Raw genomic sequence first — 43,677 nt, 5'->3', positions numbered from 1 at the left:
GAACAACATTAGACCGTCTATGACAGATGGCTATGACTGTTATCAAAATGCTTTAGCTGAACGCGTTAATGGCATTTTAAAGGATGAGTTTTTAATTCATCAGTGTAATACGTTAGATGAGCTAAGAGTGCTCGTTGATGAGTCGGTTTATATTTATAATCATATGAGACCGCATTTGAGTTTGAATATGAGAACGCCTTTCGAGTTTCATCAAAGTTATGGGTGTTCTGCATAGAAAAAACCAGATACACGGGGTATCTGGCTTGTTTTAAATCATCAACCTATTTTAGGACGAGACATTCGTTTAAAGCAATGAAGATAGAGCGACTTATGGAAGTAAGTGCTCTACTGCATCACGCTCTTCGCTAAGCTCTTGCTCAGTGGCTTTCATTTTCTCTTGTGAGAAGTCAGAAGAGGTGTCTAGACCTTCAACAATTTTCCAATCACCATTGTTGCAAGTACATGGGAAAGAATAGATTAGGCCTTTAGCGATACCATATTCGCCTTGTGAATAAACACCCATAGATACCCAATCGTTCTCATCAGTACCTAGAGCCCAAGTACGCATGTGTGCGATAGCAGCGTTTGCAGCAGAAGCGGCTGATGATGCACCGCGCGCTTCAATGATAGCTGCGCCGCGTTTTTGTACGCTTGGGATATACGTTTTTTCGTACCAGTCACGGTCTACTTGATCTAGAGCAGGTTTACCATTAACCGTACACTCAGTTAAATCTGGATACTGAGTTGATGAGTGGTTACCCCAAATGATCATTTTTTTGATGTCATTTACTGTGCTGTTGGTCTCTTCAGCAAGCTGAGCCATACCACGGTTGTGGTCTAGACGCGTCATAGCTGTGAAGTTACGTGGGTCTAGATCTGGTGCGTTACGCTGAGCGATTAGCGCGTTGGTGTTAGCTGGGTTACCCACAACCAATACTTTAACATCACGGCTAGCCACTTCGTTTAGTGCTTTACCTTGAGCTGAGAAGATAGTTGCGTTCGCTTCAAGTAGGTCTTTACGCTCCATACCTGGGCCACGAGGACGTGCACCAACTAATAGTGCATAGTCTGCATCTTTGAATGCAACATTTGCATCGTCAGTTTGAACAACACCTGCTAATAATGGGAACGCACAATCTTCAAGCTCCATCACAACGCCTTTTAGTGCGTCAAGTGCTGGTGTGATTTCTAAAAGCTGTAGAATAACTGGCTGATCTTTACCTAGCATCTCGCCTGAAGCAATACGGAAAAGCATAGCATAGCTAATATTACCAGCAGCACCAGTAACGGCAACGCGAACAGGTTGTTTCATGTAATTCTCCTAGTGATTTTTAGTGAGGTTGTTTGACAAAACAGTTATGACAAAGATGTCATAAATAGGCAGCTATTAGTAGCAGTGCGCGATTTTAAAGTTATAAACGATTATTAAAATATATATACCGCGGCACTACCTTAACACCAGAGTGTCAGCAAGTTATGCGACTTGGTGACGAGTCTACTATAAGTAACGCTACAAACAGCAAACTATCAAGAAGAATCATAAAGGCGCTGACAATGCCTAATTTGGAAATAATCATTCGCTTATTGGATTAGCAACGTATTGATTAATAATACCAAAGCAGTCGCTAAGCCCATATTATTTGAGCGTTAATTCTTAGTATTTTGCTAAGATTTCATTGCGCTAAAAGTGTAGCACCTTTCAAAATTTTGCTCAAACCTATTTATTGTACCAAGCACCGCTCTAAAGCGAGGGATGATTGCTAACATTGGTACCTGTTAGAAATCATCCCTCGTGCTTTATTGCCGTAAAACAGGTTTAGTATTCTGCCGGAATCGTACCCATACGCTGTGATAGCGGGGTTGTCGCACCCAGCAAACTGCTATAGATGGTGGCGTTCTCCATCACTCGCTTAACATAGTTTCGTGTTTCAGGATAGGCAATAGTTTCAACATACTGGTCTGCAGCAAGCGAGCCATATACCGGCTGCCAACGCTTGGCTTTGTTCGGCCCTGCATTATAACCGGCAGTTGCCAATACAGGCTGATAATTCAGCTTACCCATGATATCACTCATGTACCACGTACCGTATCGAATGTTGGTATCGCCGCTGTTTGCACGGCTAGCACTATAAGATTCACCTAAATTACGTGCAATATACTTGGCAGTTGCTGGCATGATTTGCATCAAGCCACTTGCACCCACGCCCGATTGTGCACTGCTCACAAAGCGGCTTTCTTGACGCATAATGCCGTATGCCCAAGCAGGGTCAATACCGACATTGCGACTATAACGCACCACAGAGTCTTGATACGGCATTGGGTGCGATAAACCATAGCTGTTAACGCTATCAGTATTATCAATGGCGTAAATCGAGCGGTCTAGCCAGCCAATATCGTGCGCATATTTAGCCGCTGCTAAAATCTTACTGGTGTCATTGGCATCACGCGCCACTTTTACCGCCCAGTTCCACTCACGGTTGGCATAACTACGGCTTGAATTGTTGTTATATAAAGCAAAAGCGCGCGCAAAATGTGGATCATTAAGCATGCGATTGGTATCACTGCTTGATACGTTAGGAATACCGTTACCACCGGCGCGGCGTGCGTTAAAGCGTTGCCCTACTTTGTCTTGAGCTAAGAAACCATAGTAATTATTGTGGCTAGCCAAACGCTGATAGATTTGTGTTGCTAAGCCTTTTTTACTGCGGTCACTTGAGCCTTCATAAGCACGAGCCAACCAATATTGCCAAATATCTTCTTTTTGAGTGGCATTGTCCATGCTACCGATGGCATTAATCACATCATCCCACTGGCTAAAGCGGATGGCGGCCATCGCGTAATCTTCTGCTTCCTCATAGTTGAATCTTTCGCCTAAACTCTTACGGAACCAAGTTACTGCTTCTTCGTTAAAGCCATCATCGGTGTTAAAGTTCATACGCTTTACGCCAATAATACGGTAGGCATGACGACGCGTCTCTTCGCTAAGCAATGGCTGACCGCGCATGCTGTCTTGATTGACATCAAAATCAATCTGCATCGCCGCTTCACGATACGATTTATCCGCAATACGGCCAATGGCATATAGATACAAATATTGATTCTTCTGACTAAAACCCTGATTCTTCATGCGGCTAATAAATGCCGTTGGATTTAGCTGAATCTCACTTAATTCACTATAACTAATGGGTATACCAAGTGACTGCGCAAGCGCCATAATATCGCCAGTCCGGCCAATACGTAGCATGCGGAATAGACGCTCTTTACGGTCAGTATTGCTAATCATAGGGTTGCTAATCATTTCAGTACCCAGCTGAGTACACAGCGCAGGCTGCTTTTTGGTGGTTAGCCAAACTTCGGTCTTTAATGACATCGCACGCATTGCATCGCCGCCATTATTAAAGCCAAGCGCCACCGCACAGCGCTCACTGTCATCTGCATTGATAATGTAATTAGCCACTTGACGCACAGCAGCATAATCACCAGCTTTGGCCTTGGTTTCAGCATAATCGGCAGCTAACTTCTCTGCCATTACCGAACCACGATATTTACTTGCAAACTCTGTCACCACACTGGGGTGCAAAGTAGAAATATCATTATCTAAACGCCAATAGGCAGGATACATAGCAAATAGACCGCCATTCATCATCTGCTCATACTGATACAGCGCACCTGAATCGTTACGCTGACCGGCAGAGAGCGCCTCATTAAAGTAGTTAATACTGGTGTCATTGGCATAATTGGTGGCTGAGTCTTGAAAGCTTAACTGTGCGCAGGCAATCTGCGACATGCCTAGCATCCCCATTAAACAGAGGGCAAGCGAAGCCTTAGAGTTCGTTAAGGCTTGAGCATTAAAACGAGTCATAGAAGAGGTCTTGAGCATAAAAACGGTCTTATTGTTAAAGTGAATCTAAAGGGATAATCGAATTAGGGTAACGTCATTAAAGATAAACTGACAAAATAATGCCTGAAAATTAATTAAAGTTAGCGTACTGATTATAGGCAACAATAGCCACCACACCAAAATGCTTTATGTAAGCCGATGTTGCAGATAGCCCTATAAGCGGATAAAACAGCAATAAATCAGACAGTATGAGCGTTAAACACATGAACTGCTTAACAATAATAAGTCACAATAATGCATACGCCATTTTCACTCAACCCTATAAGGCTTATGATATAATAACGCTCTTTTATTTTAGTCAACATAGTCAGCGACTGTTTAAATGGTCATTACTACAAAGCTTATAGTGAACATAAATAAGTCGTAACTGCCTGTACAAAGTCCGTTAAATTAGCTATCGCTTGATTGTGATGGCGTTATTTAGCCCTATCTATCGATAAAATAGCCAAATTCGACGTTTAGTCTATTAGCCATTGGCAACCCTTTAAATCAACACAACCTTGGACTGCTTAATATGAGTGCTACTTTATTTGACCCCAAATCTATCCGTAACACAGATGCAGAGACCAACCCTCTAGCATCGTCTGTGGACAGCGCCAGTCAAGAACAGCCCACTACTGAGCGCCCAAAAAAGAAAGTGTATATCGCAACCCAAGGTTGTCAGATGAATGTGTATGATTCTGAAAAAATGGGTAATGTGCTTGGTGATTCACACGATATGATTGTGACCGATAACATCGATGAAGCCGATGTGTTACTGATGAATACCTGCTCTATTCGTGAAAAAGCACAAGAAAAAGTATTTTCAGAATTAGGCCGTTGGCGTAAGCTCAAAGAAAAAAATCCAGAGCTAGTGATTGGTGTGGGCGGCTGCGTGGCATCACAAGAAGGCGACAACATTCAAAAGCGTGCGCCTTATGTTGATATGGTATTTGGTCCACAAACCTTACATCGTTTGCCAGAGCTATATGATCAATCCACCAGTCAGAAAAACGTCAAACCAAAAGACCGTATCGGTACGGTCGATGTGTCTTTCCCAAGTATTGAGAAGTTTGACTTCTTGCCTGAGCCAAAAGTAGAAGGCTACCGCGCGTTTGTCTCTATTATGGAAGGCTGCTCAAAATACTGCTCATTCTGCGTGGTACCTTACACGCGCGGAGAAGAGTTATCACGTCCGCTAGATGATGTACTAGCCGAAATTGATAGCTTGGCTGAGCAAGGTGTGCGCGAAATCACCCTACTTGGTCAAAACGTAAACGGTTACCGCGGTGAGAAAGACGATGGCAGTATCTGCCGCTTCGCTGAACTATTACATTATGTGGCACACGTCGATGGCATTGAGCGTATTCGCTATACCACCAGTCATCCACTAGAATTCACTGATGACATTATTGAAGCCTATGCCAAATTACCGCAGCTGGTATCACACTTACATCTTCCGGTACAAAGTGGCTCAAACAAAATCTTAGCGGCAATGAAGCGTAACCACACCATTGATGTCTATATCAATCAGATTAATAAATTGATGGCAGTGCGCCCTGATATGCATCTATCAAGTGACTTTATTATCGGCTTCCCAGGCGAGACCGAAGCGGACTTCTTAGAGACGCTAAATCTAGCCAAAGCATTAGACTTTGACCACTCGTATAGCTTCATTTACTCAAAACGTCCGGGTACGCCTGCCGCTGAATTACCAGATGATGTGAGCTTAGCGACAAAAAAAGAGCGTTTGACTATCTTCCAAAAAGTGATTCGTGACTCGACGCTTAAGAAAACCGAAGAAATGGTAGGTAAAACGCTGCGTGTGATGGTGGAGGAGATTGCTGATCGCTATCCAGACCAACTATTAGGTACGGCAGACAATACCCGCTCTGTGTTATTTAAAGCCACCGAGCAACAAAAGTCAGACTTAATGGGTAAATTTGTGACCGTAAAAATCACCGACTTTGTGAGCCCGCATATGGTGCGTGGTGAATTGGTCGAGGTTTTAGATTAATTTGACCTATTTAAATCTATTACCGTAATTTAAGTGTTTTTACTCTAGACAACAAAAAGCGCCCAATGACTCATCATTGGGCGCTTTTTGTTGTTTGCTCGTTGTTGTTTACTCGTTTATAAAGCTTGACCGACTTTGCTTAACTATTCGCTAAACATTGGTATGGCAACTTCCCACAATAAAGCAGCAGCGATAAACACAAACAACACACCACATATGCGGTTTAGCCATAACAATCTAGAGCCACTGCCTAGCCAGCCTGATAACTTCGTACCACCTAGGGTATAGACAAACTGCCAAGTGGTTTCACTGACAAAAAACCCAATCGTTAAAATTACGTATTGTGGCCACAGCGGTGCATCAAAGTTAATAAACTTAGGGAAAAAGGCGGCAAAGAACAGTATTGCTTTTGGATTGGATAAAGACACCCATACACCGCGGCGAAAACGCTGCCCTACACTCTTAACACGATTCATTTCAGATGCATTATTGCCTTTAGAGAAAGACACATTATCATCGGCATGTCGCCATGCTTGAATACCTAAATAAACTAAATACAGCGCGCCCACTACTTTTAATAAGGTGAGTAACCAAGGCAGTCTGCGGCTAATAATATCAATGCCCAGTAGCGCAGAGACCAATAAGATAAATAGTCCAGCACTTAACCCTGCTAGCACCCATACGCTCCGGCGTACCCCATGATTGATACCAGACTGAAAGGCCAATAGCATGTTTGGCCCGGGTGTTGCAGAGATTAAAAAGACGCTAAAAAAGAACACTAAAAATAGGGATAAGCTCATGCCACTTGGCCTTAATAAAAGACTAAATCAGAAAAAAAAGATATCCATATAATCGGTATCAATAAAAAGGAGACAGTCGTCTGTCTCCTAGCTATTCTGACTAAACCACTTAGGCTTGTAATGAGCTTAGCAGTTTATCTAAGAAAGCATCACACTGTGCCAATTGCTCAAGCTCAACAAATTCATTGGCTTTATGTGCCTGCTCAATACTACCTGGGCCACAAATAACGGTCGGAATACCGGCATTGGTAAACTGGCCGCCTTCGGTAGCATAAGCAACCTTGTGACGCGCAGAAGAACCGACCAATCCAGCAATGAGCTCTTGCAGTGCAGCACTGTCACTATCGGTCATGGCCGGCACGCTTTCTAACTGCTCAATCTCGATACCCGTATCGCTATCTACCTGATGCATTTGCTTATTAAGCGCATCAATCTTTTGCTTAATTGCCGGCAGGATATCCTGCGTACCCATCATCGGCAAATTACGATAATCAAAAGTAAATTCGCATAAATTAGGCACAATATTGGTCGCAGTACCCCCTTGTATCGTACCAATAGACATGGTCGAGAATGGCACATCGAACTCATTATCTTGCTGACCCGATGCTGCTAATTCACTGGCTAACTCATCAATAAAGCCAATGAGTCTCGCGGCATAACTAATGGCATTCACCCCTTGCAGCGTCAATGACGAATGGGCAGATTTGCCATGTACAGTGCAGCGAAATACCGAAATACCTTTATGAGCAATCACCATTTTCATAGAAGACGGCTCACCAACGATACAATAATCAGGGCGAATACCGCGCTGCTCTAACTCCGCTAACATTAGCGGCGCACCCAAGCAGCCCACCTCTTCATCAAAAGATAAAGCAATGTGCAGTGGCTTATTAAGCTTGCCCTGCTTAGATAATTCGACAGCTTTGGGCAGCAGACTTAGCGCGCAAGCAATAAAGCCTTTCATATCACATGCGCCGCGACCATATAATTTATCGCCGCGTACTTCAGCATCAAAAGGGTCAGAATCCCACTCTTGTCCGTCCACTGGCACCACATCGGTATGACCTGACAACACAATACCGCCACTCATAACCAAAGACTGATTATTTGACTCATTATCCGCAGCATCACTACCTGCCGGCACGGTCACAAACAAATTGGCCTTACTTTTATCACCACTGAAGGTTAATACCGGCTCTAATCCCAACTGCTGACAATAAGCCTGCACGTCATTGATAAGCGCTAAATTAGAGTGACGGCTCACCGTATCAAAGCTGATCAACCGAGTTAACCAATCAACACTTTGCATGGGATAATCTCTGTCCGTATCTGGCTTGTTACTTTGATTATGTGTGGTCATAAGACCTCCTTATTTTTGCGCTGCAAAGACAGTTGATGTAGAACTTTGACCTCGTCATCTAATCCTGCGACTGGACCTTCGACCTCGATATCGGGCGCTACTTCCTGAATGCTTAGGCTATTAATAGGCGACTTCGACTTGACTCCGAATTCTTGTAGCCACTCACCCAATTGCTTAGATGAGCTGACATAGACAATGCGGCCCAATCCTGCCCAAGCATGCGCAGCAGAACACATTGCACAGTGCTCACCTGAGGTATAGACCACTGCCTTTGCACGTGCCTTAGCGCTCATGTTTTGAGCAGCCCAGCGCGCTAGAGCAATCTCAGGATGATACGTCGCCTCAACCGTATTGATTCGGTTGCGATCCTCAGCGAGCACCTCACCATGTTCATCAACCAAGACACTGCCAAAAGGCTCATCGCCGGCAACGACTGCTTCGGCTGCTAATTCCACGCAGCGCTGTAAGTGAATCATATCGTTATCAGTAATCATAGTATCTCCTTTTAACGTGTATCGGTTAACCTTAGCTGACGGCTCTATAAATCAGTCCTCAATTAAGAAGGGTTGTCTTGATTCATAATATCAATGACCGGAGGTATCGGCTTTGGTTTTAAACCAGCTTCTTCAAGCTCTGCTGCTGTTTTCGCTGTTGGAGACAGACCAGCAATCAAAGGCAAGTCCATCATTTTCTTACGCTTACGGGTCGCCAGACTCACCGGCACCATGCGCACAAATTCATATAAATATAAATAAGACTCCTCACCGCCCTCAAACTCATCATCCGGTGTAATACGAATACTGCCAATTTTTGCCAAATCTGCAAGCATCACATTCTCTTCGGCGGTTAAGCTACAATCAGTCACACCAAAGCCAGTCATAAAGCCATTTGCCCACTGTTTTAGCGCAATCACACGCTCATATAAGTCGTGTTCATCATCAGGCACGAGCGGCGAATATTGATATGCATCGTCTTTGTCTTTTAGCTGAAACGAGGTATCTTCTGCCTCTTCTGTCAGTAGCGTCAACGCTGCCTCATCAGGAATAGAAAAGCTTAGCTCTGACAATAGACGCTCCCACTCCTCTTCTTTGGCGGGTGCATAACACACCGTCATCAAGCCGGTCATTAAGCCATGCAGCTCACTGATGCTCACATCCGTCCAATTTTCAAACACGTTTGACCACTCATTCCAGCCAGAAATATCATCGTTCATAAATAACCTCATTAAAACACTTGTGAAAATCAGATGCTGTTAACCAACATTTATCTTGTAGCACACCGCTTATTTAAGCCAAGTAGCAAAAACATTCATTAACATCCTAATGCTAGATATAATGTGGGCATCTGTGGCATTATTAAAGGTAATATACACATAACCTTTTATTTAAATTAAATCAAACCCGATTAGAAGTGACTCCTCATGACTGAACCGTTAATTGAAAAATTGCAGTACCTAGATGCCACCTTGCATGATATACGCCAGCGTTATGATGTCGTATATAACGAATTAAATGAGCTAAAATTAAACCCTCAAAGCAACACAGAGGAAATAGAACAATTACAGCAGCATCTGGCAGACAGCCAAAACACTCAAAAACAAGCCAGCCAAGCGCAAAGCGAATTAGAAGAAAAACTTAGCCAATTAGATGAGTCTTATCAAAGTCTGGCAGAAGCGCATCATGAATTAAATGACAAATACACTGAGTTATTGAGCAAGTGTGACGCGCTTGAGAAATCCAATCAGCTGCTATTAGAGAAAAACCGTTTGGCCAAAGAGCATACCAAGATTGTTATGAAACGACTGACCATGATTGATCAGGCAGTTGATTAATGGCTCGGCTGCTTAGTCGATTAACCTATTAATCGCTAATACGGTCATTATTGACCTCTAATTACCCTATGAATTTCACCCTTATTTTTATGGTTTAACTGTCGCCACGATAATAATTATTCAAACCCTGTGGCTCATTCGGTTAGGCTGCCAAATACCCAATATTTGAAGAGAGCATTATGTCGAACCCATATCCATCTGAGCAAGAGTACCCTACTGACGATAATATCAATGATTTAGATAATGACGCTGTAGAGACTCATGAGGTAAATCACTCCGAATTAGAAGCTGAGCCATCAAACTTGGTAGAAGTGGATGCGGATAATTCGCTACCGTCAGAAGCCTTTGCTGAAGAAAATTCGTTATCTGACAATCAAGATATGCAGTCTTACGACACCGAGTCAGAAACCGTCTCTGAAGTGATTGATATCGCTCCTGAAAGTGAAACCATCCCTGAAGATGAGTTAACCGTTTCAACACCGATTGATATTACTATTTTAGGTGAACAGTACACGATTAACTGCCCAGTAGGCGAAGAAGACGAGCTAAGTGAAGCGACCGTCTATATTAACGAATTTGTTAACGAGATTCGTGAAGCTGCGCCTCAACTGTCTGCAAAAAACTTACTGGTGCTCTCTTGCCTGAACTTATACGATAAGATGCAAAAAGCAACATCGGCTGCAGCAGTAGATTCAGAAACCCTACAACAAGCCAACCACTTGATTGATCAAATGATAGAAGACATGCAGTTGACCGATGACTAAACCAAAGCTTGCAAAATGCTAAATGGGTTTAACCCGTCCTAGCTTTTGTTATCAGGCTTTACGATAGTAGAATTACCCGCTTTTTGGTTATGAAACTGCGCTTGATGCTCATAGTTACAAAAGAACCAAGTCGTCAACTTTTTGACGGCTTGTTGTTTTTCGAACAGCGCTTCTTTCTGAGCTTCATACTGGCGTTTTGATTGCTTCTTCTGTTGACGTGATAAGCCTTTCACCCCTTTTTGCTCAACCACTTCTGTCGCAATAATATCCGTCTCTAATCTGTCTTTTTCGGCATTAAGGCGTGAAATCTCTGCTTGCTCTGTCTCAGTGACTGCTGAATCGGGCTTCTCTTCGATAACACCACGGTATTGCGCCAGTGGATAACAACAAAAATCACAATCTCTTGGCGTTAGCACATCGCCTTTTTTGGGCATAAACTCTCTAGGCGGCTTAGGGTACATAAACTTGAAGAACCCCCACATAACCACCCAAATAATAGCCAACGTAAATAAAAACGAAAAAAATGCACCCATGATAGTTTCCTAATCTAATGCCTACTTATAATCCCATCGCCTTCATTGAGGCCATCAATTACACATCGGTTAGACATAACAACAAAAATTTGATGTTATACTAAACCTAATTGCGTCTGTTTTCGACTAAAAGTTGAGCAAAGCTGTGGGATTAGAGTATCCCAAACCAAGACGTGACCAATATAACTCTTACCCCGCTTATCTATTTAATCTTTTGTTTGCGTGGTAGTTGGCTTTTTAGCATTGTTTATATTTTATGATATTCTCAAAAATAATGAGATTTAAATTAAATTTTAAATAATTTAGTGCTAAATGACTAAGTATAGGTCCAACAATAAAAAAACTTAATAAGTTGCTTCTATATATTTAGCATTTAGACATTAGACTCCATTTCACATACTAATAGGACCCTACAATGTCTACTGATAATAATCAAAATCAACCCAAAGGACGTATGCTCAAGTTCGCTTTGGCGCAATCGCACTTTATGGTTGGTGATATCTCGGCCAATATTCAAAAAATGCGCCAACAAGCTATTGAAGCGCGTAACAAAGGCGCTGATATTATCGTCTTTCCAGAGCTCGCCTTATTAGGTTATCCTCCTGAAGATTTATTACTGCGCCCAAGCTTGTCTGACCGTGTTAAATCAGCATTAAGCTCTTTAAGTGATATCGACGACATCGTGATGATTATTGGGTATCCGCATGTTGATTATCATGGTACCTTTAACTCTGCAGCCATTATACAAAACGGTCAGCAAAAAGGCTTTTATCATAAGCAGTATCTACCAAACTATGGTGTTTTTGATGAACGTCGCTACTTTGATAAAGGCCGCAATCAGGTGCTGTTTGATTATCAAGGCGTGACTATTGGCCTGCTTATCTGTGAAGATTTATGGCAGAAAGAGCCGTTTAAAGCACTGAAAGATCAAGGCGCTGATTTAGTAGTAGTGATTAACGCCTCTCCCTTTGAAGCAGGCAAACAAGACTCGCGTCAGGCGATGCTAAAAGAGCGTACCGGTGATAATCAGTTGCCTATCGTTTATGTTAACTGTGTTGGCGGTCAAGACGATTTAGTCTTTGATGGCGGCTCAATGGCAGTTCAGGCTAATGGAGATATCGCTCACGAAGCACCGCGCTTCCTTGAGCATATGATGTATGCCACTTTTGATGTAGATCAAGGTCAATTTGATACTCAAGACAAAGCACCGCTTCAGTTAAGCCCAGAGTCTGAGATGTATCAGGCATTGGTGGTTGGCTTACGTGATTATGTCAATCATTCCGGCTTTGAGGGCGTGATTGTTGGCTTATCAGGTGGTATCGATTCAGCGCTGACCCTATGTATCTCAGTCGATGCATTGGGCGCCGATAAAGTATATGCGGTGATGATGCCGTATGAATACACCTCACAAATAAGCTTAGAAGATGCTCAAGCCCAAGCACGCCGCTTGAATGTATCATACACAGTTTGCCCAATTCATGATGCTGTTGATGGCATGCGTCACACCCTAGCACCGCTGTTTAGCAAAGCCAAAGCGGATACTACAGAAGAGAATATCCAAGCCCGTGCCCGCGGTATGGTACTCATGGCATTGTCGAATAAATTCGGTCATCTGGTTATTACCACCGGTAATAAGTCGGAGATGGCAGTGGGTTATTCAACCTTATATGGCGATATGGCTGGCGGCTTCGATGTCTTAAAAGATGTTTACAAAACCGAAGTATATGCTCTAGCCAATTACCGTAACCGCTTAGAGGATACTGACGTTATTCCAGAACGAGTTATCACACGTGCACCATCAGCTGAGCTACGCCCTGATCAAACAGATCAAGACAGCTTACCTGATTACGCTATCTTGGATGCGGTGTTAAAAGATTATATTGACAATGACTTAGGCTATGACGAAATCGTTGCCAAAGGCTTTGATCCAGCCATCGTTCGTCAGACCATTCGCCTAGTCGATAATAGCGAATACAAACGCCGTCAAGCGCCTATCGGTACTAAGATTAGCCATAAAGCGTTTGGCCGTGAACGTCGTTATCCATTGGTCAATGGTTGGACAATTGAAGGTTAATAGATTAATCCAAGATGACTTTTAGAGTCTTAAATATAAAAAAAGAGCCAAAGTGGCTCTTTTTTTATGTTTGTGTTTATGACTTGTCAGCTATTACCTAACTGGCAAGCAATAAGCAACTAGCTGTAATCTCTAGCACCAAAGATGGCACTGCCCACTCGCACCAAGGTTGAGCCTTGCTCAATGGCTTGTTGCAAATACGCACTCATCCCCATACTCAAAGTATCCCAGTGCTCAAGTTCAGGATGGGCTTGCTGCAATTCATCGAATAGTGCTTTAGTGCGCTCAAAAGCGCTGGTGTCCTCTGGTGATGGAATAATCATCAAACCACGTAGATTTAAATTCTCATAACCCTTAACCGTATTAACCAAACTATCAACCTCATCCGGCAGACAACCTGACTTGCTCTCTTCATTATCAATATTAACCTGAATGAGCACATTAAGCTGAGACAGGCCCTCGGGGCGCTGATTGTTTAAGCGCTTAGCAATAATATCGCGCTCAATGGTATGCACCCAATCAAAGGTCTCAGCAATATCTCGGGTCTTATTACGCTGGATATGGCCGATATAATGCCAGACGATGTTGTCTTGCGAGTCATGCCCTTCCTCTTCTAATAGCTGCTTTACCTGCGCAATTTTATCCACTGCTTCTTGCAAATAATTCTCACCAAAGTGGTATTGCCCAGCTTTAGCAAGCGTGGCAACCATCTGCACAGGCTTAGTCTTTGATACCGCTAACAAGGTTACCTCATCTCGACCACGGCCGCTTTGGGTGCAAGCAGCGTCTATCTGTGCATTGACCTCTTGCCATTGTTGTAGAAGATTAGACTCGCTCATGGTATGCCCTCTTTAATAACAATTTATCGCAAAATACAGTGAATTAAATGCTGTTCATACCTTAAATCATACCACTTCCTAAGCCACTTCTCTAATACCGCCTGTAGCGTATGTTTTATCAGCCTACAGCTATTAAAGCAAAGTCCATCTATCTTCTTAAATAAATAAACTCACCATCCGTGCAAAGCGCTTGTTATGATACAGGCAATGAGCCGTTCACTTTATTAAATAACGCAAGGATGCAATGTGCAACCCAGCCCAATAACCCCAACAAATCATAGCGGCGACCAATTGCTGCGCCTTGCTCACAGTCAGCGCGCATCAGACTTGCACCTGTCCTCTGGCATGCCTGCTGTCCTACGTATCGATGGTGACATGATTCAGAGCGATATGCCGCCTTTATCGGCTAGCGAAGTCAAAGAGATTGTCTATGCGCTGATGACAGAGAGGCAAGTATCAGACTTTGAGCGCACGTTAGAAGCAGACTTTGCGTATGATATCCCAAACTTGGCCCGCTTTAGGGTCAATGTCTTTTGTCACAATCGTGGTATGGGTGCCGTTTTTAGAACCATTCCCTCCACCCTATTATCAATGCAAGCACTGGGAATGGGCAATATTTTTAAACAGATATGCCAATTCAAACGTGGTCTGGTATTGGTTACGGGACCAACAGGATGCGGTAAATCAACAACCCTTGCTACCATGATTGACCATATTAATCATACCCGTAAAGAGCATATCCTGACCATTGAAGACCCTATAGAGTTTATACATGAATCCCAGCAAAGCCTTGTTAACCAGCGAGAATTGTTTCGCCATACTGTAAGCTTTGAGTCTGCGTTACGTGCCGCCTTGCGTGAAGACCCTGACGTGATTTTAGTAGGTGAACTGCGTGACCTTGAGACTATTCGTTTTGCGCTGAGCGCCGCAGAGACAGGGCACTTGGTCTTTGCCACCTTACATACCAGTTCAGCAATTAAAACCATTGACCGCATTGTCGATGTGTTTCCAGCGGCAGAAAAGGAGATGATTCGGGCTATGCTATCTGAGTCTTTGCAAGCGGTCATCTCTCAAGTGTTAATTAAAAAGCACAATGACACCGGACGCATTGCTGCGCACGAAATTATGCTCGGGACGCCTGCCATTCGACATCTGATTCGTGAAAACAAACTGGCACAGATGTATTCCTTGATACAAACTGGCGCTCATGCCGGTATGCTGACACTTGATCAGGCGCTACAAGAACTGGTCAATCAAAACCGTATCGATAAGCTTGAGGCTCAAAAAGTTGCCAAACAGCCGACCGCTTTTGCCTAACAGCCCTTATTTCATAAAGCGCAATATTCCATAAAACCTTATGTCATAAACTAAAGAAGCCCACACATTGTAGGCTTCTTTGCTAGATAGTTTTATGAAATAGCGGATTGCTAACGGTTAAAGCAACTCAAAATCAAGTCTTAAGACGCTGCATCTTGACATTCTTCATCATCACAAATACCGTATAGCACCAGTGAATGACCCGATAATTTAAAGCCGTTTTCTGCAGCGACTTTTAACTGCTCTTCTTCAATTTTCTCATTATGAAACTCGACGATTTTGCCACAGATATCGCAAACCAAATGGTCATGATGTTGTTCTTGAGTGATTTCGAACACTGATAGATTATTCTCGAAGTTATGACGTTCGACAATACCGGCCTGCTCAAACTGAGTTAGTACACGGTATACCGTTGCCAGTCCGACATCCTCACCTTGCTCTATTAGCGCCTTATACACCTCTTCTGCACTCATATGATGCATTTCGGCACTTTCTAGAAGCTCTAAAATTTTGACGCGTGGTAAAGTGATTTTTAAGCCTGCTTTACGTAAATCTTGATTGGTAAATTTCATTATAATCCTTATGACGTTATAATTTATGAGTTAAACAAGAATAAAACTAAAAATTAGTGAGAAATTAGTTAAATAGTGTCGCAAGTGGTAGGCAATTGCAAGTAATTGACGTATCATTTATCAAAATGAATCTATCCTTGCCAGAGTTTTGGCACCTTAAGTCGGTGTGTCAATCACCGTTATTATAACGGTTTGCCTGTTCATTAACCCACTCTAGCAATAATACTGAGTAACCATAAAACGTGAAACTATGAATATATTAAAAGCCTTACTGTACCCTGTCGCTGTTTCAGCTGTCTTGTCACTTTCTGCCTGCTCAATCTTTGGTGTTTATACCATTGATTTGCCTCAAGGCACGCCGATTACTAAATCGCAAGCACAAAACATTCGCCCTGGCATGACCAAAGACCAAGTGCTTTATCTCATTGGTAGTCCTGCTTTAAGAGACACACTTGAGCCAAATCGTTGGGATTATATCTACGATTATACGCCAGGCACTTATGGTATTCGAGATGGTAAAGAAGTGGTTCGTAATGCCAGCCAACATTTGATTATCTATTTTGATAATGCCGATGTGGTGACTCGTATTGAAGGGCTTGAAACCCTACCAGAGACCCGTCAATAATCTTTAATAAGCTCTATCTGCAATACTATACCGATTAACCCATGATAATTAAAATTGACCCGCTTTACTCTTAAGGTCAATCATGGCTAATCGGTATTTTTATGTTCTATAACCTATATGGTGTCATCTTTAAGCGTTACAAGCAGGCTAGAGGACACTGTCTATAATTACTGTTGGGTTGCACGGCGCTGACGTTTACGCATCGGATCAACAGTCAACGGTCGATACACCTCAACTCGGTCGTGTGCTTGCAATACATAGGTCAATGGCTTTTTGTGAGAGAAGATACCCACACGCCAGTCTTTGTTATTAACTTTAGTATCGTCTTTATGCTGCTCACACCACTGCTTTAATGACGCATCTGTATCAAGCCAACCTACTTGAGTCAGCGCGTCAATTAACTGAGTACCGCTGGCCACTTCAAGCTCTTCATATAACATTACATCGTGCGTTGGTGCATAAGCCAAACTAATCGGTATCAGCGTGTCTATTGATTGTTGATTGTCCAAACTCATGAGATAAACCAACCAGTTACCGCAGCGATAATCATAATCGGCACCAAAATGCGCACAAACACACGCCAGACGTTATAGATGGCTTCAGACTTAAAGTTGAGCGATTTGCGCATGTGACTAATCTTCATCTGCCAACCAGAGAATATCGCCAATATTAGCGCACTTAACACGCTGATAACTACTAAAATGGTGCTGAGCACTTGAGTGCTAAACACAGCTACTAAGACAACAGTCACTGCAATACTAATGACTGACGCAATCCAAATACCAAAGCGCTGAAACCGAGTCGCTATCTGAGTGCTCGCATAATACATAAAAAATGCTGCGGCCGCCAACACACCTATTGCGTAAACTATAGTCGCTACAGGTGGTAGTGCGCCTGTAGTAAAGATAAGTGCCACACTACCGATAACTAACTGCGTCAGCCAAATTGGTAATACGGTTTTGGTTGCGACCTCACGGGTATTACGACCAACTTCAGCATCTTGTGTCACATTTTGATGCACAAGTGGATTGTTAAACCAATATAAGCCGGTACCCACACCCACACTAACCAAGGCCAACGTCACCGCTCGTGCCCATTCACCTAAGCTGGCCTCTGTTATAACCAGGCTTAAAGAAGACAGGTTAGTCACGGCTCCGATGATAAACGCTATTGCAATCAATGCAATCGATGCTATCAAGGTACCGCCACCTAGTAGACTAAGCATACCGGCAATAATAACCATGACAATCGCTAGCGCAAATGCGGGTACATCAACGTTAATACCCAAACGACCGGTCGCATCCAGTAAGTTACTGCTCACCGCATCAACACTCAGACCGGCGATAACCAAAGACAGTAAAACCGTGAGCCACACAAAACTGCGCCATATAGTACTGGTATCTGCTTGCCGGGTGAGCTCTTGAATACCCCGCGCCGGTGTTTGTTGACTGCGATGCGCCAAACCAATCTCAGCGTACAAAAGCGGTAACCCTACTGCCGCCATCGCCACCACCCACATTATCCAGAAATCAATCTGGCCGGCAGGCGATGGGACAAACCAACGAAACAATAAAAGTGGTAGTAGAGCAGCAATAAATAAAGAGGCGAATCGATTTTGCATGGTAATACCCACGGCTATTAAAGAATATGTGATGTAAAACAATCAACAAAGATAAAGCAGTCGAATGCGTGCAGTGTATTATAAATATTAAATCGTATAATAACAAAAACCCCGATTAACGGGGCCTTTGTTTACCAAACTCTGTTCATAAATATAAGCAGTTATAGGGCTAAGCGATAACGCCTAACTACTTTATCAATATTTTAGTGAACCGCACTTAAGAACTGCGATAAGATTTTGATATCGCGGTCTGTTAGACGAGCGGCTACGACCTGCATCATCCCTTTGTCGCCCTCTTTAGCGGCATCGTTAACACGCATCTGATCTTTAGATACATCATCTTCACGACCTGCCGCACGGAACATCTTAAGCTGTAGGCCTAAGTACTCTTCATGCTGACCACCCAGACGTGGGAAGGCTGCATAGGCATTACCGCCAGCTTTGGGACCATGACAACCGGCACAGCCGATTACGCCGCGATCTTTTGCACCGCCTAAGAATAATTTAGACGCTTCAGCCGCAGTCGCTTTGTTACCCGCGAAGGCACCCCAAGGCTGCTGAGAAGAATAATAGCCGGCAACGTTGGCTAAATCTTGCTGTGATAAGTTAGCAACTTGACCTTGCATGATACCATTGACACGATATCCAGTTTTGAAGTTGATTAACTGTTTATAGAGATAACGTACGTTCTGACCGCCAAGATTCGGCTGAGTTGGCACAACACTGGTGCCAGTCAAACCATGACAGGCCGCACAAACGGTCTCAGCAATCTGTTTGCCTGCTTCAACATCATACTTAGGAACCGTAATAACGGCATGAGCGCTGAGACTGGCAACACATAGGCTGGTGGCAACGAGCAATTTTTTCATTGTAGTCTAATCCTACTAAGTCTTTCAGGCGGTAGCTAAGTAACTATAACTTGAATAGCTGAAACGGTAATTGTGTGACGCACTCAAACCAAATAATCAGGCTTAAGCTATCAGCTTATGTTTAAGCTATAACTACTCACAGAGAATAATTAATACCATTATTATATCAATAGTTTTGTAAAAATAGCTACCCATCCGTGACATATTAGTCAAAGCAGCGCAATAAATAACACTAAGCATAACCCTTAATGTAAAAAAACCCTGATTTAATCAGGGCTTTTGCTACTTTGTAATGATTTTATTAACCGTTATTTTAGTAGTTAAATGTCATTTTTAAATGCGTCAGGTCGCCTATTCTCTTGAGCAAACTTAATTAACGCAATCAAACTCAATTAATAAACATCCGGTTAATCAGCTATAAATTATTTAGACATATATTCGATAAGCGCCGCATAATCTGCATCGCTGCAATTGCTGCATAGACCGCCTGCTGGCATTTGTTTGCCGCCATTTTTTACAGCATTGACCAAGGTTTTGATTCCTTTGTCTGCTTTTAGGCGCGACCAAGTGGCTGTATCACCGGTTTGAGGTGAATTCAACGCTCCTGTCTCATGACATGCCGCACAACTTTCTTGGTACTGTTGAGCCACGTTCGCATTGCCTAATAAAGGCATGCCAGTCATAACCAAGCCTGCAAATACTGGCGCAAATACTTTTGTGAATCTCATTGATGTTCTCCTTACCTATGTTGACACCCAATAGCAAATCCATATTTGCGTCAGGTGCGTTAGGTATCGTGCAATATTTAGAATAAGTATTACGGGTCTATATTACCCTATGTTTAATACATTTTGATGAATTTCAGTAAACACTTATTCACTTAATACTATTATGGCGACTTTTGACAAGAATTCAATAAGCTTTGATTTGCTTTATTCAAAAAATTGACCTTGTTTTTAACGATCCGCTTTACGCTAACCTTAATCACGTTAACTTATCTCGCCATCAATGATAGAGACTACTGTCATTTAATTGGGCTTAGTTTAGCATTTTGTTATCTAAATAAAAGTATATTAATTCAATACGTAAGTTTAAATAAACTAAACTATCGTGGTATTAAGTTAATATTAATTAAAATATAGATAAATTTATTTGGCTATATAACAGCTAAATACCAATCGAAACCCACAACAGATTTAATGCTTATATGAGGCGTTAATATAAGCTTAGTGAGCATGATGTACGCCCCCTATTAAAGCAGATGGATACGATATAATAATAGCCATTGTTCAGGCTATTATCATTCAAGCGCAAGAGTGGTTATAATGGGAGCAATAATACTTATTTATGACCTCTCTATTTGCGAATAACAACGCCTTAGACACCTATTTATACTTAGTTCAAAACTTGAGACACCCTATGGCTAATGCACCAAAAGTTAAAAAGACCAAAGCACCTGAGTACGTGGCGCCTGAATCTGCGGCAGATTTATCACATTTGTCACCCAGAAAGCGCTTAGAGCAAACTGAATTTATGATGTCTGCGCCGACCTTTAAGCTGTGTCCGCCTGATATCGGTTATGAAGTTGCCTTTGCCGGTCGCTCTAATGCAGGTAAGTCTTCTGCAATTAACGTGTTGACCAATCAGCGTCAATTAGCACGCTCGTCAAAGACACCGGGACGCACACAAATGATTAACTTCTTTACTATTGGTAATGAAGAGGCGCGTTTGGTAGATTTACCAGGCTATGGCTATGCAGCTGTTCCAGAGAAGATGAAGCTGGTTTGGCAAAATGAGTTAGAAGAGTACTTAATTGCCCGTCAAAGCTTGGCAGGTTTGGTGCTATTAATGGATAGCCGTCATCCGTTGAAGATTTTTGACCAACAAATGCTACAGTGGGCTAAATTAGGTAACCTTCCGGTTCATGTGTTATTGACCAAATCAGATAAGTTTAAATACGGGCCTGCCAAGACCATCCTACTGAATACCAAACGTGAGATGGAAAAGTTAGAATTACCCTTCTCTATTCAGCTCTTCTCTTCGCTTAAAAAGGAAGGTATTGATGAGCTTGCCGAAGTCATGGGTCGATGGTTAAGAATCGATGGCCATCCTGACAACAAAGACAGCCGAATTATTCGCTACTAATTACTACTTTGCTTTATGGCTAGGCCTCTAAGTCGATATTAAACTCATTTAATAAACACAATAGTATAAAATAGCCCTTACTAATGCGTTAGCAAAACAGGCATTATCTGAATAACGCATACCCTAGACTGCCGAGTACTATTTTTATACCCTTAATCTTTTAATCACAATATATAAGACTGCATTATGACTGATAATCAAACTGATACGCCAACCAAAGACTACAAAGACACGCTGAATCTTGCCGATACTGCTTTTCCTATGCGCGGCAACCTTGCCAAACGTGAACCGGATTGGTTGAAAGCATGGGAAGCCGATGACGTGTATGGCAAAATCCGTAAAGCCAAAGCCGGCCGTGAAAAATATATTTTGCATGATGGCCCTCCATACGCTAATGGTCAGATTCACTTAGGTCACGCGGTTAACAAAGTATTAAAAGATATTATTGTCAAATCAAAAACCTTATCTGGCTATGACGCACCTTACGTCCCAGGTTGGGATTGTCATGGTTTGCCAATCGAACAGAAGGTCGAAGCCAAAGTTGGTAAAGTCGGTCAAAAAGTAACGGCCACAGAATTTAGAGGTCTGTGCCGTGAATATGCACGCAGCCAAGTCGACTTACAAATGGCTGACTTTAAACGTCTAGGTGTATTTGGTGATTGGGAAAACCCTTATTTGACCATGAACTTCCATCAAGAGGCCAATATTGTACGTGCCTTGGGTAAAATCTATGCCAATGGTTATGTGACCCGTGGCATGAAGCCGGTGAACTGGTGTCTAGACTGTGGCTCATCACTGGCCGAAGCGGAAGTTGAATATGAAGACAAAACCTCAGATGCTATCTATGTGGCCTTTGATATAGTTGACCCAACTCAAGTGCTACCAGAAGGCAATAGCGATAAAACGTCTGCTGTTATCTGGACGACCACACCTTGGACCCTGCCAGCTAACCAAGCCATTGCAGTTAGTGCTGACTTTGAGTACAGTGTTATTAAAACCAGTAAAGGCAATCTGATTTTAGCAGCTGACCTAGTCGATGATGCTCTTGAAGCCCTTGGCTTAGAAAACGACGGCGTCGTAACTACCTTGACTGGGGATAAGCTTGAGCTTATTAAAGCGCAGCATCCGCTTATTGCTGATCGCCAAGTACCAATTATCCTAGGTGATCACGTAACCGCTGAGAGTGGTACAGGTCTTGTACACACTGCACCTGCACACGGTGCGGACGACTATGTGGTAAGCCTACGTTATAACCTGCCTGTTGTGAATCCTGTGGGCGGTAATGGTGTTTATTTAGATACCGCAGAAGTCTTTGTTGGTGAACACATCTATAAAGCACAGCCGAAAATCATTGCTGCGCTCAATGACAGCGGTCATCTATTGAAGCATTATAAAATGGAGCACAGCTATCCGCATTGCTGGCGCCATAAAACACCGATTATTTTCCGAGCCACACCGCAGTGGTTCATTCGCATGGATCATCAGGTAGAAGGTCGCAACAACACCTTGCGTCAGCAAACCATGCACGATATTCCAAACGTGACTTGGACGCCTGCTTGGGGCCAAAACCGTATTGAAGCGATGGTTGAAGGTCGTCCGGATTGGTGTATTTCTCGTCAGCGCACGTGGGGCGTGCCCATTCCATTCTTTACTCATAAAGATACCGATGAGCTGCACCCTAATACCTTAGATCTGATGGAAGACATCGCCCAAGTAATTGAAAAAGACGGTGTGGAAGCTTGGTTTGATGCTGATGCCAAAGACTTTATTGGTGACGATGCCGATGAGTATGTGAAATCAACTGATACCTTAGATGTGTGGTTTGATTCAGGAACGACGCACTTTGCTGTACTTGAGCAAGAAGATGCTTTAGTGAATCCTGCTGATATGTATTTAGAAGGCTCAGATCAGCATCGCGGCTGGTTCCAGACCTCATTATTAACCTCAGAAGCCATGTATGGCAGAGCGCCATACAAGCAAGTTCTAACTCATGGTTTCGTGGTTGATGAAAATGGCCGCAAGATGAGCAAATCTTTGGGTAACATCATCAATCCGCAAGATGAGATTAATAAAACCGGCGCGGATATGCTGCGTATGTGGATTGCCTCAAGCGATTACCGTTATGAGATGAACGCCGGTAAGCAAGCCTTCAAAGGTGCGACTGATATGTATCGTCGTATCCGTAACACTTTACGCTTCTTACTTGCCAATACCGATGATTTCAATCCTGAAACAGACTGTGTGCCAATGTCTGAGCTAGTTAGCTTAGATAAATACATTATGCTACGTGCGCAAAAAGTACAGCAAGAAATTGTCGCGGCTTATGATGCAATGGACTTCCACCAAGTCACACAGCAAGTGACTGCATTTTGCTCACAAGACTTGGGCGGCTTCTATTTAGATATCATCAAAGACCGTCAATACACCACAATGGCAGACGGTGAGCCACGCCGCTCAGCACAGACGGCCATGTACCATGTGACGCATGCACTATTGCGCTGGATTGCCCCTATCTTAAGCTTTACCGCTCAAGAAGCTTGGGAAGCCTTCTTAAAAGACAGTGCGACCGGTGATAATGCGTATGTATTCACTCAAGACTGGTATGAGCTGCCTGACTTTAGCATGGACACAATCAGTGAAGCAGATTGGGCGACTATCTTAGAAGCCAAAGATGCCATTAACAAAGTGATTGAAAATGCCCGTGAGCAGAAAATCATCAACTCTAACTTGTCAGCGGCAGTGACCATCTATGCTGATGGCGACGTATACGACAGCTTAGCCAAGCTTGAAGACGAGTTACGCTTTGTACTCATCACCAGTTCAGCCAACTTGCTTAAATTACATGATGCTCAGCCACAAGGTGATGCTACAGATATGGATAACCTTCATGTCAGCGTTGGCCCAGCACAAGGCGAGAAGTGTGTTCGCTGCTGGCACGTACGTGATGATGTAGATGCTAATCCTGAATATCCAGGCATTTGTACCCGCTGTGTGAGCAATATCACAGGTCCTGGTGAGGTTCGTCATTATGCCTAATTCGACTGGCTCTGATGTTAACTCGACCTCGCCTGCTTATGCGACAGCGACGCCTAGTTTGACCAAGCGCCCTAAACTCGTACCTAATGGCTCAAAAGCCTTATTATGGTACGTGTTATCGCTGATTGTGATTGGTTTAGATCAATGGACTAAGTGGCTTGCCGATACCAAACTTAATTTTCATGAGCCGATACCAGTAATCGAGCCTTTTTTGAACTGGACGCTGGCTTATAACTATGGCGCTGCATTTAGCTTCTTGGCGGATCAAGGCGGTTGGCAAAAATGGTTTTTTGCAGTGCTGTCGTTTGCTATGTCGTTGTTCTTGGTGATTTATATCACAAAAGCACCGCGCCAAGCTAGATTATTAAATGTGGGTCTGGCCTTAATATTGGGCGGCGCCATCGGCAACCTTATTGACCGTATTCGCATTGGTAAAGTTATCGACTTTATTCATGTCCACTATGCGGATGTATGGCACTACCCTATTTTTAATATTGCTGATATTGCTATCTGTATTGGTGTTGCTATCGTGGTTATCGATATGCTGTTTTTAGAAGGCAAGCGTAACACTAAATATCAGCCTTAAGATGCAACTAAATGTGACTTTTATATCAAGAAGCCGCCCACTAGATTAGTGGGCGGCTTCTTTTTTATCTATTAATAATTTGGTCGTCACTTCGTATTCAGGTTATAAATACCCTTAAATCTGTGAGAAATCACCACCTGATACTAAATACAACAGTCCTGCTAAATTAATAACCACGGTTAGATAATATATTATTCGAAACTCAGACTTTTGCGTTTTGTGGCGTAAATGATTTTGAGCAATCATTGCCCCAACCCACCCGCCTAGTGCACTTAGTAGATGTAGCGTTGATTCTGGCGTACGCCATTTGCCTTGCTGCGCTGACTTCTTATCTTTGGCATAAACAAAATAAGTCACGATACCAATAATGACATACCAACCTGCTATAAATGGGCTAATACTACCTGCAAATACGAGTACCGCTAGCACCCCATAAAAGCCGAGAGCCAAAAATAATGGCTGTTTTTGTTTTTGTTGGAAGCTTTTTTGTCGCTTTGAGTGTCTTTTTTTACTATTTGTCATCACATTCCCATCATAAGCTAAACCAAATCCAATAAAGATAAGGTGTATTCTAGCCTCACTGTAAACGATGTATCTGTACATTACTAGCGCTTGTATATCACCTTATTCATCACCATACAATAGCTAACATCTGATTAAAGCTCGACTTTTATCTTGTTTGAACAGTCGTCCTTATTAAATCTCTTAATCGACTCAAATATAATGATAACTAGAACCAAAGAGAATACCCAATCTATGTCTGATTTATCGCAGAATCATACCCCAATTATTAATGACCAAAATAAAACGACCAAGGTGGGCATTATTGGCGGCGGTGTGGCAGGCTCTACTATCGCGCTGCGCCTAGCTGCTTTGGGCGTGCAGACTTATTTGTTTGAAGCCAGGCCAAGCCTTATTGATGGCCCGCCAATGTGTCACTTACATGCTGGCGGCAATCTATATCGTGAAATTCCAGATGCTGATTGCATTGAGCTGTTAAAACAGTCTATTGATATGTTGCGCTTATATCCTTATAGCATTGATGTGCGCCCAACTGTGATTGCTATCCCAAAACGTGATGAGGGCAATCCACAGGACCTACTGCCAAGACTTAAACGGCTCACTCAAGTGTATACCGATATGATTGTCGCAGACCCTGATAACAAAGTATTGGGAGAACCTGAAGATTATTATCGACTGTATGATAGAGCAGCTTTAGATGACCTAATCAAGTCTCAGGATACATCTTCACACCCATCAGATGCTTGGGTGGCGGCGGCTGCCAAGCAATTGGACTTGGATAAGCTCAAATTTCCGATTGTTGCGGTCAATGAATACGGCTGGAATATCTTCCGTCTCGCCGCTTCTGCTCAAACCGCGCTTGGGTTCTATGATAATGCTAGGGTCATGCTTGCCACTAAAGTCACTAATGTTGAGCAAATTGAATTAACGAATGGTACAAAACAGTGGCAAATCCATTATGCTAATAAAGAGACGAATAATACTGAAAATAATGTGGTTAATGTCGACTATCTGATTAATGCTTGTGGCTTTAGAACTGGTGTTATTGATAATATGGTCGGCATTCCGGCTAAGCGCATGGTCGAATTTAAAGCCTCTTACGTGACCCATTGGGATGGCTTAAAAAACAACAAACCACAGTCTAATACTCAATCTCAATTGGGGTCAAATTCGATGGTCAATCATCCAACTAAACTGCCCGAGATTATTATTCATGGTAAACGAGGTACCCCACATGGGATGGTGCAACTCACGCCTTATCCAGATGGCTACTATCAAATCCATAGCATGAACAAAGCGGTGACTTTGTTTAAAGACGGCTTAGTAGCGACCACTGAAGATGATGCTCAGCCTGAACTAAAGAGCACGTATCTGGACTTTATCGATGAGGGTTGGAATCCAGACACTCTGCATCAACGTAGCCAAAGAGCCATTGATCAGGTGAGCGAATTCGTTCCTCGATTTGCAACAGCTAAACCGGCGGGTAATGCGCTATACGGCGGCCAACAGATTCCGGGTACCAATGATACCTTACGTGTGGCAGATGTGAGTCTATATCCTGAGCTACATTATGCACGTGCTGAAAACGTCAAAGCCTCATCCGCATTATTAGCAGCGGATGATGTGGTGGCTCAATTGCAAAGCCAGGGCTTGATTAAGGAGACTGAAGAGCAGTGCCAAGAACGCAACCATCACTATTGGCCTTACTTGCAGCATACTAATAAGCAAGATATCGATGAATTGGCATTATGGTTGGCAAAGCAACGGGCCTTTCCACTGTCCATGTCGGGTGTGGTTACGCCTTATCAACCTAAATCTCAAGCTCAAGCTCAAGCTCAAGCTCAAAGGTAGCATGGACAAATAAACAGTCAACAAAAAAGTCCGCTTATCAGGTTCTGATAAGCGGACTTTCATTAAGTATCTACACTACTAAAATACTGAACGAATTAATCTTAGATTTTGTGCGTGTCAACCGGATCGTGGATATGAACGTACTTGTTTAATAAGTCGATGGCCGAGTCAATATCGTTACATACTACCAATCTTTCTAAATCTTCTTTCTTCATAAATCCTTCTTCTGCCGTATGCTTTAAATGCTCAACTAGCGGATTATAAAAGCCATTAATGTTTAGAATAATCATTGGCTTTTCATGCTGATACAGCTGACGCCAGGTTGCAATCTCCATAATCTCTTCTAGAGTACCAAGACCACCAGGCAAAGTAATAAAGGCATCGGCATATTCTGCCATAATTGCTTTACGGGTGTGCATGGTATCCGTCAAATGCAAACGGGTTAAGCCTTCGTGAGCAATTTCATGATCAAGCATGAAGCTAGGTATCACGCCCACCGCTCGTGCACCGCCTTCAATAACGGTATCGGCAACCGCACCCATTAGACCAATACTGGCACCACCGTAGACTAAGCCCATATTATTCTTAGCCAATGCCGTACCCAATTCTCGAGCTGCGGCTTCATAGATAGGATTTTTACCCACACGTGAGCCGCAATAGACCGCAACTAATGGCTGATCTATCTCGCCCTTATTCACCACTTCACTGACATGTTCAATATCTTTACTGGTAATAGTTTTAGTGCTTTCTTTCATTGCCGATTGGCCATTTTTCTCAGACAAATTTGTCATAAATAAAGGTCACCTTTATTAATTGATTTGATTTATTGTTAGTCTAATCATCATAACACAGTCGCTCGCAGTGGTATTTATCACTATGTTGTTTTTGGTTTATCCCTGTATGCATTACATAGCAGGATATAAGCTTAACGCATATAAGCTGAGTTCAGAGTCTGTACTTGCTACTGCTTTATATATGAGCTATAACGTATTGAGCCATCTGCTATTAAGGTGAGTTAAACGATATTCCACCCTAATCACTTGACGATAATAATACTAGAAGGATTTAGAGATGACCAAGCCTAGTAACGAGCAAGACTACACAGCAGACATAGACACGTTGACGGTAATGACTGAGCGTAATCAGCCACTAACCGCCAGTGTATACCTTCCTAAAGATACCAAAAGCGAAGACATCAAAAATGCAATTATGATTGCGCCTGCAACAGGTATTAAGCGCTTTTTTTATAACAGTTTCGCCACCTATCTGGCCAGTCAAGGCTATGGCGTGATTACTTATGATAACGAAGGTATCGGTGACTCGTTAACCTCTGAATTATCAAAATGTGATGCCTCATTAATCAGTTGGGGCCGTCATGATGCAACCGCTATTTTGGATGCGCTGCAAGATGAGTTCCCTAATGCCAAATATCATTTGGTAGGTCACAGTGCCGGCGGTCAGTTAATCGGCTTAATGCCAAACTATGAGGCGCTCTCATCGGTAGTTAATGTTGCCTGCTCATCAGGTCGTATCAAAAACATGGACATGCCCTTTAAAGCACAAGCCATAATATTTATGGATGGCGCTATTACTTTGGGCAACTTAATACTCGGCTACACCCCATCAGATAAGTTCGGTATGGGCGAGCCGTTACCGCGCGGTGTGGCCAAGCAGTGGCGCGACTGGTGTAATGGCAAAGGCTATATCAAAACCGCCTTTGGCAAAACTGTCTTCACCCATTATTACGATGAATTCGCAGCGCCCTCATTATGGTTGAACTTCACCGATGATGACATCGCTAATGCCAAAAACGTCGACGATATGTTGGCTGTCTTTACCGCTATGCCCGCTGAGAAACGTATGATGCAGCCTAAGGAGTTTGGCTTACGTCACATTGGTCATATGAAATTCTTTAGCAGTAAAATCCATGCCAAAGCGCCACAACTTTGGAAGATTGCAACAAACTGGATTGAACAACACGGTAATCCATCGGCATCAGCTGATACATAGGGTTCGATTTAAACCTTATCTAATCTAACCATGATATTATTCTTCTGTCTCAGATAACCGTTTTTGTAACGCTGAATAGAGCGCAGGCTTTAGATTGGGAATGTTTTTTATCATCCATGTCACATAATCAACCGGTATCTCGCTAATCAACCGTCCTTTATATTTACCAAACGGCATTCTACTTATAGGCTTGGCAGTATTAGAGATTCGATGTGCAGCGGCAAAGTCCGTTGGTGCTATCTCCAAACGCTCACAGCAAGCCTGATATAGCAGATAACACATACGTGCATCACCTAGCGCATCATGAGCATGGGCTGTCATAGCTGCCGCTTGTTCACGACCTATTAACTGCTCGATACATCGAGACTGTGAATAGCAGTCCCATTCCGGAAAAGCAGCACGAGCGAGACGCACAGTACAAATGAGCTTAACGGATGGTCGCCCAATAACACCCCAATCAAACCGAACATTATGGCCAATTAAATAATCACCCAAACTCATTTTATCAAGCTCGAATGGCTCAAGCCCTGCTACATCAGCATCAGTAATACCATGCACACGAGTCACCACAGGCGATATAGGGCGGCCACTATTAAAATAGGACATCCACTCATGACCTGTGGCGGCATCAATGGTTGCCACCTGAATGGGTCTTGGCTCACGACCTTGATCTGTTTCGGTATCAATCACCAAAGCCGTTGCCGCTATAGGGTCAAAAATAGGGTTGGAATTAGCCATCAGATATGCCTTTTATGTGTTACCAATAGCCATTTAGTATGATGACTATCAGCTGCTAAAACGTTTATCATTCATTATCGGGTTTTGGATTACTTGAGATAAGGGACTATTTAAATCTAAGATTTCGGATAATAATCAAGTATCGTTTCGGTAAGTGTTCGGCTTGAATCATACAATGTATACCACGGCGCTTGTTATACTCACAACATCACTTTAACAAATACATACCGATATGAATGCTATCTCTAATACCGAAAGTCCAACTCAAAAGATATCTCAGCTGTGGCAGCCTTGGTATCAATATAAGCGTCCCTTTGTTAGAGATTTGGCCTTTGCCTTAGCCTGCCCCGATGTTTTAACGCACTGGGTATCACCCAATGCCAATCTGGTATCACCTGAGATTCGTGTCCATCAGTCCGACTTTTGGCAAAGACAGTACGCTATTTATGCTGAGCGTTTGCATCAGCTCGATACCACCACTGCTTATCAAGACCTCACCCGTTATCTAATGTCTCGGCCTAGTCCATATCGCCTTGGCTTTCATTTTGAAGGCTTAATACACTTTTGGTTAGAGGATGGTTATCAGCTAAATCTACATCCTTATGAGGTCGTGGCTCATAATGTACAGCTGTATAACGGTGCTCAGACCACAGGTGAACTTGATTTTATTTTACGTAATCAAGAAACCGATAAGATAGAACATTGGGAGCTGGCCGTTAAATTTTATCTCGGCTCACCGCCCTATGATTTTGCTCATTGGGTCGGTATTAATTCACGCGATACTTTAGAGCGCAAGCTAACACATATGCAAACCAAGCCCTTTCGTAGCGTATGGGTAGATTTAGACTTCTACGAGAAAGTTAAAATAGATAAGCGTTATGTGGTAATGAAAGGCCGTTTTTTTCAACCTAAAGCAGCCCAAGGCAGGCGTCCTGAATGGTTAAATGACAGCTTTCCTTTGCATCTATGGCACTCTATCAGCAACACTGCCGATTTTAAGGCATTAGATGCAGATGATTTACGACCGACTCACTATATCGAATGGTTTACCGCACGTCCCTTTTATAACGCCAGCTATTTAACAGCAGCGTCTCCTAGACAGAGTGAAGCAGAGCTTGAACAATTACCGATTAGCAAACAAGAGAGACGACTGCGCCGTAAACGTTTTGGGCAATGGCCCTATGTACCTCTCACCTTTGAAGATTTAGAAACCAATTTATATATGCAGCAAGATACTCCAGTCGTATTAGTCGTCGATAAGTAGAATCAGTGAACCAATAAACGGTTACGGTGTTAATCTCGCTAAGCCTACATCTGTAGTACTTGCACTCGATTACCTTGTAAACATATTAGAACCTGTATTCATAAGCTACAGTTATGGTATTTTTAGAATAAAATGAGACAATACGAGGCAAAATTGGGTTGAATAGTCATTCTATTCGAGCCGAATTTTAACAAAGTAGTGGCTTGTTTTAGGCAAAAAGAGCCAATTATAGCTTGTGAATACAGGTTCTTAAACCTCTCGATGATAGCTTAAGCTTATTAGCAATAGCCAAAAAGCCTCCATATCGGAGGCTTTCTTTATATCAAGTAAAGATTAAATCACTGTCGTACTTAACGCGCTAAGCGCCACATGTTTACTTGACCTGATTTAGTTTCTGTTAATAAATAACCAGACTCTGTAGTTAGCTTGTTAATAGCACCTTTTGATTTCACTCGGCTGACGATACGGCCATCTTTTGGCGATAAGAGATGTACCACACCATCTAAATCGCCGATAGCAATATAGCTGCCAATAAGCACAGGATTGCTTAGCTTACGATAAGCCAGTGCATCGCTTTCCCATAATTCTTCACCGCTCACACGGTCAAAGGCTTTAACCAGTCCATCAAGTGTGGTCACGATAACAGCATTACCGGCCACGGCGACACTGTTTTTACTAGCGGCTTTCTGGATAAATAGAATTTGGCGACTTGCTAAATCCACACCAATTAACTGACCACTATAACTAACCGCATATAGCTGATTGTTATCAATGGTTGGTGTACCATCAACATCCGTCATGCGCTGGATTTCACTTGCGCCCGCTGGAATGCCTACACGGCGGTTCCAAAGTGGAATACCTGATTCGATATCTACTGCATGTAAGCGACCATCAGCACTGGCAATCAAGACTGTCTCATCATCTAGTAGTGCAGGAGAAGCCGTACCACGTACGCTGATGGTTGGTGTTTGGGTTGCAAACTGCCAAATAGAATCACCCGTTTGTAGTGATAAACCATGCATAATGCCATCGTTACCAGACAATACCACTCTGTTATTGTGAATCAAAGCAGGTGCCAATACTGTACCCGCAATAGCCTTTTGCCATTTGATGCTACCATCATGGGTGTCAAAAGCAATGACGCGCGCAGAACGGGTCGTTACTACCGCTGTTTGTGTTGCGCTATCGTAGCTCACACCGCCCACAATATCTTCTTTTAGGTTTACCTCCCATAGCTTGTCGCCGGAAAGTGTGTAGCTTTCTACTCTACCTGCACCAGAGGCTGCAACGATTTGATTACCATCAAAACCAACATTAAAGCGGTTCACATCAGACAGTTTGGTACGGTTGCTAAGTGACGTATGGAACACCTCATCAACCACATTGACTGACTGCTCAAGTTGAACCAATTTTGTTGGCTTATGAACTTCAGGCTTAATGGTTTTACCACAGCCGGTTAGGGCAATTGCCGCACATAACAAACCAACTTTAGAGGTTTGCATGATGATATTTGCTCGTGATTGTTTGGTTTCGTTATTATGCATAGTTGGCTCAGCTCAATTAGGTTATCAATAAAAACACTAACCAATGGTTATTTACGATTATTTCTTTGCGAATGCTTCAGTTTTTAATCTATATTCTCTATATAAATAGGGGTGTCTAGAGGGTTGTTTAGTCGCCATTATTCTGGAGCGATGTCCTCTGTACCGGCTACTGCATCGGTGCCGATATCTTCAAGTAATGCGTCATCAGTCTCATCTTGTGCGATATCTTCAGTCATAGCTTCTGGCGCCGCAGTCTGCTTAACAATTTCGGGACGTGGCTCGATAGGCTCAGGATTGACACCCATACTCTCAAGCTTAAGTCTTAAGATAGCACGCTCTTCGTTACGCTTAGATAACAAGCTCCATGCATTTTCGTAAGCACGGACCGCTTTATCATTCTCTTTTTGTGCTACATAGATGTCGCCTAACAGCTCTTGCTGCGTCGCCTCAAAAGGCACAGGTACATCTCTTGACGCTTCTGTCATTGCCGCGTCAATATCACCGTTGGCTAGTAATATCGTGGCATAACGCAGCTGAGTGATTGATTCAAGGCCCGCATCATTTAGCTTAATCTCTTTGGCCTTTTTTAGCGCATCTAATGCCGTTTCATGATCACCAGCATCCACCGCATTGCGGGCTTTAATCATCAATGCTTGCCACGCATAAATGGTTGACCCATGCTCAGCAACCAGCGCATCGATGTCTGAGTTTAGCTTTTTACCCGCCTCTCCATCTTCGGCTTGGGCAAGACGTACTGTTTCATTGGCGGTCTCAATTGCTGAATACTTATCCGCGGCTACAGTATCGGTCTTCATTCCTGAGCTTTGTAGATAACTCCAACCAAAATAACCTGCCAAAATCAAAACAATGGCGCCCAGAATATAGCCGGCTGATTGCTTGAGCTTCTCTATAGACTGCTGATCACCGTTTGGCTGATTTAAATCAGGTGATGTGGGAGTAGGACGTTGAGCCATAAATCTACCTAATATGTTAATAACTTAATATAAAATAAAGCGTGCGGTTAATATATTTTGAGTAACCAGAGACTAACTATACCTTGTTTTGAGTCGATACAAAACAGGGTTTAGACACTCAATGTCTTACGCAAAATTCTCAGCACTGTGTAACCACTGATTGTCATGGCTGACCTGCTCACCGGTTTGCATGGTTTTAACGCTGATACTGTTATTTTCGACTTCATCTTGAGCAATAATCACCGTTAATTTTGCGCCTGATTTATCCGCTTTTTTCATCTGTGATTTGAGACTGGTTGCGCTCGACATCTTAATACGTAAATCAGGACGCGCTTCTCTTAACGACTGTGCGTACTTTAAGCCTTCAGCATACAGCTCTGGATGCACGACCACGAAGACATCACAAGCGGTCATTTCAGGTAGTGGATTAACTGCTTGAATCAGTAACAATAGACGCTCAAGACCCATGGCAAAACCAACTGCCGGATCTGATTTAACCGCTTTTGCTTTGTCTGCAGGCTTACCAATAGACTTTAATTGCCCAATGAGACCATCATAACGACCACCGGCACAAACTGTGGCTTGCGAGCCAAGCTTATCAGTTACCCACTCAAAGACCGTTTTGTTGTAGTAATCCAAACCACGTACTAGGTTTGGATTCACTTTATAGTCAATGCCCAAAGCGGTTAAATACGATTTTAACTGTTCAAAATGGGCGTTACTCTCTTCACCTAAGAAGTCTGCTAATTTTGGCGCATCAGCTAATATGGCTTGGGTATTTTGATCTTTACTGTCCAAGATGCGCAGTGGATTGGTGGTCAATCGGCGCTGACTGTCGCTATCTAACTCATCTTTTTTGTCCGTTAAAAAATCAACCAAAGCGGTACGATAAGCCAAACGCTCATCTGATTCACCTAAGCTGTTAATCTCTAAGGTTAGCTCATGGTCAATACCGAAGCGTTTCCACATCATATAAGTCATGGCAATCAGTTCTGCCTCGACATCGACATGCTCACTACCGAAGGCTTCCACACCCAATTGATGAAACTGACGATAACGGCCTTTTTGCGGCTGCTCGTAACGGAACATCGGACCCATATACCAAAGTTTTGGGCTGTCGCCACGTAATAGATTATGCTCAATCACCGCACGTACTGCACCGGCAGTGCCTTCTGGACGCAGAGTAATCGGTGTCGGTGGGTCAGACTTATCGGTAAAGCTGAACATCTCTTTTTCTACGATGTCTGTCGCATCACCAATGGCACGGGCAAATAATTGGGTCTCTTCAACGATTGGCAGACGAATCTCTTCGTAGCCATATTGATCCAACACATCACGTAGCAGACTCTCAAGACGACGCCAATCACTGGTCGGATAGCTCGTCGAAGTTGCTATGTGCAAGATGTCATTAAACCCTTTAATCGACTTAATCATAGTTAGTGCCCAAATTATTTGTCATTATTGTCAGTGCAAATTATTAGTGTTCATTATCAGTAATGAGCTATCGGTAATGATTTATACAAATCAACTATTTAGTGATTAATTTAATGCTTGCTACCGTCTACACGTAGTATCTCATTGGCAGCTTTAGCTTCCGCTTTCGCGACACGCTCGCGTACCATCTTCTCAATATTATCCACTAAGGTGGTGGTATCAATCAGGTGGCTCTTCTCACCTTCTAAATATACCAGTGAATTAGGCGATGCGCCTACTACACCAATGTCCGCTTCTTTGGCTTCACCTGGGCCATTTACTTTACAACCAATCACAGATACATCCATAGGGATACGCACGTCTTCTAAGCGCGCTTCTAGAGCATTCATTACGCGAATCACATCAAATTCTTGACGTGAACAGCTTGGGCAAGCAATAAAGTTAATACCGTTGGCACGGATATTAAGCGATTTTAGAATATCAAAACCAATTTTAATCTCGTCTTCTGGCTCAGCCGCTAGTGAGATACGAATGGTATCGCCAATGCCGTCTAATAACAAGCCGCCTAGAGCAATCGCTGATTTAACGGTACCTGTACGGTAAACACCGGCTTCAGTAACGCCAAGATGCAATGGATTATCAATCTGCTGTGATAATAAGCGGTAAGCATCCAGCGTTAAGAAAACATTACTGGCCTTAACCGATACTTTGTATTGATCAAAGTTTAAGCGCTCTAAGATATCAACATGGCGCATGGCAGACTCAACCATCGCCTCACCGGTTGGCTCTGTATATTTGCGTTGAATCTCTTTTTCTAAAGAGCCTGCATTGACCCCAATACGAATTGGAATATCATAATCGCGTGCACAGGCCACTACTTCACGAACCTTGGCATCATTACCGATATTGCCTGGGTTAATACGCAAACAATCCGCGCCTGCTTTGGCTACCGCAAGGGCAATTTTATAATCAAAATGCACATCGGCAATTAGCGGAATATTAACGCGTTTTTTGATTTCAGCAAAGGCCGCTACGGTATCCATGGTAGGGGTTGAGATACGCATCATATCGGCACCGGCATCGACGCAGCGCTCAATTTGCGCAACCGTCGCATCGACATCACAGGTGTCAGTATTTGTCATACTCTGTACACTAATAGGCGCATCGCCACCGACTGCCACATCACCGACATAGATTTTTTTGGTTTCACGACGTTTTATTGGAGAGGGAGTAGACATAAAGCTTCTCAGTTGACTGAAAGTTTATTTGGAAGGGCTAGATTGTTTTATATTAACTGTATTCTGTTTATTCTATTTAACTTACTGCACTTACTACATTGTGGGCTTGGTTATAAGCATTCATATAAAAGGGCGGATTGGCTGATTATACCAGTGACATAATCAACCCGTCTTTTCATAGCTACTTATACCAGTAACAGCATCTAGAGTTAAGCTAAATCTAAGGGGCTAAGCTAAAGTTGGCTTGGTTGCCTTGTGCAAAATCATTAAGCGCAATCGGTTCGCCATTTAGGTTTAAATTAACTTGAGAGACGTTATTGATTTGCACTTGAAACGGCGGCTTACCGGTGAGCTTATAGCCACCGCGTGACTGATTACCCGTTAATAAGGTTTTGCCTGTGGCATCGACCACACTTAATTCGGTTGGACCTCTCACCCAAAAATCTAGCGTCGCATCTTCTGCATTAGTCGCCGCTTGTTGGTTATTGGCATCATCAGCATTCGCTGTATTGTCTAAGTTCAGCGCTGAGCCTGAGTTATTAAGGTTAACCGCACTGCCACTACTGACTATAGCGGCACCGGCTGACTGCTCGCTGTCTGATAAATCATCAATGATTTGAGCATTTTCAGTTTCAGCTTCTGTCGCATCTTGAGCGTTTGACACGGTACGAATTAAGAAGACCGCTAGAATGATTAGACCAATTAAACCCAACACCAATAAAGGGTTGATACGGATGGAGCGTTTGCCTTCACGCTGCAGGGTACCCATCGGCTTTAATGGCGACTCAATATCACCGACACTCTTCTTTTTGAGCTCATCAGGATAAGCACGATTAAAGCTCTCAGCGATTTGATCAGGATCTAATCCCAGATACTTGGCGTAATTAATCACGAACCCGCGAGAAAATGCTATCTGCGGTAGTGCCTTAAAATCCTCTGATTCAATAGCTTCTAAATGTCTGCGCAAAATAAACAGCTCACCGGCCACGTCATCTAGGCTTAAGCCCTTACTTACGCGAGCTTGTTTGAGTCGATTACCGAATGAGCCGACAGTTTGATTAGATGTATCTAAGGTATTGTTCAACGGTTTTTGCTTGTCTATTTCCATGATGCCTCTGGGTTACGAATCCAAACTTCTAGCCTTTTTGCTTCTTCACTTAATGGAAAGTCAGCCAAAAGTTGTCGCGAAAGTTTCTCTTGCAGTGATAAATTTTGTTGTTCATGAGCAAGCTGAATGCCTTGCAATAGCGTGCGTGGCATCTTATTAGCCATATCGCCCGTTTCGGCTAGCATCTCATTATATAATGCTTGGGCTTGACTGACTTTATTATTATTCATCAAAATATCAATCAGCTCAATGGTCGCTGTCATTCGGGCTCGGCGGTTATTGGGTCTACTGCTCTCTAACACTTTAACAAACGCTTGACTGGCAAGCGGCCAATTTTCTACCTTTGTAGCAGTTCGACCTAAGTTTTCCAACGCACCGATACGCCCTTCATATCCAAGTGCTGATCCGGCAAGTTCAAACTGCGCTATCGCCTCGTCATATCGCCCAACTTGGGATAAATACACCCCATAATTATTACGCGCTTGCATAAAGCTTGGGTCAAGTTCAATTGCTTGCTCGAAGTACTGCTCAGCATTGTTAATGTTGTGCCGGCTGCCTTCTTGTTGCAACAAAACGCCCATCATATCATAGGCAGGCGCATAGTGTTTATTTGCCGCCAACGCTTTTTCAAGTTGCCGATATGCGGCGTCTAACTTATTGTCAGATAAATACTGCGCCGCCATTTGAGTTCTAATAGGGGCAACCTTATTGGCATTGCTTTCTTTGTCAGCAAAGGTGGCTGTATTAGCTGACTGGTAGCCACCATTGGTAGACTGACAGCCGGTCATACTCAAAAAGCCTATCACACCAATACTTAGTACACTGATAGCCGCTATATTAGCACCTTGTACTGTGCGGCCGCGGGTCATCATCCTGATTCCCAATCTCTTATCGCCTGTCTGGTTGCTTTCATTGTTTAAAAACAGTCGTCTATTGTTTATGCGCACTCAATTCATATCGACATGATTGTACGCATTAATAATCGTATTGTAACCACACCACCGACTTTGTGCACTTAAAAGATATAAAATTTTTATCATAATGCAAGCCAATGGTTCGTTTCAAGTACTGATAGTGTTTATCTTAGGCCATAATCTGGCAGTGAATACACACTTAACTCAGTCTTATTCTAATTAGCTTTGTACTTGCAATTCTTGCTCACGGTCTTTGATACTTTGCTGCCATTTGGCTGAACGACGGGTTCTATCTGCAACCTGGCCAACCAACTGACCACAAGCAGCATCAATATCATCTCCGCGGGTTTGGCGAATGGTACACACAAATCCGGCGTTATTTAAAATATTGCTAAACGCATGGATGCGGTTGTTGCTTGAGCGGTCATAAGGCGCATGTGGGAACGGGTTAAAAGGAATCAAATTAATTTTGCTTGGTAACCCTTCTAATAACTCTACCAACTGATGCGCATGCTCATCACTATCATTGACGCCAGCAAGCATCACATATTCAATAGTGACGTGCTTTTTATGACGTGGATTATTATCATGCACATAGGCTTTTGCCGCAGCAATCAGCTCGCTTAATGGATACTTTTTATTAATGGGCACTAACTCATTACGCAGCTCATCGTTTGGTGCGTGCAGTGAGATTGCCAACGCCACATCGATGTCTTTATATAAGTCATACATCTTAGGCACAACGCCTGAGGTTGATAGTGTCACACGGCGTTTTGATAAGCCATAAGCGTGGTCTGATAGCATCAGGCTCATTGAGGATACCACAGGCTTATAGTTAAGCAGCGGCTCGCCCATACCCATCATAACCACGTTGGTAACGTTATTGTGCCATTCAGTGTTGTCCACGCCTTCCATGTACGAGGCGTTAGCGACCCAAAGCTGACCAATGATTTCTGCAGGGGACAAATCACGCTCAAAGCCTTGCTTACCGGTACTACAGAAACTGCAATCTAGCGCACAACCAACTTGTGAAGACACGCATAGAGTCTTACGTCCATTAACCTTACTGTCATCTGCTGGAATCAATACTGTTTCCACAAGCGACCCGCCAGCCACTTTGAATACCCATTTACGGGTACCGTCGTTACTAAACTCTTTATGCACCACCTCTGGCGGACGCACACAGGCTTGCTGTTTTAGCTTTTCGCGCAAGCCTTTTGATAGATTCGTCATCTCATCAAAATCAGTCACTCCATGCTGGTAAATCCATTTCATTACCTGTGTGGCACGAAACGGCTTCTCGCCTATCTCTTTGAAATAGGCGCCAAGTTCTTCCTGACTCATACCCAGAATATTGGTTCTGTGGTCATTAGCATTTGAGTCAGTTTGGCTTGGGTCAAAAGAGGTTAGCTGGCTGTCAGCAGGCTGCATAGGAATTTTGGTCATGATAACTTATCTAACCTAATATGGTGTGTGAATTAAAACGTTTTGGTATTCAAAGGCATATTATAACTTAATTTTATTAAGCACATGTTGTCGTATCTTACCATGCCTGTGAATTAACAATGAAAACGGCCGAGCAAATGCCCAGCCGTCTTTTTTAGAACGCGTATAGAACCAGACTTAAAAGAACTAAATCGCTTGGATTAACGAGTACGATCTAATACTTCGTCATCAGAGAAGAAATAAGCGATTTCGCGTTTTGCTGATTCAGCAGAATCTGAACCGTGTACTGCATTTTCATCGATGCTTGAAGCGAAATCTTTACGGATGGTGCCTTCAGCAGCTTCGCTTGGGTTAGTTGCACCCATGATTTCACGATGCTTAGCAATTGCGTTTTCGCCTTCTAGTACTGACACAACCACAGGACCTGAGGTCATGAAAGATACTAGATCATTGTAGAATGGACGTTCTTTATGCTCAGCGTAGAAACCGCCTGCTTTTTCATTGTCAAGATGTAGCATTTTAGCGCCAACAATCTTAAGACCAGCTTCTTCAAAACGGCTGTAGATAGCGCCGATGTGGTTGCCGCCAACAGCGTCAGGTTTGATGATAGATAGAGTACGTTCGATAGCCATGAGAAGCTCCTTAAAATAAATTATATAGGATGGATTTAAAAAGTATTGAAGGCCTGTCATTATATCTGAGCGCGTTATATTAATAAAACACCCTTCAAACTGTTGCTTATTATAGCGACTCATATGGTAAATGATAGGAAAAAGTGGTGCTTATTCGCAAAATCCAAACATTTTGACATCTGTGCTTAAAAATCAGGTGCTTAACCCAGACTATTGCCTATTCATTCTCCCATTTCCCACCTGTTTAAGCCTCTTTATCCTTATCGCTTTTTTAGTGCGCTCAAAATTAGGATTCGTTATCAATCTTGGTTATAATTAGAGACTCAACACTTAAACACAACTAACTCAGCGACGAATAGCCCATAATAGCCGCTTTGCGCTTTTGATGGGCTATTTCAGTATCTACTGACTTTTAATCATAGGACGGGCTAACTATTTGAGCCACGATTAATCAGCTTAACTAAACAGCAGTTGCTATCTATTTGTGGTGACGTGGCATGCTTTATTTTAAACTTATGATAACTGTGACCCTTAAAGACGTTATATAAAGTATGCTTTATCCCACACATTGATTTTGCTTAAAACACCTGTATTAAAACCTTCAACATTTAAGGGCAGATTGATATCAATTTGTCTGAACCAGACCCACTATTACTTGCTTTATCAAAGGAGCATTCATGCCCCAATCTCGTACCAATCTGAATCCAAAAGAAGACCATTTTGACAGTCTTAATGAGCGCAACTATCAAGTCAGCTTTTTAAAGCGTTATGGACTATTAATCGGTGTGTCTCTTGGCTTTATTATTGCCGTACTATTGTCTGTCTGGTGGCTTGCTATCTTATGTGGCGCCCTTGTTATCTTAGGCATTTATGACACGCTGCAATCAAAACACGCCGTTTTGTACAACTACCCGATTGCGGGTCATATCCGCTACTTTTTAGAAGACTATCGACCCGAAATACGCCAGTATTTCATTGAAGATGACAAGGAGCAGGTGCCTTTTTCTCGTCAGCAGCGTGCGTTGGTTTATCAGCGCGCAAAAGATGTTAGTGATACCAATGCCTTTGGTACATTAGATGATTTGTATGCGCAAGATAAAGAGTGGTTTTTGCAATCGCAGACCAGCCATCCGCTTCATGACAAAGACTTTCGTATTACTGTGGGCAACCATTTATGCCAACAGCCCTACTCGATGTCTGTGTTTAATATCTCAGCAATGAGCTTTGGTAGTTTGTCTGGTAATGCAATTATGGCATTAAACCAAGGCGCCAAAATGGGCGGCTTCACCCATGATACTGGTGAGGGCTCGATTAGCCCATATCACCGTAAATATGGCGGCGACCTTATTTGGGAGATTGGTACTGGCTACTTCGGTTGCCGTGATGCTACGGGTAACTTTGATCCAGAACTGTTTCGAGAGCATGCCCTTGAAGAACAGGTTAAGATGATCGAAATCAAACTGTCTCAAGGCGCAAAACCTGGTAAAGGCGGTGTGTTACCTGCAGAGAAAATTACAGAAGAGATTGCCGATACCCGCCGTATTCCAATGGGCGAGGATTGTATTTCGCCTTCTACTCACTCTGCGTTTAGCACCCCTCGTGAATTGGTGCATTTCTGGCAGCAATTGCGTGAGCTTTCTGGCGGCAAACCGGTTGGCTTTAAGTTATGTATCGGTCAGCCTTGGCAGTTTATGGCCATTGTTAAAGCCATGATTGAAGAAGACAACTATCCTGACTTTATCGTCGTTGATGGTGCAGAAGGCGGTACGGGCGCTGCCCCTGTTGAATTTATGGACAGCGTGGGCATGCCGTTATTAGATGGTTTCTTATTTGTTCACAATGCCTTAGTCGGTGCCGGCGTGCGTAAAAAAATCAAAGTGGGCGTAAGCGGTAAAATTGTCTCAGGCTTTGATATTGCGAAGATGCTAGCCTTGGGTGCAGACTGGTGTAACTCGGCGCGCGGCTTTATGTTCGCTGTTGGTTGCATTCAGTCGCGTTCTTGCCACACTAATACGTGCCCAACTGGGGTCGCTACTCAAGACCCGTATCGTGAAAAAGCACTGGATGTACCAAGCAAATCTGAGCGAGTGGCTAATTTCCATAAAAACACGCTCAAGTCATTGGCAAACATAGTCGGTGCTGTTGGTCTGTCGCATCCTAATGATTTACATGCTTACCATATTGCGCGCCGTATGAATGATGGCTCGATTAAACTGCTGTCAAAATTCTTCTACTTTATGGATGAAGGCGTGTTACTCAATACAGCTGCGCGCGCCGATATTTATAATCAAATGTGGGTAATGGCCAATCCAGATAGTTTTCAGGCTGATAATGAGGCGTATGTGGCATATAATGAGGATTCTCGTGACTGCCACAAGGATCCTGATGAACAGCCTTAATACCTCTAAAAATATCGCAAAACTCAGCATCGCAGCGCTCGCTGTGATGCTGAGCTTAAGCGGATGTAAAGCTGAACAAGACAGCATTCACCGAAATGCTGAAGGCTCAGATAACAGCATCGTGGGCGGCGAGTTTTGCCAATCCGCATCAACGCCTTTTGTCCACTCCTTATGCGCGGTATCACAACAAAAATTATCCGAAGCCGATAGTCGGTTATCACTGCGTTTGTTTTGGAAAACGGGTAAAGAGAAGTCCGAGATATCTGACTCTTCTAGCGCATCAGAGATGGCCGATAAACAGTCATCGCTTGAGCCACTATTTACATTCGATGCATTATTAAACGACTTACCCAAAGATAGCAGCTTAAGATTCGCTGCCAATGCTGGCATGTATGATGCCGAATTTGCCCCCATCGGCTATACCGTAATGCAAGGCGAGCAAATACTGTCTTTGAATTTAAAAGAAGGCGGCGGTAACTTTCATTTAACGCCCAATGGTGTTTTGTGGTGGGATAAAGACAGTCGGGTGTCGGTTACTGAAAGTCATCAATTGGCACAGATGCTCGAAGATGGTAGCGCCAAACCTTGGTACGCATCGCAATCTGGCCCTATGCTAGTCATTGATAATCAGATTCATCCTAAGTTTAATGCTGATAGCACTTCGCTTAAAATTCGTAATGGCGTGGGCGTTTGTGATGATGGCAAGATTAAGTTTGTCACCAGTCATGAGCCGG

At 43.1% G+C, this 43,677-nt stretch carries 39 protein-coding genes (1 of these 39 cut by a window edge); 15 read left to right on the top strand and 24 right to left on the bottom strand.

Translation table 11 applies throughout. From position 1 onward, the window contains the following. On the top strand, positions 1–235 hold a 235-nt coding region (locus AC2SLM_RS04365; protein WP_486551188.1), incomplete at its 5' end, for an integrase core domain-containing protein. A gap of 93 nt (positions 236–328) precedes the next feature. On the opposite strand, the gene AC2SLM_RS04360 is transcribed toward AC2SLM_RS04365, so the two are convergent. Continuing rightward, complete coding sequence (locus tag AC2SLM_RS04360; protein ID WP_486552258.1) at positions 329–1,312, bottom strand: malate dehydrogenase; 984 nt, start codon at positions 1,310–1,312, stop codon at positions 329–331. A 504-nt stretch (positions 1,313–1,816) separates the two neighbouring features. Then, positions 1,817–3,862, bottom strand: coding sequence for a lytic transglycosylase domain-containing protein (locus AC2SLM_RS04355; RefSeq protein ID WP_486542131.1), 2,046 nt, complete (start codon positions 3,860–3,862; stop codon positions 1,817–1,819). A gap of 553 nt (positions 3,863–4,415) precedes the next feature. On the opposite strand from AC2SLM_RS04355, the gene miaB reads away from it, so the two are divergent. Next, a complete protein-coding gene (gene miaB, locus AC2SLM_RS04350) occupies positions 4,416–5,897 on the top strand; it encodes a tRNA (N6-isopentenyl adenosine(37)-C2)-methylthiotransferase MiaB (RefSeq protein ID WP_486552256.1) in 1,482 nt (493 codons plus the stop codon). A gap of 143 nt (positions 5,898–6,040) precedes the next feature. Here the strand turns inward: miaB and AC2SLM_RS04345 are convergent, their stop codons facing one another. From AC2SLM_RS04345 to AC2SLM_RS04330, 4 genes are all read right to left on the bottom strand, one after another. Continuing rightward, positions 6,041–6,697, bottom strand: coding sequence for a LysE family translocator (locus tag AC2SLM_RS04345; protein ID WP_486552254.1), 657 nt, complete (start codon positions 6,695–6,697; stop codon positions 6,041–6,043). A gap of 109 nt (positions 6,698–6,806) precedes the next feature. Beyond that, positions 6,807–8,057: an acetylornithine deacetylase gene (gene argE / locus AC2SLM_RS04340; protein ID WP_486542138.1), complete on the bottom strand. Its 1,251-nt coding sequence runs from the start codon at positions 8,055–8,057 to the stop codon at positions 6,807–6,809. Then, entirely contained in the window at positions 8,054–8,551 is a 498-nt protein-coding gene (locus tag AC2SLM_RS04335) for a nucleoside deaminase (protein WP_486552252.1), read from the bottom strand. Before AC2SLM_RS04335 ends, argE begins: the two co-directional genes overlap by 4 nt. A gap of 62 nt (positions 8,552–8,613) precedes the next feature. Beyond that, a complete protein-coding gene (locus AC2SLM_RS04330) occupies positions 8,614–9,270 on the bottom strand; it encodes a UPF0149 family protein (protein ID WP_486542142.1) in 657 nt (218 codons plus the stop codon). A 207-nt stretch (positions 9,271–9,477) separates the two neighbouring features. Between AC2SLM_RS04330 and AC2SLM_RS04325 the strand changes: the two genes are divergently transcribed. After that, positions 9,478–9,888, top strand: a complete 411-nt coding sequence (locus AC2SLM_RS04325) for a hypothetical protein (RefSeq protein WP_486552251.1) — start codon at positions 9,478–9,480, stop codon at positions 9,886–9,888. Positions 9,889–10,067: 179 nt separating this feature from the next. Next, positions 10,068–10,652 (top strand): cell division protein ZapA, encoded by a 585-nt coding sequence (locus tag AC2SLM_RS04320; RefSeq protein WP_486552249.1) that lies wholly within the window; start codon positions 10,068–10,070, stop codon positions 10,650–10,652. A gap of 38 nt (positions 10,653–10,690) precedes the next feature. Here the strand turns inward: AC2SLM_RS04320 and AC2SLM_RS04315 are convergent, their stop codons facing one another. Further along, positions 10,691–11,185, bottom strand: coding sequence for a hypothetical protein (locus tag AC2SLM_RS04315; RefSeq protein ID WP_486552247.1), 495 nt, complete (start codon positions 11,183–11,185; stop codon positions 10,691–10,693). 415 nt (positions 11,186–11,600) lie between these two features. Between AC2SLM_RS04315 and AC2SLM_RS04310 the strand changes: the two genes are divergently transcribed. Further along, the gene (locus tag AC2SLM_RS04310; RefSeq protein ID WP_486542150.1) at positions 11,601–13,259 is read left to right on the top strand and encodes an NAD+ synthase; all 1,659 of its coding nucleotides are present in this window, start codon (positions 11,601–11,603) and stop codon (positions 13,257–13,259) included. A 119-nt stretch (positions 13,260–13,378) separates the two neighbouring features. Here the strand turns inward: AC2SLM_RS04310 and AC2SLM_RS04305 are convergent, their stop codons facing one another. After that, positions 13,379–14,098 carry a YggS family pyridoxal phosphate-dependent enzyme gene (locus tag AC2SLM_RS04305; RefSeq protein WP_486552245.1) on the bottom strand — a complete coding sequence of 240 codons (720 nt, stop codon included), beginning with the start codon at positions 14,096–14,098 and terminating at the stop codon, positions 13,379–13,381. 261 nt (positions 14,099–14,359) lie between these two features. Here AC2SLM_RS04305 and AC2SLM_RS04300 point away from each other — a divergent pair, with 261 nt between their 5' ends. After that, positions 14,360–15,415, top strand: a complete 1,056-nt coding sequence (locus AC2SLM_RS04300; protein WP_486552261.1) for a type IV pilus twitching motility protein PilT — start codon at positions 14,360–14,362, stop codon at positions 15,413–15,415. Positions 15,416–15,555: 140 nt separating this feature from the next. Here the strand turns inward: AC2SLM_RS04300 and fur are convergent, their stop codons facing one another. Further along, complete coding sequence (gene fur, locus AC2SLM_RS04295; RefSeq protein WP_486542154.1) at positions 15,556–15,987, bottom strand: ferric iron uptake transcriptional regulator; 432 nt, start codon at positions 15,985–15,987, stop codon at positions 15,556–15,558. A 250-nt stretch (positions 15,988–16,237) separates the two neighbouring features. Here fur and AC2SLM_RS04290 point away from each other — a divergent pair, with 250 nt between their 5' ends. Continuing rightward, positions 16,238–16,612: an outer membrane protein assembly factor BamE gene (locus AC2SLM_RS04290; protein WP_486542156.1), complete on the top strand. Its 375-nt coding sequence runs from the start codon at positions 16,238–16,240 to the stop codon at positions 16,610–16,612. Positions 16,613–16,779: 167 nt separating this feature from the next. Here AC2SLM_RS04290 and AC2SLM_RS04285 read toward each other — a convergent pair whose 3' ends face one another. The 4 genes from AC2SLM_RS04285 to AC2SLM_RS04270 form a co-directional block, all read right to left on the bottom strand. After that, a complete protein-coding gene (locus tag AC2SLM_RS04285) occupies positions 16,780–17,127 on the bottom strand; it encodes an RnfH family protein (protein WP_486552244.1) in 348 nt (115 codons plus the stop codon). Continuing rightward, positions 17,124–18,233: a hypothetical protein gene (locus AC2SLM_RS04280; protein WP_486552243.1), complete on the bottom strand. Its 1,110-nt coding sequence runs from the start codon at positions 18,231–18,233 to the stop codon at positions 17,124–17,126. The genes AC2SLM_RS04285 and AC2SLM_RS04280 overlap by 4 nt, the downstream gene beginning before the upstream one ends. A gap of 203 nt (positions 18,234–18,436) precedes the next feature. Then, positions 18,437–19,102 (bottom strand): c-type cytochrome, encoded by a 666-nt coding sequence (locus AC2SLM_RS04275; protein ID WP_486552241.1) that lies wholly within the window; start codon positions 19,100–19,102, stop codon positions 18,437–18,439. Positions 19,103–19,524: 422 nt separating this feature from the next. Beyond that, positions 19,525–19,830 carry a c-type cytochrome gene (locus AC2SLM_RS04270; RefSeq protein ID WP_486542164.1) on the bottom strand — a complete coding sequence of 102 codons (306 nt, stop codon included), beginning with the start codon at positions 19,828–19,830 and terminating at the stop codon, positions 19,525–19,527. 691 nt (positions 19,831–20,521) lie between these two features. Between AC2SLM_RS04270 and yihA the strand changes: the two genes are divergently transcribed. The 3 genes from yihA (at position 20,522) to lspA (ending at position 24,869) form a co-directional block, all read left to right on the top strand. Further along, complete coding sequence (gene yihA, locus AC2SLM_RS04265) at positions 20,522–21,247, top strand: ribosome biogenesis GTP-binding protein YihA/YsxC (RefSeq protein WP_486542166.1); 726 nt, start codon at positions 20,522–20,524, stop codon at positions 21,245–21,247. A 186-nt stretch (positions 21,248–21,433) separates the two neighbouring features. After that, on the top strand, positions 21,434–24,283 hold the full coding sequence (ileS, locus tag AC2SLM_RS04260; protein ID WP_486552240.1) for an isoleucine--tRNA ligase: 2,850 nt from the start codon (positions 21,434–21,436) through the stop codon (positions 24,281–24,283). Continuing rightward, positions 24,276–24,869, top strand: a complete 594-nt coding sequence (lspA, locus tag AC2SLM_RS04255; RefSeq protein ID WP_486552239.1) for a signal peptidase II — start codon at positions 24,276–24,278, stop codon at positions 24,867–24,869. Before ileS ends, lspA begins: the two co-directional genes overlap by 8 nt. Before the next feature lie 114 nt (positions 24,870–24,983). On the opposite strand, the gene AC2SLM_RS04250 is transcribed toward lspA, so the two are convergent. Continuing rightward, positions 24,984–25,391, bottom strand: coding sequence for a DUF1294 domain-containing protein (locus AC2SLM_RS04250; protein WP_486552237.1), 408 nt, complete (start codon positions 25,389–25,391; stop codon positions 24,984–24,986). Positions 25,392–25,625: 234 nt separating this feature from the next. Between AC2SLM_RS04250 and AC2SLM_RS04245 the strand changes: the two genes are divergently transcribed. Beyond that, positions 25,626–27,242 (top strand): FAD-dependent oxidoreductase, encoded by a 1,617-nt coding sequence (locus AC2SLM_RS04245; protein ID WP_486552236.1) that lies wholly within the window; start codon positions 25,626–25,628, stop codon positions 27,240–27,242. Between the two features lie 101 nt (positions 27,243–27,343). Here the strand turns inward: AC2SLM_RS04245 and AC2SLM_RS04240 are convergent, their stop codons facing one another. Then, positions 27,344–28,033: an LOG family protein gene (locus AC2SLM_RS04240; RefSeq protein ID WP_486542176.1), complete on the bottom strand. Its 690-nt coding sequence runs from the start codon at positions 28,031–28,033 to the stop codon at positions 27,344–27,346. A 280-nt stretch (positions 28,034–28,313) separates the two neighbouring features. Between AC2SLM_RS04240 and AC2SLM_RS04235 the strand changes: the two genes are divergently transcribed. Continuing rightward, a complete protein-coding gene (locus AC2SLM_RS04235) occupies positions 28,314–29,252 on the top strand; it encodes an alpha/beta hydrolase family protein (protein ID WP_486552234.1) in 939 nt (312 codons plus the stop codon). Between the two features lie 36 nt (positions 29,253–29,288). Here AC2SLM_RS04235 and AC2SLM_RS04230 read toward each other — a convergent pair whose 3' ends face one another. Further along, complete coding sequence (locus AC2SLM_RS04230; protein ID WP_486552232.1) at positions 29,289–29,990, bottom strand: 3'-5' exonuclease; 702 nt, start codon at positions 29,988–29,990, stop codon at positions 29,289–29,291. 232 nt (positions 29,991–30,222) lie between these two features. Here AC2SLM_RS04230 and AC2SLM_RS04225 point away from each other — a divergent pair, with 232 nt between their 5' ends. Then, positions 30,223–31,254, top strand: coding sequence for a DUF1853 family protein (locus AC2SLM_RS04225; RefSeq protein WP_486552231.1), 1,032 nt, complete (start codon positions 30,223–30,225; stop codon positions 31,252–31,254). A gap of 350 nt (positions 31,255–31,604) precedes the next feature. Here AC2SLM_RS04225 and bamB read toward each other — a convergent pair whose 3' ends face one another. The 8 genes from bamB to ndk form a co-directional block, all read right to left on the bottom strand. Continuing rightward, entirely contained in the window at positions 31,605–32,798 is a 1,194-nt protein-coding gene (gene bamB, locus AC2SLM_RS04220) for an outer membrane protein assembly factor BamB (protein ID WP_486552230.1), read from the bottom strand. Between the two features lie 137 nt (positions 32,799–32,935). Continuing rightward, positions 32,936–33,772, bottom strand: coding sequence for a YfgM family protein (locus AC2SLM_RS04215; RefSeq protein ID WP_486552228.1), 837 nt, complete (start codon positions 33,770–33,772; stop codon positions 32,936–32,938). Positions 33,773–33,898: 126 nt separating this feature from the next. Next, positions 33,899–35,206: a histidine--tRNA ligase gene (hisS, locus tag AC2SLM_RS04210; RefSeq protein WP_486552226.1), complete on the bottom strand. Its 1,308-nt coding sequence runs from the start codon at positions 35,204–35,206 to the stop codon at positions 33,899–33,901. A 110-nt stretch (positions 35,207–35,316) separates the two neighbouring features. Beyond that, entirely contained in the window at positions 35,317–36,444 is a 1,128-nt protein-coding gene (gene ispG / locus AC2SLM_RS04205; RefSeq protein WP_486542190.1) for a flavodoxin-dependent (E)-4-hydroxy-3-methylbut-2-enyl-diphosphate synthase, read from the bottom strand. 220 nt (positions 36,445–36,664) lie between these two features. Continuing rightward, positions 36,665–37,552, bottom strand: coding sequence for a helix-turn-helix domain-containing protein (locus AC2SLM_RS04200; protein WP_486552224.1), 888 nt, complete (start codon positions 37,550–37,552; stop codon positions 36,665–36,667). Then, entirely contained in the window at positions 37,543–38,424 is an 882-nt protein-coding gene (locus AC2SLM_RS04195) for a tetratricopeptide repeat protein (protein ID WP_486552222.1), read from the bottom strand. Before AC2SLM_RS04195 ends, AC2SLM_RS04200 begins: the two co-directional genes overlap by 10 nt. Before the next feature lie 261 nt (positions 38,425–38,685). After that, positions 38,686–39,912: a dual-specificity RNA methyltransferase RlmN gene (gene rlmN / locus AC2SLM_RS04190; RefSeq protein WP_486552220.1), complete on the bottom strand. Its 1,227-nt coding sequence runs from the start codon at positions 39,910–39,912 to the stop codon at positions 38,686–38,688. A 200-nt stretch (positions 39,913–40,112) separates the two neighbouring features. Further along, positions 40,113–40,544: a nucleoside-diphosphate kinase gene (gene ndk / locus AC2SLM_RS04185; RefSeq protein WP_486542198.1), complete on the bottom strand. Its 432-nt coding sequence runs from the start codon at positions 40,542–40,544 to the stop codon at positions 40,113–40,115. Positions 40,545–41,221: 677 nt separating this feature from the next. Here ndk and AC2SLM_RS04180 point away from each other — a divergent pair. Together AC2SLM_RS04180 and AC2SLM_RS04175 are read left to right on the top strand one after the other, a co-directional pair. Next, positions 41,222–42,943 (top strand): FMN-binding glutamate synthase family protein, encoded by a 1,722-nt coding sequence (locus tag AC2SLM_RS04180; protein ID WP_486542200.1) that lies wholly within the window; start codon positions 41,222–41,224, stop codon positions 42,941–42,943. Beyond that, on the top strand, positions 42,930–43,677 hold the 5' portion of the coding sequence (locus AC2SLM_RS04175; protein ID WP_486552219.1) for a phosphodiester glycosidase family protein. The gene runs 161 nt beyond the window's last position; the window shows 748 of its 909 coding nt (coding positions 1–748); its start codon is at positions 42,930–42,932; its stop codon lies beyond the right edge, outside the window. Before AC2SLM_RS04180 ends, AC2SLM_RS04175 begins: the two co-directional genes overlap by 14 nt.

It is taken from the genome of Psychrobacter sp. CX16 (assembly GCF_057396245.1).
The sequence above is the reverse complement of the archived record's forward strand: the minus strand, read 5'-3'. Positions and strand labels throughout refer to the sequence as shown.

Bases quoted from the DNA above. Each gene is read 5' to 3' on its own strand.
- AC2SLM_RS04290 (WP_486542156.1), top strand. From the start codon at position 16,238: ATGAATATATTAAAAGCCTTACTGTACCCTGTCGCTGTTTCAGCTGTC.
- AC2SLM_RS04305 (WP_486552245.1), bottom strand. From the start codon at position 14,098: ATGAGCGAGTCTAATCTTCTACAACAATGGCAAGAGGTCAATGCACAG.
- AC2SLM_RS04225 (WP_486552231.1), top strand. From the start codon at position 30,223: ATGAATGCTATCTCTAATACCGAAAGTCCAACTCAAAAGATATCTCAG.
- AC2SLM_RS04285 (WP_486552244.1), bottom strand. From the start codon at position 17,127: ATGAGTTTGGACAATCAACAATCAATAGACACGCTGATACCGATTAGT.
- AC2SLM_RS04200 (WP_486552224.1), bottom strand. From the start codon at position 37,552: ATGGAAATAGACAAGCAAAAACCGTTGAACAATACCTTAGATACATCT.
- AC2SLM_RS04355 (WP_486542131.1), bottom strand. From the start codon at position 3,862: ATGACTCGTTTTAATGCTCAAGCCTTAACGAACTCTAAGGCTTCGCTT.
- AC2SLM_RS04310 (WP_486542150.1), top strand. From the start codon at position 11,601: ATGTCTACTGATAATAATCAAAATCAACCCAAAGGACGTATGCTCAAG.
- AC2SLM_RS04195 (WP_486552222.1), bottom strand. From the start codon at position 38,424: ATGATGACCCGCGGCCGCACAGTACAAGGTGCTAATATAGCGGCTATC.
- AC2SLM_RS04315 (WP_486552247.1), bottom strand. From the start codon at position 11,185: ATGGGTGCATTTTTTTCGTTTTTATTTACGTTGGCTATTATTTGGGTG.
- argE (WP_486542138.1), bottom strand. From the start codon at position 8,057: ATGACCACACATAATCAAAGTAACAAGCCAGATACGGACAGAGATTAT.
- AC2SLM_RS04180 (WP_486542200.1), top strand. From the start codon at position 41,222: ATGCCCCAATCTCGTACCAATCTGAATCCAAAAGAAGACCATTTTGAC.
- miaB (WP_486552256.1), top strand. From the start codon at position 4,416: ATGAGTGCTACTTTATTTGACCCCAAATCTATCCGTAACACAGATGCA.
- AC2SLM_RS04240 (WP_486542176.1), bottom strand. From the start codon at position 28,033: ATGACAAATTTGTCTGAGAAAAATGGCCAATCGGCAATGAAAGAAAGC.
- bamB (WP_486552230.1), bottom strand. From the start codon at position 32,798: ATGCATAATAACGAAACCAAACAATCACGAGCAAATATCATCATGCAA.
- AC2SLM_RS04330 (WP_486542142.1), bottom strand. From the start codon at position 9,270: ATGAACGATGATATTTCTGGCTGGAATGAGTGGTCAAACGTGTTTGAA.
- AC2SLM_RS04250 (WP_486552237.1), bottom strand. From the start codon at position 25,391: ATGACAAATAGTAAAAAAAGACACTCAAAGCGACAAAAAAGCTTCCAA.
- AC2SLM_RS04245 (WP_486552236.1), top strand. From the start codon at position 25,626: ATGTCTGATTTATCGCAGAATCATACCCCAATTATTAATGACCAAAAT.
- ispG (WP_486542190.1), bottom strand. From the start codon at position 36,444: ATGTCTACTCCCTCTCCAATAAAACGTCGTGAAACCAAAAAAATCTAT.
- AC2SLM_RS04345 (WP_486552254.1), bottom strand. From the start codon at position 6,697: ATGAGCTTATCCCTATTTTTAGTGTTCTTTTTTAGCGTCTTTTTAATC.
- AC2SLM_RS04360 (WP_486552258.1), bottom strand. From the start codon at position 1,312: ATGAAACAACCTGTTCGCGTTGCCGTTACTGGTGCTGCTGGTAATATT.
- AC2SLM_RS04215 (WP_486552228.1), bottom strand. From the start codon at position 33,772: ATGGCTCAACGTCCTACTCCCACATCACCTGATTTAAATCAGCCAAAC.
- AC2SLM_RS04230 (WP_486552232.1), bottom strand. From the start codon at position 29,990: ATGGCTAATTCCAACCCTATTTTTGACCCTATAGCGGCAACGGCTTTG.
- rlmN (WP_486552220.1), bottom strand. From the start codon at position 39,912: ATGACCAAAATTCCTATGCAGCCTGCTGACAGCCAGCTAACCTCTTTT.
- AC2SLM_RS04235 (WP_486552234.1), top strand. From the start codon at position 28,314: ATGACCAAGCCTAGTAACGAGCAAGACTACACAGCAGACATAGACACG.
- AC2SLM_RS04280 (WP_486552243.1), bottom strand. From the start codon at position 18,233: ATGCAAAATCGATTCGCCTCTTTATTTATTGCTGCTCTACTACCACTT.
- ileS (WP_486552240.1), top strand. From the start codon at position 21,434: ATGACTGATAATCAAACTGATACGCCAACCAAAGACTACAAAGACACG.
- fur (WP_486542154.1), bottom strand. From the start codon at position 15,987: ATGAAATTTACCAATCAAGATTTACGTAAAGCAGGCTTAAAAATCACT.
- hisS (WP_486552226.1), bottom strand. From the start codon at position 35,206: ATGATTAAGTCGATTAAAGGGTTTAATGACATCTTGCACATAGCAACT.
- AC2SLM_RS04335 (WP_486552252.1), bottom strand. From the start codon at position 8,551: ATGATTACTGATAACGATATGATTCACTTACAGCGCTGCGTGGAATTA.
- AC2SLM_RS04275 (WP_486552241.1), bottom strand. From the start codon at position 19,102: ATGAAAAAATTGCTCGTTGCCACCAGCCTATGTGTTGCCAGTCTCAGC.
- AC2SLM_RS04270 (WP_486542164.1), bottom strand. From the start codon at position 19,830: ATGAGATTCACAAAAGTATTTGCGCCAGTATTTGCAGGCTTGGTTATG.
- AC2SLM_RS04325 (WP_486552251.1), top strand. From the start codon at position 9,478: ATGACTGAACCGTTAATTGAAAAATTGCAGTACCTAGATGCCACCTTG.
- lspA (WP_486552239.1), top strand. From the start codon at position 24,276: ATGCCTAATTCGACTGGCTCTGATGTTAACTCGACCTCGCCTGCTTAT.
- yihA (WP_486542166.1), top strand. From the start codon at position 20,522: ATGGCTAATGCACCAAAAGTTAAAAAGACCAAAGCACCTGAGTACGTG.
- AC2SLM_RS04320 (WP_486552249.1), top strand. From the start codon at position 10,068: ATGTCGAACCCATATCCATCTGAGCAAGAGTACCCTACTGACGATAAT.
- ndk (WP_486542198.1), bottom strand. From the start codon at position 40,544: ATGGCTATCGAACGTACTCTATCTATCATCAAACCTGACGCTGTTGGC.